55 protein-coding genes, 1 pseudogene and 1 riboswitch (2 of these 57 cut by a window edge) are annotated in these 57,671 nt (G+C 51.7%); of the genes and pseudogenes, 53 read left to right on the forward strand and 3 right to left on the reverse strand.

Features of this window, described 5'->3' with window-relative positions:
- On the reverse strand, positions 1–752 hold the 5' portion of the coding sequence (locus ACTQZS_RS06635) for a ribonuclease H-like domain-containing protein (protein WP_441475123.1). Its footprint begins 481 nt before the window's first position; the window shows 752 of its 1,233 coding nt (coding positions 1–752); the start codon lies at positions 750–752; its stop codon lies beyond the left edge, outside the window.
- A 224-nt stretch (positions 753–976) separates the two neighbouring features.
- Between ACTQZS_RS06635 and ruvA the strand changes: the two genes are divergently transcribed.
- The 47 genes and pseudogenes from ruvA to ACTQZS_RS06870 all read left to right on the forward strand — a co-directional run bounded on the left by ruvA (position 977) and on the right by ACTQZS_RS06870 (position 47,028).
- Positions 977–1,600, forward strand: coding sequence for a Holliday junction branch migration protein RuvA (gene ruvA / locus ACTQZS_RS06640; RefSeq protein WP_441475124.1), 624 nt, complete (start codon positions 977–979; stop codon positions 1,598–1,600).
- A 187-nt stretch (positions 1,601–1,787) separates the two neighbouring features.
- Positions 1,788–2,789, forward strand: a complete 1,002-nt coding sequence (gene ruvB / locus ACTQZS_RS06645) for a Holliday junction branch migration DNA helicase RuvB (protein WP_441100369.1) — start codon at positions 1,788–1,790, stop codon at positions 2,787–2,789.
- A 248-nt stretch (positions 2,790–3,037) separates the two neighbouring features.
- Positions 3,038–3,409 carry a cell division protein ZapA gene (locus ACTQZS_RS06650; protein ID WP_441475125.1) on the forward strand — a complete coding sequence of 124 codons (372 nt, stop codon included), beginning with the start codon at positions 3,038–3,040 and terminating at the stop codon, positions 3,407–3,409.
- Between the two features lie 7 nt (positions 3,410–3,416).
- The gene (locus tag ACTQZS_RS06655) at positions 3,417–5,777 is read left to right on the forward strand and encodes a peptidase U32 family protein (protein WP_441475126.1); all 2,361 of its coding nucleotides are present in this window, start codon (positions 3,417–3,419) and stop codon (positions 5,775–5,777) included.
- Positions 5,778–5,829: 52 nt separating this feature from the next.
- Positions 5,830–7,383 (forward strand): FtsW/RodA/SpoVE family cell cycle protein, encoded by a 1,554-nt coding sequence (locus tag ACTQZS_RS06660; RefSeq protein ID WP_441475127.1) that lies wholly within the window; start codon positions 5,830–5,832, stop codon positions 7,381–7,383.
- 58 nt (positions 7,384–7,441) lie between these two features.
- Positions 7,442–8,779, forward strand: coding sequence for a peptidoglycan D,D-transpeptidase FtsI family protein (locus ACTQZS_RS06665; protein ID WP_441475189.1), 1,338 nt, complete (start codon positions 7,442–7,444; stop codon positions 8,777–8,779).
- A gap of 111 nt (positions 8,780–8,890) precedes the next feature.
- The gene (locus ACTQZS_RS06670) at positions 8,891–9,337 is read left to right on the forward strand and encodes an NUDIX hydrolase (RefSeq protein ID WP_441475128.1); all 447 of its coding nucleotides are present in this window, start codon (positions 8,891–8,893) and stop codon (positions 9,335–9,337) included.
- Complete coding sequence (locus tag ACTQZS_RS06675; RefSeq protein ID WP_441475129.1) at positions 9,319–9,684, forward strand: hypothetical protein; 366 nt, start codon at positions 9,319–9,321, stop codon at positions 9,682–9,684. The genes ACTQZS_RS06670 and ACTQZS_RS06675 overlap by 19 nt, the downstream gene beginning before the upstream one ends.
- 123 nt (positions 9,685–9,807) lie before the next feature.
- The gene (locus ACTQZS_RS06680; protein ID WP_441475130.1) at positions 9,808–10,872 is read left to right on the forward strand and encodes a DUF2953 domain-containing protein; all 1,065 of its coding nucleotides are present in this window, start codon (positions 9,808–9,810) and stop codon (positions 10,870–10,872) included.
- 259 nt (positions 10,873–11,131) lie between these two features.
- Positions 11,132–11,524: a GerW family sporulation protein gene (locus ACTQZS_RS06685; protein WP_441100362.1), complete on the forward strand. Its 393-nt coding sequence runs from the start codon at positions 11,132–11,134 to the stop codon at positions 11,522–11,524.
- Between the two features lie 223 nt (positions 11,525–11,747).
- Positions 11,748–11,933 carry a 50S ribosomal protein L28 gene (rpmB, locus tag ACTQZS_RS06690; protein ID WP_441100361.1) on the forward strand — a complete coding sequence of 62 codons (186 nt, stop codon included), beginning with the start codon at positions 11,748–11,750 and terminating at the stop codon, positions 11,931–11,933.
- A 368-nt stretch (positions 11,934–12,301) separates the two neighbouring features.
- Positions 12,302–12,658 (forward strand): Asp23/Gls24 family envelope stress response protein, encoded by a 357-nt coding sequence (locus ACTQZS_RS06695; RefSeq protein ID WP_441475131.1) that lies wholly within the window; start codon positions 12,302–12,304, stop codon positions 12,656–12,658.
- A gap of 20 nt (positions 12,659–12,678) precedes the next feature.
- Entirely contained in the window at positions 12,679–14,352 is a 1,674-nt protein-coding gene (locus ACTQZS_RS06700; protein ID WP_441475132.1) for a DAK2 domain-containing protein, read from the forward strand.
- Between the two features lie 316 nt (positions 14,353–14,668).
- Positions 14,669–16,747: an ATP-dependent DNA helicase RecG gene (gene recG, locus ACTQZS_RS06705; RefSeq protein ID WP_441475133.1), complete on the forward strand. Its 2,079-nt coding sequence runs from the start codon at positions 14,669–14,671 to the stop codon at positions 16,745–16,747.
- Between the two features lie 428 nt (positions 16,748–17,175).
- A complete protein-coding gene (locus ACTQZS_RS06710) occupies positions 17,176–17,868 on the forward strand; it encodes a DUF6465 family protein (RefSeq protein WP_441475134.1) in 693 nt (230 codons plus the stop codon).
- Between the two features lie 260 nt (positions 17,869–18,128).
- Positions 18,129–18,539, forward strand: a complete 411-nt coding sequence (locus ACTQZS_RS06715) for a methylglyoxal synthase (RefSeq protein WP_441100347.1) — start codon at positions 18,129–18,131, stop codon at positions 18,537–18,539.
- Complete coding sequence (rsmD, locus tag ACTQZS_RS06720; RefSeq protein ID WP_441475135.1) at positions 18,536–19,099, forward strand: 16S rRNA (guanine(966)-N(2))-methyltransferase RsmD; 564 nt, start codon at positions 18,536–18,538, stop codon at positions 19,097–19,099. The genes ACTQZS_RS06715 and rsmD overlap by 4 nt, the downstream gene beginning before the upstream one ends.
- 3 nt (positions 19,100–19,102) lie before the next feature.
- On the forward strand, positions 19,103–19,606 hold the full coding sequence (coaD, locus tag ACTQZS_RS06725) for a pantetheine-phosphate adenylyltransferase (protein WP_441100343.1): 504 nt from the start codon (positions 19,103–19,105) through the stop codon (positions 19,604–19,606).
- Positions 19,607–19,751: 145 nt separating this feature from the next.
- Positions 19,752–20,417 (forward strand): ATPase, encoded by a 666-nt coding sequence (locus ACTQZS_RS06730; RefSeq protein ID WP_441100342.1) that lies wholly within the window; start codon positions 19,752–19,754, stop codon positions 20,415–20,417.
- A gap of 70 nt (positions 20,418–20,487) precedes the next feature.
- Positions 20,488–21,321 (forward strand): GTP pyrophosphokinase, encoded by an 834-nt coding sequence (locus ACTQZS_RS06735; protein ID WP_441475136.1) that lies wholly within the window; start codon positions 20,488–20,490, stop codon positions 21,319–21,321.
- Positions 21,322–21,335: 14 nt separating this feature from the next.
- Positions 21,336–21,908 carry a hypothetical protein gene (locus ACTQZS_RS06740; protein WP_441475137.1) on the forward strand — a complete coding sequence of 191 codons (573 nt, stop codon included), beginning with the start codon at positions 21,336–21,338 and terminating at the stop codon, positions 21,906–21,908.
- Positions 21,909–22,009: 101 nt separating this feature from the next.
- A complete protein-coding gene (locus ACTQZS_RS06745; RefSeq protein ID WP_441475138.1) occupies positions 22,010–23,152 on the forward strand; it encodes an RluA family pseudouridine synthase in 1,143 nt (380 codons plus the stop codon).
- A 31-nt stretch (positions 23,153–23,183) separates the two neighbouring features.
- The gene (gene lepB / locus ACTQZS_RS06750; RefSeq protein ID WP_441475139.1) at positions 23,184–23,936 is read left to right on the forward strand and encodes a signal peptidase I; all 753 of its coding nucleotides are present in this window, start codon (positions 23,184–23,186) and stop codon (positions 23,934–23,936) included.
- 12 nt (positions 23,937–23,948) lie between these two features.
- Entirely contained in the window at positions 23,949–24,518 is a 570-nt protein-coding gene (locus ACTQZS_RS06755) for a Holliday junction resolvase RecU (RefSeq protein WP_441475140.1), read from the forward strand.
- A gap of 182 nt (positions 24,519–24,700) precedes the next feature.
- Positions 24,701–25,969, forward strand: coding sequence for an ATP phosphoribosyltransferase regulatory subunit (hisZ, locus tag ACTQZS_RS06760; protein WP_441475141.1), 1,269 nt, complete (start codon positions 24,701–24,703; stop codon positions 25,967–25,969).
- Complete coding sequence (gene hisG / locus ACTQZS_RS06765) at positions 25,966–26,616, forward strand: ATP phosphoribosyltransferase (protein WP_441475142.1); 651 nt, start codon at positions 25,966–25,968, stop codon at positions 26,614–26,616. The genes hisZ and hisG overlap by 4 nt, the downstream gene beginning before the upstream one ends.
- Positions 26,617–26,779: 163 nt before the next feature.
- Positions 26,780–28,081 carry a histidinol dehydrogenase gene (hisD, locus tag ACTQZS_RS06770; protein ID WP_441475143.1) on the forward strand — a complete coding sequence of 434 codons (1,302 nt, stop codon included), beginning with the start codon at positions 26,780–26,782 and terminating at the stop codon, positions 28,079–28,081.
- A 3-nt stretch (positions 28,082–28,084) separates the two neighbouring features.
- The gene (hisB, locus tag ACTQZS_RS06775) at positions 28,085–28,672 is read left to right on the forward strand and encodes an imidazoleglycerol-phosphate dehydratase HisB (protein WP_441475144.1); all 588 of its coding nucleotides are present in this window, start codon (positions 28,085–28,087) and stop codon (positions 28,670–28,672) included.
- Positions 28,673–28,950: 278 nt separating this feature from the next.
- Positions 28,951–29,295 (forward strand): annotated as a pseudogene (gene hisI, locus ACTQZS_RS06780) (phosphoribosyl-AMP cyclohydrolase); the annotation flags it as partial.
- A gap of 157 nt (positions 29,296–29,452) precedes the next feature.
- Positions 29,453–29,571: riboswitch (cobalamin riboswitch) on the forward strand.
- A 110-nt stretch (positions 29,572–29,681) separates the two neighbouring features.
- Complete coding sequence (cobI, locus tag ACTQZS_RS06785) at positions 29,682–30,365, forward strand: precorrin-2 C(20)-methyltransferase (protein WP_441100330.1); 684 nt, start codon at positions 29,682–29,684, stop codon at positions 30,363–30,365.
- Complete coding sequence (locus ACTQZS_RS06790) at positions 30,362–31,636, forward strand: hypothetical protein (RefSeq protein ID WP_441475145.1); 1,275 nt, start codon at positions 30,362–30,364, stop codon at positions 31,634–31,636. Before cobI ends, ACTQZS_RS06790 begins: the two co-directional genes overlap by 4 nt.
- A 173-nt stretch (positions 31,637–31,809) precedes the next feature.
- Positions 31,810–32,655, forward strand: coding sequence for an ABC transporter ATP-binding protein (locus ACTQZS_RS06795; RefSeq protein ID WP_441475146.1), 846 nt, complete (start codon positions 31,810–31,812; stop codon positions 32,653–32,655).
- 81 nt (positions 32,656–32,736) lie between these two features.
- Entirely contained in the window at positions 32,737–33,468 is a 732-nt protein-coding gene (locus ACTQZS_RS06800) for an ABC transporter permease (RefSeq protein ID WP_441100327.1), read from the forward strand.
- Positions 33,469–33,494: 26 nt separating this feature from the next.
- Positions 33,495–34,325 (forward strand): sirohydrochlorin cobaltochelatase, encoded by an 831-nt coding sequence (locus ACTQZS_RS06805; RefSeq protein WP_441475147.1) that lies wholly within the window; start codon positions 33,495–33,497, stop codon positions 34,323–34,325.
- 12 nt (positions 34,326–34,337) lie between these two features.
- Entirely contained in the window at positions 34,338–35,585 is a 1,248-nt protein-coding gene (gene hemA / locus ACTQZS_RS06810; protein WP_441475148.1) for a glutamyl-tRNA reductase, read from the forward strand.
- Positions 35,582–36,094, forward strand: a complete 513-nt coding sequence (locus tag ACTQZS_RS06815; RefSeq protein WP_441475149.1) for a precorrin-2 dehydrogenase/sirohydrochlorin ferrochelatase family protein — start codon at positions 35,582–35,584, stop codon at positions 36,092–36,094. The genes hemA and ACTQZS_RS06815 overlap by 4 nt, the downstream gene beginning before the upstream one ends.
- A gap of 153 nt (positions 36,095–36,247) precedes the next feature.
- Entirely contained in the window at positions 36,248–37,234 is a 987-nt protein-coding gene (hemC, locus tag ACTQZS_RS06820) for a hydroxymethylbilane synthase (protein ID WP_441475150.1), read from the forward strand.
- A 105-nt stretch (positions 37,235–37,339) separates the two neighbouring features.
- Positions 37,340–38,851 (forward strand): uroporphyrinogen-III C-methyltransferase, encoded by a 1,512-nt coding sequence (cobA, locus tag ACTQZS_RS06825; protein WP_441475151.1) that lies wholly within the window; start codon positions 37,340–37,342, stop codon positions 38,849–38,851.
- Between the two features lie 234 nt (positions 38,852–39,085).
- Positions 39,086–40,069: a porphobilinogen synthase gene (gene hemB / locus ACTQZS_RS06830; protein ID WP_441475152.1), complete on the forward strand. Its 984-nt coding sequence runs from the start codon at positions 39,086–39,088 to the stop codon at positions 40,067–40,069.
- Between the two features lie 81 nt (positions 40,070–40,150).
- Positions 40,151–41,470, forward strand: a complete 1,320-nt coding sequence (gene hemL / locus ACTQZS_RS06835) for a glutamate-1-semialdehyde 2,1-aminomutase (protein ID WP_441475153.1) — start codon at positions 40,151–40,153, stop codon at positions 41,468–41,470.
- 246 nt (positions 41,471–41,716) lie between these two features.
- The gene (rnhA, locus tag ACTQZS_RS06840; RefSeq protein ID WP_441475154.1) at positions 41,717–42,193 is read left to right on the forward strand and encodes a ribonuclease HI; all 477 of its coding nucleotides are present in this window, start codon (positions 41,717–41,719) and stop codon (positions 42,191–42,193) included.
- A gap of 346 nt (positions 42,194–42,539) precedes the next feature.
- Entirely contained in the window at positions 42,540–43,766 is a 1,227-nt protein-coding gene (locus ACTQZS_RS06845; RefSeq protein ID WP_441475155.1) for an O-acetylhomoserine aminocarboxypropyltransferase/cysteine synthase family protein, read from the forward strand.
- Positions 43,767–43,866: 100 nt separating this feature from the next.
- A complete protein-coding gene (gene thiS / locus ACTQZS_RS06850) occupies positions 43,867–44,076 on the forward strand; it encodes a sulfur carrier protein ThiS (protein WP_441475156.1) in 210 nt (69 codons plus the stop codon).
- Between the two features lie 18 nt (positions 44,077–44,094).
- On the forward strand, positions 44,095–44,913 hold the full coding sequence (gene thiF, locus ACTQZS_RS06855) for a thiazole biosynthesis adenylyltransferase ThiF (RefSeq protein WP_441100316.1): 819 nt from the start codon (positions 44,095–44,097) through the stop codon (positions 44,911–44,913).
- A 252-nt stretch (positions 44,914–45,165) separates the two neighbouring features.
- A complete protein-coding gene (locus ACTQZS_RS06860; protein ID WP_441475190.1) occupies positions 45,166–45,579 on the forward strand; it encodes a M67 family metallopeptidase in 414 nt (137 codons plus the stop codon).
- A 192-nt stretch (positions 45,580–45,771) separates the two neighbouring features.
- Complete coding sequence (locus ACTQZS_RS06865) at positions 45,772–46,710, forward strand: 4Fe-4S binding protein (RefSeq protein ID WP_441475157.1); 939 nt, start codon at positions 45,772–45,774, stop codon at positions 46,708–46,710.
- A 60-nt stretch (positions 46,711–46,770) separates the two neighbouring features.
- Positions 46,771–47,028 carry a sulfurtransferase TusA family protein gene (locus ACTQZS_RS06870; RefSeq protein WP_441100314.1) on the forward strand — a complete coding sequence of 86 codons (258 nt, stop codon included), beginning with the start codon at positions 46,771–46,773 and terminating at the stop codon, positions 47,026–47,028.
- 148 nt (positions 47,029–47,176) lie between these two features.
- On the opposite strand, the gene ACTQZS_RS06875 is transcribed toward ACTQZS_RS06870, so the two are convergent.
- Both ACTQZS_RS06875 and ACTQZS_RS06880 read right to left on the reverse strand, forming a co-directional pair.
- Positions 47,177–47,386, reverse strand: coding sequence for a helix-turn-helix transcriptional regulator (locus ACTQZS_RS06875; protein WP_274939910.1), 210 nt, complete (start codon positions 47,384–47,386; stop codon positions 47,177–47,179).
- Between the two features lies 1 nt (position 47,387).
- Complete coding sequence (locus ACTQZS_RS06880; protein WP_441475158.1) at positions 47,388–47,801, reverse strand: hypothetical protein; 414 nt, start codon at positions 47,799–47,801, stop codon at positions 47,388–47,390.
- Positions 47,802–48,138: 337 nt separating this feature from the next.
- Between ACTQZS_RS06880 and ACTQZS_RS06885 the strand changes: the two genes are divergently transcribed.
- From ACTQZS_RS06885 to alaS, 6 genes are all read left to right on the forward strand, one after another.
- Entirely contained in the window at positions 48,139–49,464 is a 1,326-nt protein-coding gene (locus tag ACTQZS_RS06885; protein ID WP_441475159.1) for an MATE family efflux transporter, read from the forward strand.
- 12 nt (positions 49,465–49,476) lie between these two features.
- On the forward strand, positions 49,477–50,487 hold the full coding sequence (locus tag ACTQZS_RS06890) for a LacI family DNA-binding transcriptional regulator (RefSeq protein WP_441475160.1): 1,011 nt from the start codon (positions 49,477–49,479) through the stop codon (positions 50,485–50,487).
- Positions 50,468–50,866 carry a winged helix-turn-helix domain-containing protein gene (locus ACTQZS_RS06895; protein WP_441475161.1) on the forward strand — a complete coding sequence of 133 codons (399 nt, stop codon included), beginning with the start codon at positions 50,468–50,470 and terminating at the stop codon, positions 50,864–50,866. Before ACTQZS_RS06890 ends, ACTQZS_RS06895 begins: the two co-directional genes overlap by 20 nt.
- Positions 50,867–51,142: 276 nt before the next feature.
- Positions 51,143–53,650 carry an excinuclease ABC subunit UvrA gene (locus tag ACTQZS_RS06900; RefSeq protein ID WP_441475162.1) on the forward strand — a complete coding sequence of 836 codons (2,508 nt, stop codon included), beginning with the start codon at positions 51,143–51,145 and terminating at the stop codon, positions 53,648–53,650.
- Positions 53,651–54,280: 630 nt separating this feature from the next.
- A complete protein-coding gene (tyrS, locus tag ACTQZS_RS06905) occupies positions 54,281–55,513 on the forward strand; it encodes a tyrosine--tRNA ligase (protein ID WP_441475163.1) in 1,233 nt (410 codons plus the stop codon).
- A gap of 248 nt (positions 55,514–55,761) precedes the next feature.
- Positions 55,762–57,671: the 5' portion of an alanine--tRNA ligase gene (gene alaS, locus ACTQZS_RS06910; RefSeq protein WP_441475164.1), read on the forward strand. Its footprint extends 817 nt past the window's final position; only the first 1,910 of its 2,727 coding nucleotides appear in the window; it begins with the start codon at positions 55,762–55,764; its stop codon lies off the right edge, out of view.

Here is a 57,671-nt window from a genome sequence, read left to right on the forward strand (position 1 = left end):
TCAGGTGAACTCGCCCCATTTTCTTGAAAGCAAAAGTCTTCTCCGCAAGGCATCGCTTCTCCAGATTCTCCAACCATTGCTTCTCCGGACAGTCGGAAGCCTCCGCTGAAAAACAGAGGATAGGAGAGTACCGGCAGAATATCAGCCATGCCCGCGACATCGTCATGATTGTGAAGGAAGAGAAGATGCAGCAGCTCCTCATCCCGGCTCTCCAGATAACGCCGGTATACCGGTATCAGATCGCCGCCACTTGAGCGATCCTCTCTTTCGACCCCGAGAAATTTCTCCACATCCTTCTGCTTCAGAGAGGGCAGGCCCAGAAACTTCTGAAGCGGACGCACCTCCCGGTAGATATCAACGCTCTCCATCCTCTCAAACGGGTCTGTCAGACCGTAAAACTCACATTTATGCCGGATATACGGAAGATCAAACAAATTGCCATTATAATGCAGAAGCCGCACACTGCCTCCGCCTTCTTCGGAATCCCCGTTTTTTTCTTTCCCCTTCAGATCGTGCAGAAAATCCCCGAACATCTGCAGAAGGTTTTTCTCCTCTGAAGGCCTGTCCAGAAACCACTGAACCAGAATCCACTCGCCGCAGCAGCAGTACAGGACGCCGATCAGATATACATGAGAGGTTTTCCAGGAAAGCCCCGTCGTTTCTATATCAAACAAAACCACATCCTCATCCGGAAAGTATTCCCTGATCTTTTCCGTCAGATGCCGCTCAGCAGTTTCCTGTCTTTTCCGCATTATTTTCTCCTTTCTGCACAGTTTTTCTCAAGTCAAAGCGTCTGTATCATGCAGTCATATTCCTACATTATAGCTTTCCCGCTATCCTCCCGCAAGCGAAGCACGGAGCATTGCACAGCTTATACCGTCTGTGGCACGGTTTACAAAATCCTCCGTTTCGTGGTAATATGATTGAAATATGGGGTACTCTGTACCGGGGATAAATTTCTGAAAGGCATGCGCACATGATAGGATTTCTGAAAGGCACAATTGAAGAAACAGGTCCGGATTACGTTGTCATTGACAATCACGGGATCGGCTGGATCGTTTATGTACCAACAGCTCTCCTTGACCGGGAGCTCCGCGCAGGAGATGACGTGAAGCTGTACACCCATATGGCCGTTCGTGAGGATGCGGTGACACTCTACGGTTTTTTCACAAGAGATGATCTCGAGGTCTTCCGGCTCCTGTTAAATGTCAGCGGGATTGGCCCCAGGGGAGCTCTCGGCGTTCTCTCCTCCATGACAGCAGATGATCTGCGTTTCGCGGTGCTCGCCGACGATGCTGCCGCGATTGCGAAGGCGCCGGGCATCGGAAAAAAGACCGCCCAGAAACTCATACTGGAACTGAAGGACAAGTTCCGTCTCGACGAAGCCTTTGAGAAAAAGCTTGCACATGGAGCGGAAGCGGACAGTGCCGCTGAGCCCGGTGCCGGAGGACAGTCCGCCGCTGCGGATGATGCCGTGCAGGCACTTGTCGCTCTCGGCTACTCGGGAGCCGAGGCCCTGCAGGCTGTTCGAAAGGCAGCCACCGATGAAAGCATGGACTCTGAAGCTATCCTGAAGGCAGCCCTGAAATTTTTATTCTGACCTGCATTCTGTCCGCTCTCTCAACGACGCATATCTGCCGCAGAGACAGCTGCTGAATCTTTTACCTGCATTCTGTCCGCTCCGCGGCCGGCCGCAGAGCCGTTTCTCTCCAGGATTGAGGGGCACAGCGGCACGGAACGTTCCGTAACTGATATTATTTGTGATGTAATACATCATTCAGGTATTTATGGAAAAACGAATCATACAAACTGAGGCACGGCAGGAAGATGAACCGGTAGAAAAAAGTCTCCGGCCGCAGAGCCTCGACGAATATATCGGCCAGGAAAAGGCCAAAAACAATCTTCGAATTTATATACAGGCAGCCCGGCAGAGAGGCGATGTTCTGGACCACGTCCTGTTCTATGGACCGCCCGGCCTCGGAAAAACCACCCTTGCGGGTATTATTGCCAATGAAATGGGCACGCATATGAAGGTGACGTCCGGACCGGCAATTGAAAAGCCGGGAGAGATGGCCGCGATTCTGAACAATCTTCAGGAGGGTGACATCCTGTTTGTCGACGAGATTCACCGTCTGAACCGGCAGGTGGAGGAAGTACTCTATCCGGCGATGGAGGATTACGCCATCGATATTATGATCGGCAAAGGATCCTCCGCCCGGTCCATAAGGCTCGATCTCCCGAAATTCACCCTGGTGGGTGCCACGACAAGAGCGGGCCTCCTGACCGCGCCCCTTAGAGACCGTTTCGGTGTGATCCAGCACATGGAATTCTATACCGTTGATGAGCTCAGCGAAATCATCCTTCACTCCTCACGAATTCTGGACGTTGAAATTGACGATGAAGGAGCACACGAGCTTGCCAGACGGTCACGCGGAACCCCGCGGATTGCCAACCGTCTTCTGAAACGTGTCCGGGATTTCGCAATGGTTCAGTATGACGGAAGGATCACCGCGGATGTCGCGAATATGGCACTGAATCTGCTGGAGGTGGACCGATACGGGCTGGACCGCACCGACCGCAAGCTGCTGACCACAATCATCGATAAGTTCAAGGGCGGACCGGTAGGCCTGGATACGCTTGCGGCTGCCATAGGCGAAGATTCCGGCACCATCGAGGATGTCTACGAACCGTATCTGATCAAGAACGGTTTTCTGAACCGGACGCACAGCGGAAGAGTGGCGACCGAGCTCGCCTACCACCATCTCGGGATAGATATCCCCGAGAACTAAGGCACAGCACAGATTCAGCCGAGAAGAAGCGCAGACATACCTGGTGAGGAAGCTGCACCGCGGATGGGACAGAAGAGGGATCTGCACCGCAGATACAACGAAAGAAAACTCTGCACCGCAGATATAGCAGATATATCGAAAAAACAATCTGCAGCACAGATATACCGGAAGCGGAAACCGGATCGCTAGCATCCGGCAGAATCCGTATTTATAACATATAGACAATACAGATACAGAGGGATAAACGTATGGCGGAAAAACATTCAGTAAAGGTTCTGATTGACGGAAAAGCAATTACTCTTTCCGGTTATGAGAGTGAGGAATACCTGCAGAGAGTCGCATTCTACCTCAACAACAAGATCGCCGAGCTCAGCTCCATCAGCGGCTACGGCCGTCTGACGCAGGATACGAAATCCATGCTTCTCGAGTTCAATATTGCAGACGACTACTTCAAGGCAAAATCCCAGGTGGATTCTATGGAGCAGGATCTCGAGAATAAGGATCAGAGCACCTACGATATCAAGCATGACCTCGTGGCGGCGCAGATGGAGATTGAAAGGCTCAAGAAGGAAAATGCAAGACTTCGTGAAAGCAGAAGCAATGGCAGTACCCGTAAATAAGCGAGAGATGACTGAAAGGATTTCCGGCGGAAGAACGGCAGGCATCCCCGCTTTTCAGACAGAGCTTCTGGCCCCTGCCGGTTCTGTCGAAGCTCTGAAGGCCGCCTACATCGCCGGAGCCGACGCCGTATACATCGGAGGCAGCCGGTTCGGAGCCAGAGCGTATGCCGACAATCCCGGTGAAACCGAACTCTGTGAAGCCATCGACCTTGCACACAGGCTCGGAAAAAAGCTCTACATGACCGTTAACACTCTGGTCAAGGATTCCGAGATTGAAAAAGACCTCGAAGACTTCATGAAACCATATGTGGAGGAGGGGCTTGACGGGGTCATTGTACAGGATTTCGGCGTCATCGATCTTTTTCAGCATGTATTTCCGGATCTTCCCCTCCATGCCAGCACGCAGATGACGGTGACCGGTGTTCACGGCGCTGCCTTCCTGAAGGAGATCGGCATGTCCAGAATCGTCCCCGCAAGGGAACTCTCTCTGGAAGAGATCCGTCTCATTCATGACAAGACCGGTATGGAAATCGAAAGCTTCATCCACGGAGCGATGTGTTACAGCTATTCCGGCCAGTGCCTGATGAGCAGCCTTATCGGAGGCCGCAGCGGAAACCGGGGCAGATGTGCCGGTGTCTGCCGCCTTCCTTTCGAAGTCTATGAAGACGGAAAGCTCCTCACCGGGAAAAACACCAGATATCCGCTGAACATGAAGGATATGAACACAGTTGAGATTCTTCCGGATCTCATCCGCGCGGGTATTTCTTCCTTTAAAATAGAAGGCCGCATGAAAAAACCGGAGTACACCGCCGGCGTCGTGCAGGTCTACCGCAAATACATCGACCGCTTTCTCTCGGACCCGGACCATTACCGCGTAGATGATGAAGACCTGGAATTCCTCTGGAATCTCTTCAACCGTGACGGCTTTCACCCGGGCTGTTACCTGCAGCGAAACGGCAGGGATATGATTGCTCTCAGGAATGAAAAGCTGAGCGATATCCGTCAGAAAGCGGCACAGGAGCTGACCGGACGAATACGCGCCGATCTCAGCACCCGCGAGGCCGCCCACAGGCTGCAGACTCCTGTCGCCGCAAGGCTCAGACTCACTGTAGACGAAGGCGCCGTTCTTGATCTGTCATGGTCAGCGAACCAGACGCCCCGTCTCCCGGAAGGTCCGGATTTTCCCGGAGAAACCGTCTCCTGCGAAACAGGATCTGTACATGTACGGATTCAAAAAGACGGAGTACAGATCGCAGAAAACCGTCCGGTCACCGAAGAGCGAATTCTCGCGCAAATGAACAAAACCGGTAACAGCCCTTTCTATTTTCAGGATCTGCGTCTGGAAGCGGAGAAGAATCTCTTCGTTCCGATGCAGCTGTTAAACGAGCTTCGGAGAGAGGGTTTTTCTGCGCTTTCCGAAAAAATCCGCGAGACATACCGCCGCAGCGCCCCGGCTGTTTCAAATACATCAAGGGATTTCTTCCGTACAGATACAGATGCTGCGGAGCCAGGGCGGACCTGCTGTACTGCATCCGTCAGCTCTGTTGAACAGCTCCGTGCTCTTCTGGACGTAAAGGGTCTCTCCGCACTCTGGCTCGACGCCGAGATGTTCCTTGGAGACAACGCACACTCCGGATTTCTGTCAGAGGCAGTACGGAGGACACAGGAATCCGGAAAGTCCGCTTTTCTGATGCTCCCCTATGTGATGCGAAAAGACAGCGAAGCGTCGCTGACCTCCCTTGTCCGTGCATATATGTCCTTGTTCCCGGAATCCACGGCTGCGTCTTCCTGTGCCATTCTGGTGCGAAACCTCGAGGAGCTCGGCCTGCTCCGCTTCCTTGGTCTTACCGGATATACAGTGGCAGACGCCGGAATCTACACGATGAATACGCGGGCAGAAGATTTCCTGGCCCGCTGGGGATATTCCCGCAACACGGCCTCCCTCGAACTCAATTACCGGGAACTTCAAAAAAGAGATAACCGCACGAGCGAAATCATTGTATACGGCCGCGCTCCGATGATGCTGTCAGCTCACTGCCTGAAGAAGACAATGGACCGCTGCACCCATTCCGATGCGCGTCTTGTTCTGAAGGACAGAAAGGGAGCCAGGTTTCCCGCGGAATGTCACTGCGTTTCCTGCTACAATATCATCTACAACAGCCTGCCTTCCTCACTGTTAAAAGAGCATCTGAGCGACGGCAGGGATTCCTCATCCCCGTTGGACAGGCTGCATTTTCGATCCTTCCGTCTGCAGTTTACCGACGAGAGCGGTCCGCTCGCCTCGAGGATCGTGACTGCCTTCCTTGAGCGGCGTGATCTTCCGGAGATGGAAACCACCCGCGGACATTTCCGCCGCGGCGTAGAATAGGTGCAGAGTGACAGAAGACAGAAAGATCCCCACAACATGAGGTGTCCGTTTCATGGTAAAAATATTAGTACAGGTATCGAAATACGTTCTTCTTCTGATCATGATTTTTTTCACGGTGGAAACCTTCATGGTCCTCAAGAGGAAATCAGATGAGGCACGGCGCCGGATCATGCGAAACCAGATCTGGCTCATGGTCCTTTTCAACACCGTCAGCTATGTCATCATGTACCTCCAGTCCGAGGAGCCATATATGATCCTCATGCTGATCTGTGTGATCGGATATATCCTGGTGGTGCAGATTTTGTACCGGATTATATACCGGAAAGCCTCTCTCATTCTGCTGAATACAATGTGCATGATCCTGTCCGTCGGACTGGTCATGCAGTCCAGGCTTGGAATCGATAATGCCAGAAAGCAGTTCATCATCGCCGCGCTTGCCACGATGGTCTGCTTCATCATCCCCGTTTTTGTCCGGAGAGTCCGCTGGGTTTCAAAGCTCACATGGCTCTACGGTATTGTGGGCATCCTGCTGCTCGGAGCGGTTCTGGCACTCGGCCGGGTTACCGGCGGTGCCAACCTCAACCTGAACATCGGAGGCATTTCCTTCCAGTTTTCCGAATTTGTCAAGATCAGTGTCGTTCTGTTCATGGCTGGCATGCTTCAGAAGCGCACCGACTTTAAGCAGGTTGTCATCACCACGATCGTGGTCGCGATCCATGTCGGGATTCTGGCGCTGTCCGCCGATCTTGGCGCTGCGCTTGTATATTTTGTCGCGTATATCGTCATGGTTTACGTCGCCACCAGGAATCCCGGCTACATAGCTCTCGGTCTGGGAGGCATGGCAGGCGCATGTGTCGTTGCCTACCGCCGTTTTGAGCATGTACGCGTCCGGGTACAGGTCTGGAAGGATCCGTTCTCCGACTATGAAGGCACCGGATATCAGATCATCCAGGCACTCTTCGGTGTCTGCGCGGGCGGATGGTTCGGCACCGGCCTGTTCAACGGTCATCCGGAGATGATTCCTCTTGCGTATGAGGATTTCACCTTTGCAGCTATCTGTGAGGAATTCGGGATCATTTTTTCCATCTGCCTGATCCTCCTCTGCATGGGAATGTATCTGCTGATCGTAAACATCGCTCTCCGCCTTGACCGGCCCTTCTATAAGCTGGTCGCGATCGGATTTGGTACGGAATATGCCTTTCAGGTATTCCTGACGATCGGCGGCACGACAAAATTCATCCCGATGACAGGCATCACGCTTCCGCTGGTCAGCTACGGAGGAAGTTCACTGATGTGCACAATTGCCATGATATCCATCATCCAGGGACTGTACATCATGAGAAAGGACGAGGACGAAGAACTTGAGGAAGAAAGACGAGAGAGGATACGGAGAAACAGAGAGCTCCAGAGGCAGCCGCAGAACCGGGATCAGGGATTCCGGCCGCAGCAGTACCGGCCGGAGCAGCCGTTCCGACCGGAACAGCAGTATGAACAGCAGCCGTACAGACCGCAGGGACAATCCGGACAGGTACGGCAGGACACCGGAGACCTCGAACGAAAGATCGAAGAACAGACAAAAGAAGATCTCGCGCTCCGCAATCATTAGGCCCTACCGGATTGTGTCTTTCGTCTCCCTTGCGCTTTTTGCGTCTCTGATCGTCTACATGGTATACTTTCAGATCAACGACAGTGATGCCCTGCTGAACAGCCCGTACAATAAACGGCAGGAGGAAGCGGCACAGGAGATCATCCGCGGATCCATTCTGGCGGATGATGGCACAACCGCCCTGGCAAGAACTGACACGGCAGACGACGGTACAGAAACCAGGGTTTATCCCTATGGCTCACTGTTTGCCCAGTCGGTCGGTTACTCTGTCTACGGCGGAAGCGGACTGGAATCGACCCACAACAACGATCTGATCCAGTCCCACTCCGGCATCGTCACTCAGATGGAAAACGATCTGAACGAACAGAAGAAGGCCGGCGACAACATCGTGACAACCTTCAGTGTGCCCCTTCAGCAGGCAGCAGCCGCTGCGATGGGCGACAATTCAGGGGCTGTAATCGCCATGGATGTCGATACCGGAAGCGTCCTCGTGGATTACAGCAGCCCGACCTATGATCCGAACACTGTCGAAGAGAACTGGGATACCCTGACGAATTCCGACAACGGCATCTTCCTGAATCGCGCAACCCAGGGGCTTTATCCTCCGGGCTCCACCTTCAAGATCGTCACCGCGCTCGCGTATCTGCGGCAGAATGGCAGTTTCGATAATTTTTCCTACAATTGCACCGGAACATATGAAAACGCAGGCTTCACGATTCATTGCTACAACTATGAGGCACATGGGCAGGAGACCTTTGCCAGCGCGTTCGCAAATTCGTGTAACTGTGCCTTCGCCTACATGAGCCAGAACAATATCGACAAATCCACATTCCGGCAGGCAGCCGAAGATTTCGGTCTGAATCAGGCGGTCGATACGGATCTCGATGTCACGACAAGTACCTTCACGCTCGATTCCGACACGCCGGACCAGCTGACCATGCAGACCGCGATCGGGCAGGGCGACACCAGAGTTACGCCGCTTCAGATGTGCATGATCGGGCAGGCTGTTGCCAATAAAGGCGTGATGCTGAAGCCTTATTTTATAAAAAGTGTTGTTACCGCTGAGGGGAAGACTGTAAAAAGCACACAGACCACCGCCTTGAAGCAGGTTATGGACGCGGGACAGGCGGCAAACCTGACGGAAGCGATGAGAGGCGTTGTGCAGGGCGGAACCGGAACTGCCATCGCTGACCTTCCCTATGACATTGTCGGAAAGACCGGAACCGCCGAATACGACAGTGCGGGTGACTCACACTCCTGGTTTGTTGGTTTCTCCAACACCGGGAATAATGATATCGTGGTCTGCGCCATTGTGGAAAACGGAGGAGACGGCACAGCCCCTGCAATCAATGTCGTCCGCCAGGTATTCGCCACATATTTCGGAAGCGAAAGCTGAACGGGATCTGTCGGAATCAGACGGAATCCGGCACTCCCGCATCTTATATCCTTCCTTGCGAACGGCGCACAACTGTCGTATACTAATCATAATTATGGGAGGATAAAACACATGATAAATGCGGTCAGCTGCGGAGGAATCGTCATCTTCCGGGGAAAAATCCTCGTCCTGTATAAAAATTTCAAAGGTCGCTATGAAGGCTGGGTTCTCCCAAAGGGTACTGTCGAACAGGGAGAAGCGTTCACAGATACGGCTCTTCGGGAAGTTCGTGAAGAATCCGGGGCAAGGGCTACAATCATGAAATATATCGGAACGAGCCACTATACATTTGAAGTTCCGGAGGGCGAGGTGGACAAACAGGTCCACTGGTATCTGATGATGGGAAGCAGTTATTACAGCAAGCCGCAGTGGGAGGAATATTTCATAGATTCCGGATATTACAAATACCACGAGGCCTATCATCTGCTGAAATTCACGAATGAGCGCCAGATCCTCGAAAAAGGATACAGCACTTACATGGAGATGAAAAAATCAGGATTATGGGTACCCCAAAAGTAAAATTTTCAGGCAAACTGTATCTCGGCACACGAGCGGAGGAGCAGGAAGCGGAAATCCGCCGCGCGCTCCGAAAGGGTGCATGGTTTCCCGGATTGTTTCTGATCACCTACCCTCTGAACGAGGCGGAGCAGCTGGATATCATTGAAGCAAAATATCTTAGAAATGATATCATTCTTCGTACGCTCCCGCCGGTTGTCGGTCTGGCAGTCGGAAAACGTGAAGCGTACGAGGTTCTGACGCAGATCGCCGGGGAAACATTCCAGGCGACCGGATCATGTGATATGAAAACCTATCTGAGGCAGACGGATGCTCCCGGAATGTGCACCCGGAGCAGAAACATATCCTGAATCTCCGGACCAGGACACAGTTGCCGCGCACTGAGACGCAGCTGCCGCAGACTGACGCACAGATGTCGCTCACTGCGACACAGTTGTCGCAGCTGACATGGACAGAAAGATAGAGGAGGAAGGATGCTGTCAGTATTTCTTCACATTCTGTCAACGATTGGTATCATTCTGCTGTGGATAATCGGGATTATTCTCATACTCATCCTTCTCCTGCTTTTTACACCATTTTTATACCGGGTGAAACTGAAGAAGCACGGAGACGAAATCCGCGCAGACGCAAAGGTCTGGTGGCTGTTTCACTTCTTCCATGCTGACTTTCATTTCAGACAAAGCGGCGGAAACAGCACGCACAGCGGAGAGATACGAATTCTCGGGGTTCCGCTCCTGAAGCTGATCAACAGAAGAAAAGAGAAAAGGAATCACCAATCAACAGAAACAAAAGAAGCCACCGGGGCCGGTGCGAAAACATTCCGCAGTGCCTCTGAGGCCAGGGGAGAGACCTGGTCCGCGGCAAAGAAACGGCCGACGGTAAGTCCCGGTCAATGGAAATACATGCCCGACAGGAGCACCGAAGAAAACGCTGCGGCACTCGATATAGAGGTGGCTGCAAGTGAAACGCCCGGTCCGGTCGCCCGGTTCGGAGCGCGGATCAGCAGTCTGTTCTGCCGGATTCGAAGGGCCTTCCGCCGGTTTTTCACCTCTGCAGGGGAAGCTCTCCGGAAAATCCGTCATTTTCTGAACATCGCGGCGGACTGGATCGACTACCTGGAATCGGAATCCTTCTACTGCTTCAAGGAAATGGCACTGAAGCAGCTCGGAGCTCTGCTTCATCATATTCTTCCTCGGAAAATTGACGGGTACGCCGAATTTGGCACGGACGATCCTGCACTGACCGGACAGCTTCTTGGCATCTTCGCGATTTTTTATCCGAAGATACCGGGCAGCCTGCAGATTCGGCCGGATTTTCAACAGAAAATCCTTGAGGCAGATATGGATCTTCGAGGTCATATCATTCTGATCGTACCACTCGTGCGAATTCTCAGAATCGTCACCGCCAGAGAATTCCGGATCCTCATGCGGCGGATCCGCCGCAAGGGGTCCTCTCAAGCGGATACAAGCGAGGAAAAACCGGATACTGGTCACAAAAAGAGAAAAGGCATCATCCCTCGCAGAAAGAGGGCTGCCTGATTGCGATTCAACTGCTGCACCAACAGACAGGAGGACAGCCTGCAGAGTCTTCAAATGTTTTTGCATAACACCCGGCCATACAGTCTCCACGCTGTCATGCCCAACCAGGCCGCAGTAGTTTTAAACCAGGCAGTAGTTTTCAAAAAAAACATCCGGCCGTACAGGGCCGTCATAACGGGAATTCCGAAACAAATCGGACAGGCAGCCCGCCGCCGGCAGGGATCTGAAATAACAACGGACTACAGGAGGAATACGGATTATGTCAGACAAGAAGAACAGCTTCGAAAATAATGTTGACTCGCTTTTCAAGGGATTGAATAACTTCCTTACCACGAAGGCAGTTGTCGGCCAGCCCGTTCCGGTCGGCGACAGCATCATGATTCCCCTCTCAGAGGTTTCCTTCGGTATGGGTGCCGGCGCTTTCAGCAACAATTCCAAAGATAACGGCGGCGGCGCGGCAGGCGCCAAGATGGTCCCGGCCGCTGTACTGATGGTAGCGAAGGACGGCACCACAAAGCTGATCAGCATGAAAAGTCAGGATGCGGTTTCCAAGATCATTGACATGGCTCCGGACATCGTGACCAAGATCAAGGAAGCTGTCGGTAAGGATGGCAGCGGATCCTCCGCCGGAGAATCGGACGCGGAAGAATAAGCCTGAAATATCCCGGAAGGATTAACTTCTATCCCGATGCAGACGGGATGAAACTTTGAACTTCAGTTCACGTTCAAAAAGGTTGGTTCAAAAAAGTTCCTGCGAAATCCTGCGAAATCTTTAAAAAGTTCTTGCAAAGAGCGGATCGTTCTGATACAATAGCTGAGTGTTGTAAGCCGTTGTATCAGATTCGGCTTTAGTTTGCGGTTAAGGAGGTGTGATCATGGCAAAATGTGCTATTTGCGATAAGGCTGTTTACTTTGGCAATAATGTAAGCCATTCTCATAGAAGATCTAATCATATGTGGAAAGCTAACGTTAAGGCTGTACGTGTAAAGACACCACAGGGTACAAAGAAGATGTACGTTTGTACCAGCTGCCTGAGAAGCGGTGCTGTAGAGCGTGCCTGAAGTCACGGCTCCATAAAAGGAAACATCCTGGAGATCTCATCCGTCATCTGATGAGGTCTCTTTTTTTTACGCGAACAGTGAGCCGCAGCCGAATGCGAAGTATTCGTGTGCGGCGAGCGTCGCGATAGCGAGATAAAACTCGCGCAGCGTGTTTTATCTCGTTGCTTTCCTCCCAGGCCGGATAGATCCGGCAGGTGTCAGAGTGAGGATACCGCCGCACATTTTCCCTTCACAATCCCACCTGTTTACGCTATACTAAAGATTGTGTAATTGGGCTTACCAGTCCTCCGGATGTCATCCGGACTTATACGGAGCCCTGAATCCGATTACAGTATTGTCAGTATTGTATATATAGAAAGGAGCAGGAGATGAAAGGACGCGTTAATTCGGAATTCGGCGAAGTAGTCATTAATCCCGATGTCATCGCAACCTATGCCGGCAGCGTTGCCGTAGAATGCTTCGGGATTGTCGGAATGGCTGCCGTCAACATGAAGGACGGCCTCGTCCGTCTGCTGAAAAAAGACAGCCTGAAGCACGGCATTCACGTGATGATCAGCGATAACAAAATCTCCCTGGAGTTCCACGTAATTATCGCCTATGGTGTGAGTATCTCCACGGTAGCACAAAATCTGATCGACAGCGTGAAATATCAGCTCGAGGAATTTACCGGAATGAAGGTTGAGCATGTACGCATCATCGTTGAGGGCGTACGGGTAATAGACTGATATCTGAGGAGGATATAGTTTTGGCTGAAAATACAATTGATGCCAGTCTTCTGGCGCATATGTTTTTAACCGGCGCCCAGAATCTGGATGCCAAAAAGGATTGGATCAATGAATTAAACGTGTTCCCGGTACCGGACGGTGATACCGGAACGAACATGACCATGACCATCATGTCCGCGGTTCATATGGTACAGGATATCGACAGCATGAACATGAAGGATCTGGCAAAAGCGATTTCTTCCGGATCTCTGCGCGGGGCACGCGGAAATTCCGGCGTCATCCTTTCACAGCTTTTCCGGGGGTTCACCAAGGTTGTTAAAGGCTCTGACGAAATTGATATTCCCATGATCGCCGACGCCTGTGAAAAGGCAGTAGAAACCGCCTATAAGGCTGTAATCAAACCTAAGGAGGGCACCATTCTCACCGTCGCGAAGGGAATGGCCGAGATCGCCCGCAAACTTGTGGACGCGCAAATGACACTCGACGTCTACATCAAGAATATCATTGATTATGGCAACGAGGTTCTCGCAAAGACTCCTGACATGCTTCCGGTTCTCAAGGAGGCCGGCGTCGTCGATTCCGGCGGACAGGGTCTTATCACCATCCTCGAGGGCGCGTATGACGGCCTGATGGGAAAGGAAGTAGATCCCGACCTCGGTAAGGCAAAGGATGAGAATGCAGACAGAAAAGAGGCTCCGGAGGAAAAAGAGCCTGAAAAGCCCCGATTTATCTACAGTGCGGAATTTATCATCAACAGCGAGAAATCGCTTCCGCAGGCACAGATCGATGAACTCCGCACCTTCCTCGTCACAAACGGTGAACAGGTGGTGATTATTCCGGACGCCAGAGAGCTGAAGGTACATGTGCATACAAACGAACCCGGTCAAATACTTTCCAAGGCGCTGACGCTCGGCAGGCTGACCTGCATCAGCATCGACAACCTCCTCGTGGAGCACCATGAAAAGCTGATCAAGAACCCATCCAAGGCAGCCAGAGATCAGGCAGATGAGCTTCTTCGGAGAACCACTCCCGCAAAACCGGTCGGCTTCATCGAGGTTTGTGCCGGCGACGGCTTTGAAGAAATCTTCCGGGGCCTTGGCGCCGATTACATCATCAAGGGCGGACAGACCATGAATCCGAGCACTGAGGACGTGCTGGACGCGATTGATCAAGTCAATGCGGAAAACATTTTCCTGTTCCCGAACAACAAGAACATTATCATGGCAGCCCGTCAGGCGCAGGATCTGGTGCGCGAGAAGAATATCATCGTGATCCCGTCAAAGACGATCCCGCAGGGAATCACCGCACTGCTCGGATATGATCCCGCACAGAATGTTGAATCAAATCAAACGGCAATGATGGACGCCATCGCAAATGTCCGCACCGCAGAGGTAACTTACGCAATCCGCGACACCACGATCGATAACGTTGAAATTCATCAGGGAGACATCATGGCAGTCGGTGACGACGGAATTCTCTCCGTAGGCAAGGATATCGAGGATACCTCCCTCGCATCCGTGGAGAAGATGATGTCCGACGACGCTGAGCTTATCAGCATATATTTTGGTAAGGAATTCTCAGAAGAGAACGCAAACCGCCTCGCTCAGAAGATCACCGAAAAGTTCCCGGATGTAGACGTCGAAGTGAACAACGGCGGACAGCCGGTCTATTACTGTATCCTGTCCGTTGAGTAAAGCTGCACACGTTCGCAGGAAATTTCACAAACTCACGCAGAATCTTTAACGCGCCTGCAAACGAGATAAAACGCGCTTCGCTGCTTTTATCCCGCTATCGTGACGCTCGTCTCTTCCGAAAGCTCCGTGTTCGGATGAGGCTCACTGTTCGCGTAACGAGATAAAACACGCTGCGCGAGTTTTATCTCGCTATCGCGACGCTCGCCGCACACGAATACTTCGCATTCGGCTGCGGCTCACTGTTCGCGTAAATCTATGAAGCTGCCCGTCCGGTCAGAAGACCGGTGAGGCAGCTTCCTTTGCAGAGGAAAAACATATGCCATCCAGAAAGATACCTCCCCATTCCATCCGGAATCTGAAAGGAATCGGGGAAAAATCCGAGATTCTGTTCAACCGGGCAGGAATTTTCACCACAGATGATCTGATCCGGTATTATCCAAGAGAATATGACTCATACGAGGAACCCGTTTCCGTCGGAGCGGCCGTCCCCGGTCAGAAAAACGCCGTCTTCGGACGGATCACCCGAAAGCCCTCGGTCCGGACATTTGGAGGAAATTCCATTACCATGGCTGTCCTCAAGGACGAGACCGGTTCTCTGCAGGTGAACTGGTTTCACATGCCGTTCCTCGCCTCCACCCTGAAGCCCGGCATGGTCTATATTTTCCGGGGACCCGTCATAGAGAAAAGCGGCAGACGGATCATGGAGCATCCCGAGCTTTTCACACCGGCCGCCTACGATAATCTGCGGGGGCAGTTACTCCCGATCTATGCACTGACGAAGGGGCTCACAAATCAGGCCATTCGAAAAGCCATGGCACAGCTTATACAGACCCGGGACCGCATCCCCGAAATCCTTCCGGAAGAAATCCGTGAACCTCTTGGTCTTGCGGAGATAAATTTTGCGCTCGATCAGATTCATTTCCCGGATTCCCGTGACAGCCTCCTCTCTGCCCGAAACCGTCTCTGCTTCGATGAGTTCTTTTTCTTCCTTCTGGGAATCGCCCGTATGAAGGACCGGAATCGCGACAGAGTCAACCATTTTCCGATGAAGACCGTGTGGAAGACAGAGGAAGTCATCGACGCCCTTCCATACCGTCTAACCCGCGCACAGCAGCGGGTGTGGAACGAACTGGAGAAGGATCTTGCCTCGAACCGGCTGATGGAACGGCTGATTCAGGGTGATGTCGGAAGCGGAAAGACTATTCTCGCTTTTCTGGCCATGATCATGGCATTTGAAAACGGCTGGCAGAGCGCAATCATGGTCCCGACAGAGGTTCTCGCCGAGCAGCATTTCGCATCCCTCACGGCACTTCTTGAAAGCAGCGGCATTGAGGGCGCATGCCCCGTTCTTTTGCGAGGCAGCTGTACGCCAAAGGAAAAAAGAGAAATCTATGAGAAAATCGCCTCAGGAGAGGCAATGATGATCGTCGGCACGCACGCGCTCATCCAGGAGGCCGTGACATATCCAAATCTCGGTCTCGTCATTACGGACGAACAGCACCGCTTCGGTGTCCGACAGCGCATGACGCTTGCCGGAAAGGGCTATCCTCCGAATGTGCTTGTCATGAGTGCCACGCCGATTCCCCGCACACTGGCGATGATCCTCTACGGGGATCTGGACATTTCCGTACTCGACGATATGCCCCGGAACCGGCTTCCCATCCGGAACTGTGTCGTCGGGACCTCCTACCGGGAGACCGCCTACCGCTTCATGGAAAAGCAGATTGCGGACGGACATCAGGTCTATATCATATGCCCCATGGTCGAACCCAATGAGGAAATCCCCTGCGAGAATGTTACGGAATACTGCCAGAAGATCCGGGAGCGTTTTGACGCCGCCATCCGGGTCGAAGCCCTCCACGGCCAGATGAAGCCGCAGCAGAAGCAGGAGATCATGAACGCCTTCGCCGCTGGTGAAATCCAGATTCTCGTCTCCACGACGGTCGTAGAGGTCGGCGTCAATGTGCCGAATGCCACCGTGATGATGATCGAAAATGCGGAGCGTTTCGGCCTCGCCCAGCTTCACCAGCTCCGCGGCAGGGTCGGCCGGGGAAGCGCCCAGTCCTACTGCATCTTCATGCAGGGCGATGGAAAAAAAGAGACCTCAAAGAGGCTGGAAATTCTCAACGAATCCAACGACGGGTTCTATATTGCAGAACAGGATCTGAAGCTGCGGGGACCCGGAGATCTCTTCGGCGTGAGGCAGAGCGGCATAGCGGTTTTCCAGATTGCGGACATCTACCGGGATTCCGCTATCCTGAAGGCAGCATCCCGGGCAGTAAACGACCTGCTTTCCATGGACCCGGAACTTGCACTGCCGCAGAACCGTGAGCTGAAAAAGGCCCTGGATCAGTATATCAATCGTTCAGGAATTGCTTCCGGATTTCCCGACTGAAACATATTCGTATCCGGGTTCTCTCGCGCGTCATTCTACGTTAACGGCCACAACACCTACCCGCGAATGGTCGGGGTTCTCTCGCGCGTCGCGCGCGTCGTTCCGGGATGTTCCTTTTGTGCGAACGATCTCTGCACAAGATTCTCTCACGCGTCGTTACCGGACCCGATTTCGAAGAGCTCTCTTTTTTCATGTATAAGCGGCGCATTGCTTCGTCCTTCGCACACCTGAAATCCTTCAGGTGTGCGCAAATACGTTGTACGAAATGCCGACCGAAGCGCTTCATTCTATCATGGTTATATCCGAATCGCTGATTTTTTTCCGGTATTCTTGAAAAAATAAAGAAAAAAGAATAATATAGATAAGAATCATATTTGACCATCAAATTTTTAAACAATTATCAGTTGAGTCATTATGGAGGAGAGAAAATGGCAGAGGCTAAGAAGACAGCTGCTGTAGCTAAGACCGAAATGAAAAAGACACCGGAAGCAGCGAAAACGAACGTAGTTGAAAAAGTAGCGGCAAAGGTTGAGAAGAAAGCCGAGAAGGTGGAACATAAGGTCGAACAGGCGGCAGCAGAGGTCAGAAAGACAGCCGCTGACATCAAGACTGCAGAGAAGAAGGCAGCCGACGAGATCAAAACCGCTGAGAAGAAGGCGGCATCTGATATAAAGACTGCTGGCGCAAAGACCGCAGCTGACATCAAAACTGCAGGTGCAAAGACCGCAGCTGATATTAAAGCCGCAGAGAAGAAGACTGCCGTTGCGGCAAAAACTGCTGCAAAGAAGCCTTCAAAGGCATCCAGACCGGCAGTTCACAAAGCGGCGAAATCCGCAAAGGCTGCTGTGACAAAAGCTGCTGCCACGGTGAAGAAAGAAGCCGAAAAGGCAGTTGCCGCAAAGCAGGCACACGCTGCCGAGGCAAAGCAGACCGTTGTTCTCCAGTACCTCGGGAAGGAGATTCCTTACAGCGAGCTTGTTGACCGCGCAGTCGATGCCTGGAAGGCAGCCGGCAAAGACGAAGCCGCTCTGAAGGAAGTCAAGGTATATGTAAAACCGGAAGAGAACAAGGCATACTACGTACTTAATGACGGCGAAGAGATCGGCAGTTTCGACATCTGAGTTTATCACCAATTCAAGCGAGACCTCTAAGGGGCTTCCGCAGCGGACATCTGCTCGGCGGCCTCTTTTTGTAGTAAAAACCCATAATCAAACCGTTTGCGGTTGCGAAATGTTTGTGCATTTGTTATAATGTGATCAGAAAACACTCGTGCTATATCGGCACAACAATTTGTATACGTCCCTGCGGCACTTCGCTGCTTCACAGCTTCCGTGCCGCTGACAGATATTCAGGCAGTGCAGGAAAGGGAGCATCACAACGCATGAACATTGGAATAATCGCACATAACAGCAAGAAGAGTCTGATCGAAGATTTCTGCATCGCATATAAGGGGATTCTTGCAAAGCACGAAATTTATGCGACCGGTACAACCGGAAGAAGAATCGAAGAGGTAACAAACCTTCACATCCATAAGTTTCTGGCGGGAAGCCTCGGCGGTGACAAGCAGTTTACGGAAATGATCGAGAGAAATGACATGGATATGGTTATTTTCTTTTATAACCCGGCAATCATTGATCCGAGAGAACCGGATGTTGTCAAGATCATGAAGTGCTGTGACCAGTATACCATCCCGATCGCAACAAATATCGCCACGGCAGAAATGCTGATCCTCGGTCTGGACCGCGGCGATCTTGACTGGAGAATTCAATATAAAGAGGCAAAGGAAGAATGAGAGTAATCGCCGGAAAATGCAGAAGTCTTCCGCTGAAGACACTTCCCGGTAAGGATACCCGCCCGACAACTGACAGGATCAAGGAAACGCTTTTCAATATACTCCAGAATGATATTCCGGGGTGCCGTTTCCTTGATCTTTTTTCAGGAAGCGGAGCAATCGGTATCGAGGCGCTGAGCCGGGGTGCAGAAAGCTGCTGTTTTGTAGACAAAAGCCGCCAGGCAGTAAGTATCATAAACGACAACCTTCGTTTTACAAAGCTGGAAAATCAGGCAACGGTGCTTCAGATGGATGTCATGTCAGCAGTCCGGTACCTTTCCGGACACGCGCCCTTCGACGTCGTCTTTCTGGACCCGCCGTATCTTCATGATCTGGAAAAGGAGGCACTCGAGGCGCTCCGCGCTGCTCCCTGTGTGACCGGGGATACCCTTTTTGTCGTCGAGGCTTCCATCAAAAACGATTTTTCCTGGCTTGACAATTCAGGCTATACATGTATTAAATGGAAGACATACAAAACTAACGAGCACCTTTTCCTGAGGCTCGATTCAGCAGGAGAATAACAGATGGTTATCGCCGTTTATCCGGGTACCTTTGATCCTGTGACCTATGGTCACCTCGATATCATTACCCGCGCATCAAAATTATACGACAAGCTCATCATCGGGGTTTTGCACAATTCTGCAAAAACTCCGTTGTTTTCATCAAAGGAACGTGTTAATATACTTAAGAAAGCCACGAGTGGGATCCCGAACGTCGAGGTACAGGCATTCGAAGGTCTGTCCGTCGATTTCGCGAAGACCTGTCACGCAAGTGTGATTGTGCGAGGGCTGCGCCTCATCACTGATTTTGAATATGAACTTCAGATGGCACAGACAAACCGCAAGCTTGCCCCCGATGTTGATACCACTTTTCTCTATACGGCACTTCAGTACTCGTATCTGAGCTCTACAACCGTGAAGGAGGTTGCTGCGTTCGGAGGCGATATCAGCGAATTTGTGCCTCCTTTTGTGGCGGGTGAAATACACCGCAAGCTTGGTGACATCCGACGCATTCACAGCGAAGACTGAAATATCCGCTGAATATTTTTTTCCGGACAACGCCGCGTGCGGATTCGGATCGGCACAGCTGAGGGGCAGTTGCCGGTCATAATCGGACGGATTATTCTTCCGGAATTCAGATGATACAGGTAAATTAAGGTAAGGAGTATAAATAATGAGCAGCAGCAGAATTGAACAGATCATTGAGGAGATAGAAGAATATGTGGAGAACTGCCGGTATCAGCCGTTATCCACTACCAAGATCATTGTAAATAAAGAAGAGCTGGAAGAACTTCTCCGCGAGCTTCGTCTGAAGACACCGGATGAGATCAAGCGCTATCAGAAGATCATCGGCAACAAGGATGCGATTCTTGCGGACGCGCAGTCAAAGGCGGACAATATTATCGCAGAGGCAGAGAAGAAGGCCCAGGAGCTGACTTCAGAGACCGAGGTCATGCAGGCAGCCTATGCGCAGGCAAATGATACCGTCAATCAGGCGAATCAGCAGGCGCAGGATATTCTGGATTCCGCCCAGAATGACGCGAACAACATCCGCTCGAGCGCGATCACTTATACTGATCAGCTTCTCGGGAATATTTCCTCGATCCTCAGCAATGCTATGGCCGAGGTCGGAGAGAAGTACAACGATTTCTCCGGTTCCCTGCAGAGCTACTATGATCTTGTAAATCAGAACAGAAGTCAGCTTGCTCCGATGGAGGACAACAGTTCCACATCCGGCAATCCGGCGGACACTGCTCAGGAGACCGGCGGACAGACAGCATATGACGATTCCGACGACGTGGATGAGGATGATGACGCCGATTACGAGGATGAAGAGTAAATTTTGAACTTATCGCAGCTCATTCCGGAAAGGGATGGGCTGTTTTTTGTTATGAAGCAAGGTGCAGAATATGGATATCATCATGTGGCATAAGGTCCTCAGCCCCTATGTAATGGCTGTGGATGAACTGATTCTGAAATTTGATTCCCTGCGGAGAGAATTTCAGGAGCAGGGGCAGTACTGCCCGATCGAGCATGTGACCGGACGCGTCAAAAGCATTTCCAGCATACTCGACAAAATGGCAAAGAAAAATATCCCGCCGGAAAAAATGGAAGAGCAGGTAGAAGACATTGCGGGCATACGCATCATCTGTCAGTTTACCGAGGATATCAGCAGAGTTGCCAGTCTCATCACCAGCCGGACCGATATCGAGCTGGTCGAAATCAAGGACTATATCCGCAACCAGAAGCAGAGCGGTTACCGCAGCTATCACATGGTTGTGCATTATGAAGTGAACACCATCAACGGGCCGAAGAAAATTCTGGTCGAGATCCAGATCCGGACCATGGCGATGGACTTCTGGGCTACGACGGAGCACTCTCTCCAGTACAAGTACAAAGGACAGATCCCCGAGCGGGTCGGCAGCCGTCTGTCCAATGCCGCGGACGCCATCATTTCTCTGGACAGCGAGATGTCTTCCGTCCGCGATGAGATCATGGACGCCCAGCTTTCCTCCAAGCTCCGCTACAATCTCGTGGAAGATATCGTAAATACCATCGAGAGTCTCTACCGGATGACCTCGAAGCGCGAGGTGGAAAAAATTCAGGAAGAATTCTATCGGATCTATCAGTCCGGTGACGTGGAAGAGCTGGTCCGCTACCATCATCAGCTGGATCTTATCGCTCAGGCTTATCACGCCCAGAAAAACCGCGTCGATGAAGGCATAAAAATCAGTGAAGAATAAAAGGAGACAGAGGTTTGAAAATCGAAAAGGGTCAGTACGGCTACATCCGACACGAAAAGTTTAAGAGAGTTCTGAGAACCGTTATCGCGTTTGCGATTGATTTCGCCATCTTTGCTTTTGGCCTGATCATGAACAACGGCAGCCGCCGCAACATCTATTCGATTATCGCAGCGGTCGGCTGCGTTCCCGCGGCAATGTCAATGGTTGGAATGATCATGATGCTGATGAGAAAGCCGATGGATCAGGAACTCCATACGGATATCGAGACCCACGCCGGCTCTCTCCCCATGCTGTACGAACTGTACCTGACCACTCGCGACCAGAATCTCTTTATTGACGCGGTGGCCGTGTGCGGAGAGTATATCACCGCATATACCCATGAGAATGCTGCGCCCGGTGTTCTTCAGTTTATGGAAGGCCACATCCGGAAATCGGTTCTGCAGAGCGGATATAAGGTCACCGTCAAAATCTTTTCTAATCGAAAGAATTTCCTGGAGCGCATCGACCAGATGCGGGAAAAGCAGGCGGAGTACCGCATGGACCGCGATGACGAGGTCGCGGCAATCCTCCGGCAGCTTGCCCTCTAATTGTTTTATTGCACTTAATTGTTTTTATTGTTTTGCATTGCTTTAATTTTTATTCGCTTTTTATGGCTTTCAGCCGCTTTCAATAATATGTAGGAAGAAGAATGATTCAAATCACCATTGACACCGAAACTGCTTCCCAGCGTCTGGATAAATTTCTCAGAAGATATCTTCCGGAGGCGGGAAGCGGTTTTCTGTATAAACAGCTGCGCAAAAAAAATATTACACTTAACGGAACGAAAGCTACCGGAAAGGAACTTCTGCAGGAGGGAGACGAAATTCGAATCTTCTTTTCCGATGAAACGCTGCGTAAATTTTCCGCAAAAGAGTCTCTCCCGCAGAAGAACAAATCTGGAAAAACCGGGCCTTCTCTTGCCGCATCGGACATCCTCTTTGAGGACTCTCACGTGCTGATTCTGAACAAAAAGGCCGGGATTCTCTCGCAGAAGGCAGCCCCGGAGGACATCTCCCTGGTGGAAATGATCCAGTCATACCTGACCGAAAAAGGCGAGCTCACAGAGGAAAGTCTCCGCATCTTCCGTCCCTCTGTGGTCAACCGGATCGACCGCAATACAAGCGGAATTGTGCTTGCCGCAAAGACGCTCGCCGCCGCACGGGAGCTTTCCGAATGCCTGAGAGACCGGACCGTACACAAATACTATTATGCCCTGACAGAGGGCGAAATCCTGGAGCCCGCCCGCATCAGTGCATATCTCACGAAGGATCCCCGGACCAACCGGGTGACCGTTCATGACAGAGCATCCGTCCGAACATCTGTCGCAGGCGCAGTGCCTTCCCGAACATCTGCAGCATCCATACCGGACAACGTTCAGATCCTTGATGCGAAGCTGACATTCGCCGCGGAAGGTGTGCAGAATCCCGGCGAATACATCGAGACGGAATACACCCCTGCAGAGCATTTCCGGATCACGGACCCGCACGGACAGCCCGCTTCCTTTACCTTGCTGAAGGTTAAACTGATCACCGGAAAGACCCACCAGATCCGAAGCCATCTTTCTTTTATTGGACATCCCATCATCGGTGATGTAAAATATGGTCTCAGAAACCGGAACGAGGATTTTCGCAAGAGCTTTGGCCTTCGAAGGCAGTTTCTCCACGCGTCGGAGCTTGTTTTTCCCCCGATGAACGGCGTACTTTCTGATCTCTCGGGAAGAACTTTTCAGGCCCCCCTGCCTGATGACCTCAGAACCACGCTGAAAAAGCTTGAAGCAGCCAACCGGCTGTAACATCAGTATACCTTTCAGGAAAGAAGAACACATGAGTAAAAAAACCGATACCAATTCCACTGACACCCGTCCGGAAGAGACGGACGAGAAAACACCGGTAACCACACCGGACGACCGGAAGGAGAGTATCCGTAAGGATGTTTTCGACTACGTGAAAATCATTGCGATCGTTCTGATCGTTATGTTTGTCCTTCAGAAATTCATCATTGTCAATGCACGGATTCCATCCGCATCCATGGAACCGACGATCATGACCAACGACCAGATCTTTGGAAACCGCCTGGCCTACCTGAACAGCGATCCGAAGAGATATGACATCGTCATTTTCCGCTATCCTGATGACGAATCGCGTCTGTTCATCAAACGGGTCATCGGTCTTCCGGGCGAGACCGTCGACATCCGGAACGGTGACGTCTATATCAACGGAAGCAAGACTCCTCTGGATGACAGCTTCTGCGCAGCGCCGGACTCCACCGACACCGGAAATCTGACGTTCCCGCTCACCGTTCCGGCAGACAGCTACTTCATGCTGGGCGACAACCGCGTTTATTCCAAGGATTCCCGATACTGGGAAAATCCCTTTGTCAAAAAGGAAAAAATCCTTGGAAAGGCCTTCTTCCGCTACTGGCCGCTGAACAAGATCTCGGTGATCAACAGCAAAGAGGCGGACTATTATGATCCGACAGCAGATACTGCCAGTGCCGCGGTCTCTGGATTTTCCGGGGCAGCAACGACATCTGCGGGATTCCCGGCGCTGAATCCTGCTTCTGTATTCGGATTCTGAGGCGGTCTCACGATGGCAACCTGGAATTCAAGAGGGCTTCGCGGTTCCACCCTCGAGGACATGATTAACCGGACAAATGACCAGTACCGGGAACAGGGACTTGCGCTGATTCAGAAAATCCCGACCCCGATCACTCCGGTCAGAATGGACAAGGAGACCCGACGCATCACTCTGGCATATTTCGATCAGAAAAGCACCATTGATTACATCGGAGCAGTGCAGGGCATTCCCGTCTGCTTCGATGCCAAGGAATGCAAGACCGATACCTTTCCTCTGGCAAATATTCATCCGCATCAGATCCGTTTTATGTCTGATTTCGAGAAGCAGCAGGGGATATCCTTTCTCCTCATTTTCTATTCCTCACGGGATGAATATTATTATCTTCGCTACGAAGAACTGCTCCGGTTCTGGAATCGTATGGAAGCAGGCGGGCTGAAGCGTTTTCATTTTGATGAGCTTACGCCCGCTTTTTTTCTCCGGAAGAGAGCCGGTATTCTGGTGCCTTACCTGGATGGAATCTCGAGAGATCTCGCCCTGCGGGACGCGGATGCAGCAGGGGGCGCCGATTTCGATGCTGAATAAGCCCTCTGCCTGTCTTTCTCCGTCGTGCGCAGAAGGCAGGAGAGTGCCCGCAAAAGCGACGCACATGAACTCCCTCACAATTATTCCTTGTATTTAGCGTAGTAGTATGGTAGCATACTAAAGTGACGAATAAAAAACATCTGAAGAACAATCTTAACCGTTCAGACAAACAGGAGAACGCCATGAAAAAATTAATCCACACCCCCGAGGGTGTCCGTGACATATTCGGCCGTGAATGCGACCGGAAGAGATATCTGGAGAGACAGATCGAGAAGCTCTATCATTCCTACGGATATCAGTCGATCGAGACCCCGGGGTTTGAATTCTTCGACGTCTTTGCAAAGGAAGTCGGTACGACTCCCTCCCGCGATCTCTATAAATTCTTCGACCGCGACGGCAACACTCTGGTGCTGCGCTCGGATTTCACGCCTTCCGTTGCCCGCGCCGTTGCCATGTATTTCGGCGAAGAGGAGATGCCGCTCCGGCTGTGCTATCACGGAAGTATCTACCGCAACAATCATTCCTACCACGGAAGCCTGAATGAGAGCACGCAGATGGGCGTGGAATTTATGAACGATGACAGCGCCGAAGCCGACGCGGAGATCATTGCCCTTGTGGTATCCACCATGCGCAGGGCGGGACTGGAGAATTTTCAGGTCAGCATGGGCCACGTGGATTATTTCAATGCCCTGGCGGAGGAAGCCGGCATGAGCGAGGATTCTCTGCAGGAGCTCAGAAACCTCCTTGCCGCGCAGAACCGCTTCGGCGCGGAGGAACTGATCGATCACCTGAACATCCGGCCGGATCTGAAAAAAGCTCTGGTTGAGATGCCCGGTCTCTTCGGCAGCGAGGAAGTCCTGGAACAGGCGAGAACACTGACCGGAAACCGAAGCTGCCGTGCCGCGGTCGACCGGCTGGAACGGATCTATCATTTCCTGAAGATGTACGGCTGTGAAAATTACGTTACCTTTGACTTCGGTCTGGTAACCGAATACCGGTATTACACAGGGATCATCTTCCAGGCCTATACGTATGGCTCAGGTGACGCACTGATCAAGGGAGGCCGGTACAACCGCCTCATTGAGCACTTCGGAAAGAAATGCGCTGCCGTCGGTTTTGCCACGGAGATTGACTCCCTTCTGAACGCCATAGAGCGGCAGAAGATCTCCCTTCCCGTAGAAGATATCAAGACAATGATTCTTTACCCGGCGGAGCTGGAGGAGATGGCCATTCATTATGCAGGTTCCCGGAGAGCAAATGGCCTCGATGTCGCCTGTGTAAGGTTTGAATACGGAAAGGTCCTGGACGATTACCGCAGATACGGCATGCGCAATCAGTTCGGCGGCATTATCTATTTCCGCTCGATGGATGAGGTCTACGCGATCAACCTTTCGAACGGCAGTACCGAAAGAATCTATCCCTTTGGCGGAAACGGAGGACAGGCACAATGAGATATCTTACCTTTGCGCTCACAAAAGGCCGTCTGGCGGAACAGACCATGGCCACGCTTGAAAAGCTCGGCATCAGCTGCGATGAGATGAAGGACAAGAGCACCCGCAAGCTGATCTTCACCAACGAACAGTACGGTCTGCGTTTCTTCCTGGCAAAAGGCCCGGACGTTCCCACCTATGTCGAGTACGGCGCAGCCGATATCGGCATCGTCGGCAAGGACACCATAATGGAAGAGAACCGGAAGATCTATGAAGTTCTCGATCTTGGCTACGGGAAATGCAGAATGTGTGTCTGCGGCCCGGCATCCGCAAGAGAATACCTCGACCACAACCAGCTGATCCGCGTGGCAACGAAGTATCCGAACATCGCCAAGGACTATTTTTACAATAAAAAGAATCAGAACATGGAAATCATCAAGCTGAACGGATCCATCGAGCTGGCGCCCATCGTAGGGCTGTCTGAGGTGATCGTTGATATCGTTGAGACCGGAACCACTCTGAGAGAAAATGGTCTTCAGGTTCTCGAAGAGGTATGCCCGCTCTCCGCGAGAATGGTCGTGAACCCGGTCAGCATGAAAATGGACAACATGCGAATCACAGACCTGATCCGCCGGATCAAGGCGGTTCGCGCGCAGGAACAGGCATAGTACACCGAATCAACACAGCCCGCGCGCAGGAACAGGCATGGTTCGCCCGATCAGCATGGTCCCCCTCAGGAGCACGCGTGAGCCGGACTGCTGAAATCATCTGACAATGCAAATGAAATACAAGGCTGCGGCAGGCAGCATGAACACTGCAGGAGATAAGAAAATGAAAATCGTTGAACTCAGTGAAGAAAACAAAAAGGAAGTACAGAAAAACATCCTCCAGAGAAGTCCTTCCACCTTTGGAGCACAGGAAGCCACCGTCCGCTCCATCATCGAGGACATCAAGGCGCGCGGCGACGAGGCGGTTTTTGAATACACAAAAAAATTCGACCGCGCAGAGATCACCACGGACAATTTCCAGGTAACAGAGGAAGAAATCCGGGCCGCATACAAGGAAGTGCCCCCGGAACTCCTCGATGTTGTCCGCAAGGCACTCGTAAATATCCGTGCCTTCCATGAGAAGCAGAAGCAGAACAGCTGGATCACGACCACGGAAAAAGGAACCATTCTCGGGCAGAAAATCACGCCCATGCAGAGAGTCGGAGTCTATGTACCCGGCGGAAAAGCAGCATATCCTTCATCCGTACTGATGAACATCGTCCCCGCCAAGGTTGCGGGTGTCGAAGAGGTCATCATGACAACCCCCTGCAATGCCCAGGGAAAGGTGAATCCTGTCGTTCTTGTTGCCGCCAATGAGGCAGGAGCTGACAGGATCTTCAAGGTGGGCGGAGCACAGGCGATTGCCGCGCTTGCCTTCGGCACGGAGAGCATCCCGAAAGTAGATAAAATCGTCGGTCCAGGCAATATTTTTGTCGCACTTGCAAAGAAAGCAGTATACGGCAATGTAAGCATCGATTCTGTCGCCGGCCCCTCCGAAATCCTGGTTCTCGCAGATGAGACCGCCAATCCGAGATACGTCGCCGCAGACCTTCTGTCCCAGGCGGAACACGATGAGATGGCCTCCGCCGTTCTCGTCACCACAAGTGAAGATCTCGCCCGGAAGGTCAGCGCTGAAGTTGACGGATTTCTCAAGATCCTGTCCAGACGTGAGATTATTCAGAAATCCTTGGACAATTTCGGACGGATTCTTGTGGCGCGAAGCAGACAGGAGGCAATCGATGCCGCAAATGAATTTGCTCCGGAACATCTGGAAATCGTCATGAAAGACACCTTCGAGGTTATGACAAAGATCCGCAACGCCGGCGCCATCTTTATTGGTGAATACAGCAGCGAACCGCTCGGCGACTATTTTGCCGGACCGAACCACATTCTTCCGACGAGCGGAACCGCCAGATTTTTCTCGCCTCTGAGTGTAGATGATTTTGTCAAGAAATCCAGCATCATCCATTATTCCAGAGAGGCCCTCAAGGAGATTCACAAGGATATTGAACAGTTTGCAAAATGTGAGCAGCTCACCGCACATGCAAATTCCATTGCGGTCCGCTTTGAAAATGACGAGGACTGAACCATGAGCAGAACAGCTACCGTAAAGCGCAATACAAAGGAGACGCAGATCACCGTCACCATCAACCTGGACGGCACCGGAAAAACAGACCTGGATACCGGCGTAGGTTTTTTCAACCATATGCTGGACGGCTTTGCCCGTCACGGTCTCTTCGACCTGACCATCCACGTAAAGGGCGATCTGAATGTTGACGATCATCACACAATCGAGGATACCGGCATCGTACTCGGCACTGCCATTCGGCAGGCTTGCGGAGACAAGAAGGGCATCCGCCGTTTCGGAAGCTGTATCCTTCCGATGGATGAAACCCTGGTGCTCACTGCCATCGATCTTTCCGGCCGTCCCTATTTCGTATATGACGCAGACTTCACCACGGACAGAATGGGAGACATGAGCACACAGATGGTCCGGGAATTCTTTTACGCGATTTCCTACTCTGCGGAAATGAATCTTCACATGAAGGTCATGTACGGCGAAAACGATCATCACAAGGCAGAGGCACTGTTCAAGTCCTTCGCAAAATCTCTCGATCAGGCCACCTCTCCGGATTCAAGAATCACAGACGTCCTGTCCACGAAGGGAAGCCTCTGATCCACCGTCCGCAAACCGGAAGATCGAATATCCGGCCCGATTTTATAATAAACCTCATACGATAAGTCGTGCCACATACTGTATAAGCTACGGATTGCTCCGTGCTTCGCACTCCTGCAATCCTACAGGTGACCGACTTCGTCGGTCTGTCGCGGCGTTCGCCCCACCGCTTCACACTTTGTGTGAGCGGATGTGGCTCACTGCCCGCGCATATCATGAATCCGCAAAATTTGGAAAGGACGCAGCTGATGATACAAAATCAGGAAGAAAAAGCAAAGACCAATACACAGAAGTGCAGCCTTGCCTGGAGGGACTTCAAACTCAATGAGAGCGGCCTTGTCCCCTGCATCGTGCAGGACTGCCGCACCGGAGAAGTTCTCATGCTCGCCTATATGAACGAGGTGTCCTTCCAGAAGACGCTGGAGAGCGGACGTATGACATACTGGAGCCGGAGCAGGCAGGAGCTGTGGATCAAAGGACTGACATCCGGACATTTCCAGTATGTTCAGTCCCTTACCCTGGACTGTGACAACGACACCCTTCTGGCAAAGGTAGAGCAGATAGGAGCTGCCTGCCACACCGGAAGCTATTCCTGCTTCTTCAAGGAGCTTTACCGTCGCGAGGAGGCATAGTACTGTTTTCACCGCAGCGTGAAGTCATGAAATGTGAACAGTTCTCGTTTATGACGATTTCAAAATCTTTACCTCTTGCGATTTCATAATCTTTACCTTGCATATACTACTCCGTTAAACTATAATAGTGGATACACACGGAAGATTTTGAAACACAAATTCTGACTGTATGTGAAGGGGGAAGCAGGTGCGAATCCTGCGCTGTCCCGCAACTGTGAGTATCATTCTGATACAAGCCAGAGCACCCGCATACGGCACTGCAAATGACACGACGGATGGATGATTGCAGAACATAGCGATTGACTGTGCTTGTGTCCCACGCAGGTCGTTTCCCCTACCGGAAACGGCTTTTATTTTTGTCTAAGGAGAAATTTATAATGTCAGGAATATTATTTGGAATTGGAGTCGGACCCGGAGATCCGGAATTAATGACGCTGAAGGCTTGTCGTATCCTCCGCGAAAACGAGGTCATCGCTGCTCCCGGTGAATCTGTGAAGGATACTGTCGCGTATAAAATCGCGGTGCAGGCGGTCCCGGAAATCGCGGACAAAACGCTGATGCCGATCTTCATGCCGATGGTCATGAACAAGGCCGAACAAATTGAGAATCACAAAAAGGGTGCCCGTCAGATCGAAAAGGTTCTCGACGAGGGAAAAAATGTCGTCTTTATCACTCTCGGGGATCCCACGATTTACTCTACTTTCTCTTATGTACAGGAAATCGTAGAGGCGGACGGATATGAGACCGCCCTCGTCAGCGGGATCACCTCGTTCTGCGCCGCTGCCGCCACCCTGAACATACCGCTCACGGAGTGGACGGAGCAGCTTCATATCATTCCCGCGGTACATAAGTTGGATGTTCCCCTCGACCAGCCCGGCACCTACGTGCTGATGAAATCTGGCAGCCATATGGACGCTGTCAAGGAAAATCTCCGTGCCTCGGGCAAAAAGGTTGAGATGGTCGAGAACTGCGGCATGCCGGGACAGAAGATCTACCGTTCTCTGGATGAGATTCCCGATGACGCGGGATATTTTTCACTGATCGTCGCAAAGGAAAAATGAAGAAGCTTCCATTAAAAAACAACCTGCGAAGGGTACTTCCCGTCCTCTTTCTGGCTCTGATGACCGCAGCCGCATCGTTCGGCCCCATATCTGTTTCCGCTGATCAGGAACACAGCGACGTGGCGGGAAGCGGAGAGACCGTTTCCACCAGGCCTGTCGGCCGATACGGAATGACACCGATCAGAGGAAGCGATGTCAATGATGGCACCTACGATATCGACGTCGATGTCAGCTCACAGTTTTTCCGGATTGACTCCTGCAAACTGACAGTCAATGACGGCAAAATGACCGCAGCCATCCAGCTTGATACCTTTTCCTACTCGCTGATCTATAACGGAACCGGGAAAGAAGCCGCCAAGGCCGATGCTTCTGATTATATTGAAATCACTGAGGATAAAGAAGGCTATGCCTCCTTCACGATTCCGGTGGACGCGCTGGATAAGCAGATTTCCATTGCGTCCTTCAGCACACGGAAGAACAAATGGTACGACCGGACAATTCTGTTTGACGCGACCTCTCTTCCCGCATCGAGCCTTCACGTAACTTTGCCGGACTTCGATGCCATCGAGGACGGGCTGAAGGCAATCGGCTACGACACGGATAAGCTTGACGCGGCCAGCGATCTCGCTAAAGCCAAACGAGACACTTCTGAGACCGCCGGCTCCTCTTCAGGAGACGTTTCCGGGACTGCCGGTTCTTCTTCAGAGAGCACTTCCACAGACAAAAAGCCTTCCGCAGATGTCCCCGCAGACACAGGCGAAAGCCTGTCCTCAGTCTCGGCTTCTTCTGCCGCATCCCAGTTGGACGCTCCCGCCGAAAGCGGGAATGCCGTATCGGTTGACCGGAAAGACGGCGAGTATTCCATCGAGGTCAATATGACCGGCGGAAGCGGAAGAGCAAGCGTCACCTCGCCCACCCTTCTGATCATACGGAACGGAAAGGCATACGCTAAGCTTTACTGGAGCAGCACCTACTACGACTACATGATTGTTGACGGCGTCAAATACCAGAACAACACCAGAGACGGCGGAACCTCGACCTTTATCATTCCGATCACCTCCATGGACGCGCCCGTACCGGTGATTGCCGACACAACCGCCATGGGGGATCCTGTGGAAATCAGCTATCAGCTCACCTTCTATGCGGACACGATCGGAAGCAGGAATCTCGTTCCACAAATTGCGACGAGGCGGGTACTCATTGTCGCCCTGTTTATCATCCTGGCCGGCGCTGTCCTCAGCTTTCTCACCCGGAAGACAAGGTATCGCTGAGCCGTGCGAACGGGACGGAACCGTCGCTCTCAGCACCTAAAACAGTGTGATGCGACGCTCTCCGAGCCAAAGAGCAGTACAAAGCGACATTCTCCGCACCAATAGCAATGTGAAACGGTACTCTCCGGACGATTTTTCAGCAGCCGGATAATCAGAAATATCGGATATACGAAATGATCGAATTACAAAATCTCACAAAAAAATTTGATGACTTCACTGCCGTGGACCATCTCAATCTGACGATCAATACCGGAGAATTTTTCGGACTTCTCGGCTCAAACGGTGCCGGAAAGACAACGACCATCAGCATGATCTCGACGGTCCTTCTTCCTACGGAGGGAGCGGTCCTGATTGACGGCGAAAAGGTCACCCGCAAATCCTCGGCGCAGAAACGAAAGCTTTCCATCGTCACCCAGGAATACTCCATGCGCCAGGACATGACCATGGATGAGGTAATGGAATATCAGGGCAGACTCTACTATATGCCCCGCAAGGTCATTCGCCGGAAAACCGATGAGCTGCTCGAATTTGCCGGTCTCATCGACTACCGCAGGCGCATTGTCCGGCATCTGTCCGGCGGCATGAAACGCAAGCTGATGATCTGCCGGGCGCTGATGACAGATCCCGGGATCATCCTTCTAGATGAGCCCACTGCAGGCATGGACGCCTTTGCGAGGCGGCAGATGTGGGAACTTCTGAGGAAGCTGCAGCGCCAGAACATCACAATTATCCTGACCACGCATTATATCGAGGAAGCAGAGGCGCTCTGCGACCGGGTTGCCTTTCTTCACAAAGGCAAACTGGACGTTGTTGACACTCCCTCAAATCTCATCCTTTCCCTTGGAAAATACGCTGTCGATGAAGCCACCGATGAGGGACAGAAGAGCCATTTCTTCTCCGACCGAAGGTCAGCAATTGATTATCTGGATGGACTCGACCCTGACGCTACGGCGTCTCTTCGCAGGACCACCCTTGAGGATGCGTTTGTGGAACGCATCGGGAACCGCATTCGCAGATGATGGCAGCAGTGAACCAATGGATTTCCTTACAGTACCGACAACGATAGCAAAGCGGGCATACGAACAGACAGGAAAGAACGAATGGGAATAATTACCGTATTATGGGAAAAATGGGCGGAGTTCAAGCGGGATTTTTTCAAGATCACACTGGCATCCATGATCTCGCCCCTGATGTATCTGATTATTTTCGGCCTCGGCATACAGGCAACCTCGCACGGAGAGCCGTACCTCAACTACCTGATTCCCGGCATCGTAGCCATGTCCACCATGACCGGAAGCTTCAGCGCGGTGGCTCAGAACATGAGCGTTCAGCGGCTATATGAGAAAGCACTCGATCAGGTAATGATTTCGCCGACGCCCCTGTGGCAGTTCATCGCGGGACAGATTATCGGCGGCGCGCTCCGCGGGATGTACGCATCCTGCATCATCCTGCTTCTCACAATGTCGATCCGGACGGGACTCATCTTCAACTGGAAATCCTTCCTGATCATGTTCCTGAACGGCATGGTATTTTCCACGATGGCACTGGTTCTGTCCTTTCTGGCCAAAAGCTACTCGGACGCGCCGAGATACAACGCCTACATCATCGTTCCCATGTCGTTTCTGTGCAATACCTTCTTCTCGACGGATCAGATGCCTGCCGCTTTCCGGTATTTTGTGGGATTTCTCCCGCTGTCCCAGGCGAGCAACATGATCCGGAGTATTTCAGCCGGAATCGATCCGGGCTGGGGCGGGGTTGTCATTCTGCTGATCTATCAGGCAGCCTTCACCCTGCTCTCCGTCCTGTTTATTTACAAAAAGAAAAACCTGTAAGGCATCTTCGCCGGAAAGGAAATACAATGTCTGATAAAGCGATCCTTGTTGCAAGCTTCGGCACTCTCCAGGAAGACAGTCAGAAAAGATCGATCGGCGCTCTCGAGACAGAGGCCGCATCTTTTTTCTCTGACAGAACTCTTTACCGCGCCTGGACAAGTGCCTTTATCCGGAAACGTCTGTTATCCTCCGGCCGCACGCCGGCAGCCAGCACAGAAGAGGCCATTGCACGGATGCTTCGCGATGGAATCCGGGATGTGCTCGTACTCCCCGCATTCGTATTCGAGGGAAAGGAGTATAGAGATCTCTGCGCCCGGTTCGCGGATATTCAGAAAGGGGAAAAAACGAAAGCTGGGAATTCCTCTGCGTCCGCTAAGTTTGAAAAAGTCCGCATCGCCAGGCCGCTTCTCAGCTCCGGTGCGGATCTGGACGACATCATCCGCTTTCTGACGGACAGCTTTCCCGGCCGCGAAGACGACGAAACCGTCATCCTCATGGGGCACGGAACCACCTACGGACTCGGCGGAATCTATTCCACGCTTGATCGGGAACTTGAGAAGCGGGGGCTTCAAAACATCATGCTTGGTACCATCGATTCCCCGGAAATCGGATTTGATCATGTTCTCTCTGAACTGCAGACAGCTGCCAAGAACGGACGCCACATCCATCATCTCATCCTGATGCCCTTTCTGATGACTGCGGGAAATCATGTGATCGTCGACATGGCCGGAAACCAGCCGGATTCCTGGAAGTCCCGGCTTGAAAGCGCCGGGTATGAGGTCACCTGCGTCCTGCAGGGTCTCGGCGAATCAGAAGCGATTCGCCGTCTGCTGATCCGGCATGCCCTTAGTAAGTAAGTGAGGTAAGTTATGATTCAGATGGTCGGAACGGACCATACACTGGCACCCGTCAATGTCAGGTCCTTTTTCTCCTTTACAAAAGAGGAGAGTATACAATTCATGACACAGATCCAGATAGATCTGAAAGCAGACGGCGTACTGCTTTTGTCCACATGCAACCGGATGGAACTGTGGGTCAGCACGGACCGAGAAGAGCCGGACAACCTTCTCCATGAGATCTGCCTGTTCAAGGATGTGAACGAGGAGAGATACCGCGGCTATTTTCAGGGACGCACCGATGAGGAAGCTGTGGAGCATCTCTTTGCTCTCACCTGCGGATTAAAATCCGCTATCCTCGCGGAGGACCAGATTCTCACTCAGGTCAAATCCTCCCTCGCCTTTGCCCGGGAGAACTATTTTACCGACAGCGTCATCGAAGTTCTGTTCCGGATGGCCGTCACTGCCGCGAAGAAAGTCAAGACAAGCGTGACCTTCACCCATGCCGATTCCACTGCCATCGAGCAGGCCGTATCCATGCTGAAGGAACAGCGATTCAACTTCAAAGGCGCGAACTGCATGGTCATCGGAAATGGCGAATACGGCAAAATCGCCGCCAATACTCTTGTCAAAAACGGAGCCAATGTCACGGTAACGGTCCGCCAGTATCACCGCGGCCATGTGGAAATCCCTGCAGGATGCAGCCGCATCAATTACGGCGACCGCATGCAGTATCTTCCGGAGTGCGACCTCGTAGTCAGCGCCACAACCAGTCCCCACCTCACCATTGAATATGATGATCTTCTGGGCATGCATCCGGACCACCCGATCATTCTGATTGATTTCGCGATCCCTCAGGACATTGATCCCCGCATTTCTCATCTGAAGAGCTTCACGCTCTACAATATTGATGACTTTCATTCGGATGCGGACCCCGAAAATGAAGCCAACCGGGCTGCCTATCGGCAGACGCGGGAAATCCTCGCCGAAGAAGAAAGCGAGTTCTGGTTCTGGATGAATGACCGCGATCTCGTGCCGAGGATTCATCGGATCAAGGATCAGGCGGTGGAGGACTACAACCTCCGGATGCGAAAGATCATCCGAAAGCTCCCCCTCACCGGAGAAGAGCAGATGGTGCTTAACGGAGACATGGATCGTGCCGTCGGAAAAGTAATTGCCAAGCTGATCTTTGACCTTCAGGACCATCTGCCCGACCATGAATTCCGGGAATGTGTCGCAGGGATGGAGAAGGTTTTTGAAAAGGAGGATGATAACTCATGAGCACCCCTCAGGGAAAACCGTTTTTTCCGGTATTTCTTGATTTATCCGAAAAAAAAGTTGTCGTCGTCGGCGGTGGATCCATTGCGGAGCGCCGGATTCTTACCCTGTCCCGCTTTGTTGGCAGCATCACCGTGATAGCGCCGGAAGTCACCGATGCCATCAGCCGGATCACTTCCGATACGCAGCAGGCACCGGTCACCTGGATTGCGAAATCCTATGAACGCACCGATATCATGGATGCGGACCTTGTACTTGCCTGCACCGATGACCCTGATCTGAACAACGACATCTATGTCGCCTGCAAGTGTCTCGGAATCATGGTCAATGACTGCAGCGATAAGAACAAATGCGATTTTTACTTTCCAAGCGTTGTACAGAAGGACGGCATCGTCGTCGGCATCAACGCAGGAGGCACGGACCATCACCGTGTCAAAGCTGTCCGTCAGCGGGTAGAAGAGGCCCTGGAATGTAAGACCTCCCTCTATTCCGATGGCACGATGAACCGGTAAGTCCGTTCTTCCGTTCTTCCGCCACCGGGACGAGAACCGGTAAGTTCGTTATCTGCCAGCGGTACGAGGGCGGCGAGCCGGCGCATACAAACCCGGCCATGTATATCCATCATATTCAAACATCTGATATATGTCATGAAAGAGCATCCAATTATGAAGAAACGAAAATTAATAATAGGAAGCCGTGAGAGTACTCTCGCGGTGGTACAGAGCAATCTCGTTATTCAATATCTGAACAAGGCTCATCCGGAGCTGGATACCGAACTTCTGACCATGAAGACGACCGGAGATAAAATCCTCGACCGCCGGCTCGACCAGATCGGCGGAAAAGGGCTCTTCGTCAAGGAGCTCGACAAGGCTCTCCTGGAACATCGGAGCGACTACTCGGTTCACAGCCTCAAGGATCTTCCCATGGAAGTACCGGATGAACTTCCGGTCGTCGCTTATTCAAGGCGGGAAGACCCCAGGGATGTGCTCGTCCTTCCGAAAGGTCAGACAGAGCCGGATCTCACAAAACCGATCGGGACCTCCTCGCTCCGAAGAATTCTGCAGCTGAAAAAGCTGTTCCCGGGTGCCGTCTTCCAGAGCGTGCGCGGCAATCTTCAGACCCGCCTCCGAAAGCTCGATGAGGGACAGTACGGCGCCATCGTACTCGCCGCCGCAGGCATGAAACGTCTCGGTATGCAGGACCGGATCAGCCGTTATTTTTCGGTCGATGAGGTGATTCCCTCTGCCGGCCAGGCCATACTGGCTGTACAGGGCAGAAGAGGAGAGGACTCCTCTGTATTTGACGATTTTGCGGACGAGGATTCCTTCTATGCCGCAACCTGCGAGCGGGCGTTCGTCCGTTATTTGAACGGAGGCTGTTCCTCGCCCATCGCTGCTCACGCCACTGTCTACGCGAACGAAGACGCTTTTCGGAAAGCCCTCGGGGACAAGGCGCCGGAGCTTTTTCACGCCCCTGAAGCAGGCATGGATCCCGAAAAAGCCGCATGCGGAAGTCAGAAACTGATCTACCTCCGCGGATTGTACTACAGCGAAGAGACCGGAGGGTATTCCACCGGTGCCGCTGCCGCACGCGCCGGCGATTCAGCCGCTCTTGGCATCGCTCTCGCTCAGAAATTACAGGCAGAGATCTGAAAATATAACACCACGGACTTCAGGCGCAGATCCGCGAACATCACAGATCCAGGAAAATCGCAGATATGGAAAGACACAATCGCAAGAAAGGTACGGAATTAAGGAATGAAGAAAGGTAAAGTATGGCTCGTAGGAGCCGGTCCCGGAGATCAGGGCCTGTTCACAATCAAGGGAAAAGAAGTCCTGCAGAATGCAGATGTGGTGCTGTACGACAGCCTCGTGGGTCCCGGCGTGCTTGCCATGATTCCCGACACCGCGCGCACCATCAATGTCGGAAAAAGGTCCAGCCACCACACCATGCCTCAGTGGAAGATGAATGAGCTGATTCTGGAAGAAGCGCAGAAGGGAAACCGGGTGGTCCGCCTGAAGGGGGGAGATCCCTTCCTTTTCGGAAGAGGCGGAGAGGAACTGGAGCTCCTGGCCGAGAACGGCATCCCCTTTGAGGTCGTCCCCGGCATCACCTCGCCGATCGCGGTTCCCTCGTACAATGGCATTCCGGTCACACACAGAGATTTCACCTCGTCCCTTCATATCATCACCGGACACAAAAAAGCCGGCGATGTCTATGACATCGATTTCCACGCCCTCGTACAGACAAAGGGAACCCTCGTTTTTCTCATGGGAATCGCCTCCCTCAAAGATATCTGCAAGGGACTTCTGGATGCCGGAATGGAACCGGACATGCCGGCAGCTGTTCTCCAGAAAGGTACCACGGCACGCCAGAAGAGAATCATCGCCACTGTCTCCACACTCCCGGATGAAGTAAAAAAGCAGGGTGTGGAGACACCGGCCATCATTGTGGTCGGCAGGGTCTGCACGCTGGCGGATACCTTCGAATGGTACGAGAAGCTTCCGCTCTCCGGCTTCCGGGTTCTTGTGACTCGTCCAAGAGGTCTCTCCTCCGAGATGGCCGCAAAGCTCAGAGCGCAGGGCGCTGACGTCCTTGAGGTTCCGTCCATCGCGACCGTTCCGATTGAAAACAATCTGAAGCTGATCCACGCCATCCAGAACCTTCGGGACTATCAATGGATCGCCTTTACCAGTCCCAGCGGCGTTAAAATCTTCTTCGATCAGATGCGCACCTCAGAAGTAGACATCCGGAATCTCGCCGGTTTAAAAATCGCCTCCATCGGAAAGGGCACGGCTAATGAGCTCGGAAAATACGGACTGATCCCCGACCTGATACCTCCGCGCTATGACGGGGAAGCTCTCGGAGAATGGATCGCCCGCAAGGCAGATCCGGACGACCGGATTCTGCTGCCGAGGGCGGAAATCGGCAGCAAGGCAATCCTTGAAAAACTGAAGGACTTTGCTGTCGACGACATTCCCACCTATCACACCGTACCCCTTAAGTCCGAAGCCGTGAACGAAACAGAGCTCTTCGAACATGGTGAGATCGACTGTGCCGCTTTCACCAGCTCCTCCGGCGTCAAGGCGTTCCTGGCCGCGAATCCCGACCTCGACATGAGCCTTGTAAAAGCCGCCTGCATCGGAAGGCAGACACAGGCTGCCGCTGACGCCGCCGGGATGGAGACCTTCTGCGCTGATAAAGCGACCATTGACAGCCTTCTGGAACTGATCATTCAGATACACGATCACTACAGACAGAACGACTGACACTCCGGCAAAGGACAGCTTCTGGATATCCATAGTGAAAGCCGCACTCACCTGCAGGCACAACAACTAACGAACAAATTCGGCTATCCGCAGTGAGAGATGTTCACACCTGCAGGCACAACGGCTGACACTCCGGCATAAGGGCCCATGTCCACAGAATTCTCTGACACACTGGCAACCGCTTCAGAAGCGTGCTATGATACGATTGAATAAACAAGAAAAGAGGCAATTGCAATGGAAATGATAAAGAGACCGCGCCGTCTGCGCGAAAATGCGGTCATCCGCAAAATGGTGCGTGAAACCAGACTTGACAAGTCCTCTCTGGTATATCCGATTTTTGTCATGGAAGGAGAGGGTATCACAGAAGAAATTCCTTCCATGCCCGGCCAGTACCGCTACAGCATCGACACCTTTATTGTAAAGCTGAAAGAGCTCCTCGCTCATGGTGTCTCCTCCGTCATGATCTTCGGCATTCCCGATCAGAAGGACGAAATTGGCTCCGGAGCCTATGACAGCAACGGAATTGTCCAGAGAGCCCTCCGAGCAGCGAAGAAGGCTGTACCGGATATGTATTATATCACGGACGTCTGCATGTGTGAGTACACCTCGCACGGCCACTGCGGCGTCCTGAACGGAAACGACGTGGACAATGATCCGACGCTTGAACTTCTCGCAAAAACCGCTCTTTCTCACGCGGAAGCAGGTGCGGACATGGTCGCACCATCTGACATGATGGATGGACGGGTACTGGCTATCCGCAGAAAGCTGGATGAAAACGGCTATTCCAGAGTACCGATCATGTCCTATGCGGTAAAATACGCTTCCGCCTTCTACGGTCCCTTCCGTGACGCCGCGGATTCCGCGCCGAAATTCGGAGACCGCAAGACCTATCAGATGGACTTCCACAACGTACGCGAGGGCATCAAGGAGGCTCTCACCGATGTGGAAGAGGGTGCGGACATCGTCATGGTGAAACCGGCTATGTCGTTCCACGATGTCCTGACGAAAGTACACGACGTCGTAAATGTTCCGGTTGCCTGTTACAGTGTCAGCGGCGAGTATGCCATGGTCAAGGCAGCCGCACAGAACGGATGGATCGATGAAGACCGCATCGTCGGCGAAATGGCTGTATCCGCCTTCCGCGCCGGCGCACAGATCTACATCACCTATTATGCGGAACGGATCGCCCGTCTCATCGACGAAGGCGTCATCGGCTGATCCGCTGAATTATCGATAACCTTCTGCATGGCACCGAAAGAAGGCGCCCGCAGATTTATCAACAAGAAAGGATGAATCATCATGGCAGAACAAAAGAAGAACCGCTCCGAAGTTCTGATGGAACGGGCACAGAAAGTGATTCCCGGAGGCGTAAACTCTCCGGTACGCTCCTGGCAGAATGTCGGGATGACCCCCAGATTTATCCAGGGTTCCACCGGCCCGTATATTTTTGATGTGGATGGCAGAAAATATATCGACTACATCTGCTCCTGGGGTCCGATGATCCTCGGGCACAACAACAGCGAAGTCCTTGATGCGGTCGTCCGCACCGCGGAGAACGGCCTCAGTTTTGGCACCCCGACGGAGCTTGAGGTGGAAATCGCGGAATATATCTGTGAGCGGATTCCTCACGTTGACATGATCCGCATGGTGAACTCCGGCACAGAGGCTGTCATGAGTGCCATCCGCCTTGCCAGAGGGTACACCGGCAAAAACAAGATCATCAAATTCGCCGGCAACTACCACGGTCACAGTGACTGCCTTCTCGTGGACGCCGGTTCCGGACTGATGACACAGGGTATCCCCGGCAGCGCCGGTGTTCCGGAAGGATGCACGCAGGACACCCTCAGTGCGGTCTACAATGATATTGCGAGTGTTGAAGAGCTTTTCAAGGCAAACAAGGATGAGATCGCCTGTGTCATCGTCGAGCCTGTCGCCGCAAATATGGGCGTGGTTCCGCCGCAGCCGGGCTTTCTGCAGGGGCTCCGCGAGCTCTGCACCAAATACCATGCACTCCTGATCTTCGATGAGGTAATCACCGGATTCCGACTCGCGTTCGGCGGAGCAGCAGAAGTGTTTGGAATCACCCCCGACCTCGTGACCTACGGCAAAATCATCGGAGGCGGTATGCCGGTAGGTGCATACGGCGGCAGAAGAGACATCATGGAAATGGTAGCCCCGCTCGGTCCGGTATACCAGGCAGGCACCCTTTCAGGCAACCCGGTAGCAATGGCGGCGGGACTTGCCCAGCTGAAGATTCTCTACGAAAACCGTGGGGATTATGCCGTTCTCTCCGCCAACGCAGACAAACTGTATGAAGGAATGAAGGAAATCATCCGCCGCTATGAGCTTCCGGCGACCGTAAACCATATCGGCTCACTGGGTTCTGTCTTCTTCACCGATGCGGAGGTTACCAATTATTCCATCGCCAAAACAGCAGATACCGGGGAATTCGCCCGTTACTTCCGCTTCATGCTGGAGCATGACATCAACGTGGCTCCATCTCAGTTCGAAGCTATGTTCCTCTCCCTGGCTCATACCGATGATATCATCCAGTACACACTGGACACCTTCGAGGCCTACGCGAAAACACGCCGGGACGAGATCGAAAGCGATCTGTAAAACCCGGCAGCTGCATCAAAAAGAAATGCTCGCGCATCCGGCTGCGCAGATCATATATGATCTGCGGTTTTTTCGCATACCGCATACGCGCAGCCGCTGCCCCGCCGCAACGCGGATTCACTACTACAACGATCAGAAAATAAACAAACCAATTATATTACAAGATGGTGTCCCGTAAATTCCAACTTGAAACATCAATTGGTCCTGGCTGACAAAGAGCCCTCTGTCACAATTCTGGAGGAAGATATGCACGTGGAAATATACACTGACGGTGCCGCTCGCGGAAATCCTGATGGTCCTGGCGGATACGGATGCGTTCTGCAGTACGTCGACAGTCAGGGACAGCTTCACGAGAGGGAGCTCTCCCGCGGCTACAGAAAAACAACCAATAACCGGATGGAGCTGATGGCAGCAATCGCAGGACTTGAGGCCCTCACGCGTCCCTGCGACGTAACCCTTCATTCCGATTCCCAGTATCTTGTCAATGCCTTCAATCAGCACTGGATCGACTCCTGGATCCGGAAGGGATGGAAGAGAGGGAAGAACGAACCGGTCAAGAACATCGATCTCTGGAAGCGGCTGCTCGAAGCCAAAAAGCCGCACAATGTAACCTTCGTCTGGGTCAGAGGCCATGACGGCAACGAACTGAACGAGCGCTGTGACAGACTGGCAACAGGAGCGGCAGACGGCGATGATCTCTCCGTCGATCCCGGAACGAGATAAAACACGCTGCGCGAGTTTTATCTCGTTATCGCGACGCTCGCCGCACACGAATACTTCGCATTCGGCTGCGGCTCACTGTTCGCGTAAATCAGTTAACCCGGTCCGACCGTCCCGCGGATCGGGTACCCTCTCCTCTCGAAAAACCCCACTGCACGTCTTACAATCTTATTTTTTCCCTTTCTTCATAATCCCCCGAAAATCCTGACGAAAAATGCCAATCAACGGCTCATCAGCGGAAAATGCCAATCAGCCGTTGACATTATTCCGGAACAAGTGTAGAATTTACTCAACATATTTCATACTATATAAATAGGAATTGTAGTATAATAAAAGGTGAGGATCAATAATGGAATTTAACACCAGGCTTCTTCATGGAAAAGCTGTCCGCAAGTATCCTGACAGCGCAATCCTTCCTCCGATCTCTCAGGTAACCGCTTTCCGATTCGACACAGCAGAAGAGCAGGCAAAGGTATTTCAGCACAAAGCCGCCGGTTTTGCATACAGCAGAGTAGGCAATCCGACAGTTGCTGCCTTTGAGCAGAGAATCAATGAGCTCGAGGGTGGCAATGCATGCATTGCCTGCTCATCCGGCATGTCCGCGATTACCCTTGCTCTGCTGAATATGCTCTGCGCGGGAGATGAGATTATCGCGGGAAGCGGCCTTTACGGAGGCTCCATCGACCTCTTTGAGGACCTTACAAAGTTCGGGATCACCACACATTTTGTCAATCACGTCACCCCGGAAGAAATCGAACCGCTGATCAACAGTCACACAAGGCTGATCTACAGTGAGGTGATCGGGAACCCGGGACTTCGGGTGCTTGATATCCGGAAGGTTGCTGATTTTGCGCATGCACACGGAATCCCCCTGATGACGGATTCGACGACTGCGACTCCCTACCTGGTGAATCCGATCTCTCTTGGAGCAGACATCGTGGTTCACTCATCCTCCAAATACATCAACGGATACGGGAATGCCATCAGCGGTGTCATCATAGATTCCGCAAAATTCAAATGGGATTTCGACCGTTTCCGGGCACTTGACGGCTACCGGAAATTTGGAAATCTGGCATATACTATCCGCCTGCGCACAGATATCTGGGAAAATATGGGAAGCTGCCTGTCTCCGGCGAATGCCTTTTTGAACATCGCCGGACTCGAGACTCTGGGGCTGCGTATGGAGAGAATCTGCAGCAACGCCAGCAGGCTGGCGGAAGCCCTGAACGGCATCGATGGAATCAAGGTCAACTATCCGCTGCTTGAGAGCAGCCCTGACAGAGACCTTTGCCGCACACAGCTCAAGGGCTTCGGCGGCGGCATTCTCACCTTCCGGACAGGAAGCAGAGAACGGGCTTTCCGAATTCTCAACAGCCTGAAATACGCGGTGATCGCCAGTAATATCGGAGATATCCGCACACTGGCCATCCATCCCGATTCCACGCTCTACATCAGAAGTACAAAAGAGCAGAAGGAATCCGCCGGAGTCTTCGAAGACACCATTCGCGTCAGTGTGGGAATCGAGAACATTGACGACCTGATCGACGATTTCACCGAAGCGATCCGCAATTCCTGATGTCCGACACATCCTGAAGTACACGAGGGAGTCAAAGTTTATACAAAGTATTTACACTATCAAATAGCACAAAAATAAAGAGGATAAGGAGTACAGAAAAATGAAAATCACAGTATCCGGAGAAACCAAGGAAGTAAAAGACGGCATTACCATCTCAGAACTGATCAGCCAGGAGAACGTGGAGACGCCGGAATACGTAAGTGTCTCCGTAAACGAAGAGTTTGCCCAGAAATCAGACTTCGACACCACACACCTGAAGGAGGGCGATGTCGTTGAATTCCTCTATTTCATGGGCGGCGGATGCATGTAAGACAGGAGGATAAGGAAAATGCCATTCACAAATGAGCAGCTGGAGCGTTATTCCAGACATATTATCTTAAAAGAAATCGGTGTAAAGGGCCAGAAAAAGCTTCTGAACGGAAGCGTTCTGATCATCGGTGCAGGCGGACTCGGAGCACCGGCAGCCATGTATCTCGCTGCTGCCGGTGTCGGAAAAATCGGCATCGCCGACGCCGATAATGTTGATCTCTCCAACCTTCAGAGACAGGTCATTCATACCACAAATGACATCGGAAAGCCGAAGGTGGAATCCGCAAAGGAAACCATGAACGCGATCAACCCGGACGTCGAGGTTCAGACCTACCATGACTTCATCACCAGCAAAAACATCATGGACATCATCCGCGACTACGATTTTGTCATCGACGGAACCGACAATTTTCCCGCAAAATTCCTGATCAACGATGCCTGCGTCATGGCGGATAAGCCTTTTTCTCACGCGGGAATCATCCGCTTCAAGGGGCAGCTCATGACAGTCGTTCCTCACCAGGGCCCCTGCTACCGCTGTGTATTTAAGGAGATGCCTCCGAAGGACGCCGTTCCGACCTGCAAACAGGCCGGAGTCATCGGTGCCATGGGTGGAATCATAGGTTCCCTGCAGGCACTCGAAGCAGTAAAATATATCACAGGTGTCGGAGACCTGCTGGTCGGCAGACTTCTGACCTTTGACGGTCTGAAGGGCGAATTCCACACAATCAAGCTCCCGCCCCGCGGAGATGGATGCGCGGTATGCTCCGACCACCCGACCATCACAAAGCTCATCGATTACGAGCAGGCACAGTGCGAGTGGAAACCGGGACAGAACTGACCGCCGCGCGGAATATCTGAGTTTTCTGGTAAATATCCGGCACGGATAATCCTATCCCTGGAAATACCCTGACACAAAAGATCAGATCACAAGATATTAACTCAGACACAGATTTCCGGTTCATCAGAGATTTGCCCAGACACAGATTTCCGATTCATCAGGCATTTACTCTGGCAGAGCTTGTCGATATGGCTTGACATGCAGGAGGTTTGCAGTTTGAAGGTTACAATCAGAAAAAGCGATTACGAGAAGATGCTTTCCCACGCGCGCTCCGTATGGCCTGAAGAGGCCTGCGGACTCATTGCCGGGATTGATCATATCGATGACATCGACCCCGACGCAAAGGTTGAGATTCGCGAGATCCGCAAGGTATACCTTCTGGAAAACCAGGATCACACAAATGTTCATTTTTCTCTGGACCCGGGAGAACATCTGAAGGCAGTCGTCGATATGCGGAAGCATCACCTGAAGCCACTCGGCAACTGGCACTCCCACCCGGAAACACCGTCCCGCTCATCGGCCGAGGATATCCGTCTGGCATCCTTCGACCATACCGCAAGCTACCTGATCCTGTCACTGATGGACAAGGAACATCCGGTGCTGCACAGCTTTCATGTGGAAAATGGCGTATCCACTCCAGAGGCTCTCGAAATCATTCCCGGCTAATTGCCGGGTCTCACCCCGTGGGCGGAAAACGGGCATTTACTGCCTGCGCGCAAGATAACGATTTCCGGATGATTACCGGAAAAACAGGAAACCCGCGGCCGCATATTTTATTTCACATGCGTCAGGCGGTCACCGTTCGTGTAAATAACAGCTTCCGGCACTCCGGAAGATACGAGGAGGTACAAGTCAAATATGGCTACAGATTACGCAACATTAAAAAAAGGCGGATGGATGAGGCAGAAACAGAAAAACTATTTTGCCCTCCGTATTCACGTGACCGGCGGACATCTGACAGATGAACAGATGGCAGGCGTTTCACTCGTCGCAAAAAAATACGGCCACGGATACGTCCATCTCACAGCCCGTCAGTCACTGGAAATCCCGTGGATGAAGCTCGAGGATATTGAGGCGATCAAGGCGGAGCTCGCAAAATACGGCGTACAGCCGTCTGTCTGCGGTCCGCGTGTACGCACCACCACTGCATGCCAGGGCAGCGCAACCTGTCCCTCTGCATGCATAGATACCTACGCCCTGGCCCAGGAAATCGATGAGAGATATTTTGCGAAGGAGCTTCCGGGAAAATTCAAGTTCGGTGTGACCGGATGTCAGAATAACTGCCTGAAAACAGAAGAAAATGATATCGGCATCAAGGGAGCCGAGCGCGTCGAGTGGATCGAGGATAACTGCATCGCCTGCGGCGTATGCGTCAAGGCCTGCCGCGAAAACGCGATTACACTTGCCGACGGTAAAATCACCATCGACCGTGACAAATGCACAAACTGTGGAAGATGCGCGAAGGCATGCCCTGCAGACGCCTATGAAGAACATCCCGGATATATCATGTCCTTCGGCGGTATGTTCGGCAACCATTTTCACAAGGGAAGACAGCTTGTACCCTTCTTTGAGAGCCACGACAAACTGATCCAGATCTGCGATACCGTCATCCGCTTCTTCCACGATAACGCACAGCCGGGAGACCGTCTTCAGTTTGCTGTCGACAGATACGGTCAGGACAGATTCGACGAGCTGATCCGGGAAACCTTCGCCAAGAGCGAAGAATCCGCAAAAAAAGAAGCATCCGAGCCTCTTGAGCTCTCCGACTGGAAGCTCAGAACCGATCTTCAGAAATAATTCCGGACAATCCGAAACAGATACACAGGATCCATATTTTATCCGCAGGAGGAAAGACAAATGGCAAAGGAAATCGACGGAATTCAGGTTGACGAAACTGTAGACATCACGGATGTAGTCTGCCCGGTTACTTTTGTAAAGGCAAAGGTTGCCCTCGAGGAGCTTGACGACGGTCAGGTTCTCTCTGTTCATATGAATGACGGAGAGCCGGTGCAGAACGTGCCGAGAAGCATTAAAGAAGAAGGCCACAAGATTCTGAAGCTCATCGATAACGAAGACGGAACCTACGATCTCCTCGTCCGCAAGGTTGAAGACTAACAGCTCATCATTGAGCTGGAATAAATATTGAAAGTCCGGAACCCGGAATAAACTGGGTTTTCGGACTTTTTCTATGTCTCGTGAGTACATTTTTCAAAAAAAGATTCGGCGTTTACCGACCACCCTTTTTGCCTGAAAACGGAACCACCTATTTACCTCCGTCTGTGAAGGTGAATAATTCCTCGACAGTAACGTCAAATACTCTTGCAATATCCATTGCCAGCTTTAATGAGGGATTATATTTACCGTTTTCCAGATGAACAATTGTCTCCCTCCGGGCACCAACTTTCTCCGCGAGATCCGCCTGCGTTAATCCTGCTTTTTCACGGAATTCTTTTATTTTTGTAACAAGTGCCACCTCATACTCCCTTCTGATCCATTACCTTGAAAATGATAATTCGCAGTATGGAAATGATGATCAGCGAAATCATAATAACCCAGCCCATGAAAGATGCAGTATTAGCTACATGCCCCAATGTGCCGCCAATAAATGCAGTCAAAGCCATTGCTGCTGCAAATATTTTCAGACAGATGGAGTCACATCTTTTTAAATTTGCTCTTGCAAGCTCATCGATGGGTTCTTTGTGAAATTTCCGGACTCTGTATGATATCAGGAAAATAATACATATGATCCCTCCTGCGACAGCATTTTGAATATACGTGTAGGATTCTTTCCAATCCGTTCTTACCCAGCACCAATAGTAGAATGTCAAACCAATGGTAAGAACTGCAGTTTCTGCCATTAATTCTGTAATACTGACTTTTTTATTCATAATGCCTCCTGTGTGATATATTTGTCACTTGTGTTATAAATATATCACATCAAAATTACTTGTCAACAATAAATGTGATAAATAATTCACTTTGCATATTCAGATATACAGTTTCCAGACCGCGATTGACAGCTATGAGGGCTTGATGAGTGTGTCTGATTCTGAAAGAATTGTTTAATTGTTAAGAAGTGAGGCCTTAAACCGTTACAAGGATTACAGGAAGTTGCAAATTATAAGAGCGCAAAAAGACATTATTATATGCGGGTTACGCGATTAACCTATTGTGGAATGAGCTTTTTTTAAATACTATGGAACAAAAGCGTAAAGGAGAAACCCCATGTCAGATAAAAGATTTTTACAAGATGTGCTGCGCATCTCCATACCGGTGGCATTACAATCCATGCTGCAGTCTTCCTTTTCCATGGTCGATCAGATCATGGTCGGTCAGCTTGGAGATAAAAGTGTTGCTGCGGTTGAAATTGCCGGAAAGCCCAGTTTTATTTATGCGTTTGTCATTGGAGCAATCAGTACGATCACAGGAATCATGATCTCGCAGTACATTGGCAACCACAACAGAAAAGCAGAGGAAAAGAGCATCTGTATCAATTTTCTGGTGATGATATTAACCGGGCTTACCTTTCTATCTGTTTTCAGCCTTTTCCAGAATCCGTTCGTGGGAATGTTTACGGAAGAAGAGCAGGTAATCGCAGAGGGCAGCACATATCTCGGGATTATCTCATGGACATTCATTCCGCTGGGGATCTGTAACATTCTGGGGACGGCGCTGCGATGCCGGGACAAATCAACCTGGCCACTTTATATCGGCATTTTTTCTGCTTTGCTCAATACAGTTTTAAACTACTGCTTTATATTTGGAAATTTTGGCGCGCCGCGTCTTGGAATAGCAGGTGCCGCATATGCGAGTGTCATATCCCAGGCAGCAGGAGCACTGATTTCCATCCTGTGTTTTTGCAGATTATATGGGCGGATTCGTATTTCGTTAAGCCTTGGAAAGGCAGGATATTCGCAGTACTTTCTGATGCTTCTGCCGATTGTTTTGAATGAGTTTTTCTGGTCCGTGGGACAAAGCGTATACACATATGTTTATGGGCATATGGGGACTAATGAACTGGCAGGAATGTCGTTGACGGGCGCTGTTCAAGGCCTGACCATGGGAGCATTAAGTGGCCTGTCTCAGGCAGCAGGGATTCTGATCGGCAAAAGGCTGGGCAGCAGGGAATATGATGCTGCTTATGAGGATTCCAAAAAGCTATGCGGTCTTGGAGTGGCCGGATCACTGGTCTTCACGCTGTTATTGATTTTGATCAGAAATCCGTATGTTCAACTGTTCAACGTATCAGGAGATGTTCGCGGAATTGGCGCAGATATTATGGCAGCATTTGCGATCCTGATGCCTGTGAAGGTACAGAATATGATACTGGGAGGCGGAATCATCCGAAGCGGCGGAAAAACAAAGTACGTCATGATGATTGACATGATGGGAACCTGGCTGATCGGCGTACCTCTGGCGCTGCTTACAGGATTGTATATTAAGATTCCGGTTATCTGGGTCTACTTTATTTTATCGCAGGAAGAACTGGTCCGTCTGATCGTATCTGTTATTATGTTCAGAAGCAGAAAATGGATGCATACACTACAATAATCGGAGATGAATATGTGGGATGAAAAGAAGATCCGGATTATTGATATTGCAGATGAATTAGGCGTCAGTACAGCGACGGTTTCCAATGTTATCCACGGCAAAACAAAAAAGATATCCGACGCAACGGTCAGACGTGTGCAGGAAAAACTCGTTGAAAGAGGATATATTCCGAATATGGCCGCGACGCTCCTTTCGCAGAACAATTCGAGAATTGTCGGAGTGGTCGTAAACAATCATCCGAAATATGAAGGACATGTTCTGGAAGACCCGTTCGTCAGCGGCGCAGTCAATGCGTTATCCGATGCGCTGGAAAGCCATGGATATTTTTTGATGCTGAAGAAGACAAACGACATCATGGATATTGTCCCCTTCGCATCGATGTGGAATATGGATGGGATGGTAATCATGGGTTTCTGCGAAGATGAGTATCAGAAACTTCGTGACCGCATCAGGATACCGTTTGTTGTATATGACGGCTTCTTTCAGAATGACAGAAACATCTGCAATCTGATGCTGGATGATTATGACGGAGGAAGGCAGGTCGGCGCGTTCTTCAGGGAAAACGGCAGAGAGAAGATATTATTTATCGCGGATAACCGGCTGAAACCGGATTTTGACAGATATGAGGGTCTTTGCTCCGGTTATGGAAGAACAGTTGATTTTCTGGAAGTGCCTATGAGTAAAAAAGAAAGACAGGCACATTATCGGGATATCTTACCGGTATTTCAGGATTATGATTCGGTATTTGCTGCATCGGATTATTATGCGGTTGAAATTATGTACTTTCTGATTCACGCGGGGATACGCGTCCCGGAAGATATCTGGGTTGTGGGATTTGACGACATGGAGTTATGTAGAAATGTCATGCCGCAGTTATCATCCGTCCGGCAGGATGTGTTTTTGCGCGCGGGAAAAGCAGTGGAGTATCTGGATCGGATGAAAACAGACAGAAGTTATTCTGTAACGGACAAAATTCCGGTACATTTCGTTCCGCGGATGAGCTGTGGAAGAAGATCATATTGAAAGGAATAAAGTCGGCTGCAAAGTGGAATATCGTGGGGACGATGATGGATTTACGGTAAGATTCCACCGTCGCTGCGGAGAAGGCTGGGGGACAGGCTTGAGTGCCAATGTCATTCACGGTGGCACTTACGATGGCACTCACGATGAAGAAAAAATAAGAGAATCCTATGAATCTGGCATTCTCTCAATGGTGAAGTCAAATAACAGAATTACCCGGAAAGAAATGGCGGAAAAGTTATCCATCAGTCTCCGTTCTCTTCGAAGGATAATTAACAAAATGGATGAATTACATTACGTTGGAAGCGGAAATCACGGACATTGGGAGATCAGTTTAGCAATTGAATCAGACAGTGCTTTTTTGTACTCTTTTTCCCGTTAAGGAAAGGCCAAAATCTCTGACATTGCCACCGGCTTTCGAGATGGTATCACAAAAGATACCATGTTAGAAAAATCTGCTTACTTGATATAAAATTGAAATACAGTATGATAATGGATACAAAGAGCAACACAACTATCAGGAACGAGATAAAACACGCTGCGCGAGTTTTATCTCGCTATCGCGACGCTCGCCGCACACGAATACTTCGCATTCGGCTGCGGCTCACTGTTCGCGTAAATAAAAATAGGGGACCAGAAAGGCAAAGGGGTCATTGTTATGTCCAGTGAAATCAAACAGAGGAAGATGCTGCCAAAGTACATCGAAATACGCGGCGCCAAGGTTCATAACCTCAAGAATATCAATGTAGATGTCCCGCTTAATGAGATCGTGGCGATTGCGGGGGTCTCCGGATCGGGAAAATCCTCGCTTGCGCTTGGCGCGCTGTATGCGGAGGGATCCCGCAGATATTTGGAATCTCTCTCTACCTATACGCGCCGGAGGATGACGCAGGCGGAACGGGCGGATGTGGATGATGTCCGCTACGTGCCGGCGGCGCTTGCACTGCGCCAGCGGCCCGGAGTTCCCGGTATCCGCAGTACATTCGGAACACTTTCGGAGCTGCTCAATAGTCTGCGGCTTATGTTTTCGCGGCTTGCGAGCCACCGCTGTCCAAACGGACATTACTGTCCGCCGTCTCTTTCCGTTGCGGCCATGCAGGAAATCACCTGCCCGGTCTGCGGCGCGAAATTCTACGGTCCCGGAGCAGAAGAGCTTGCCTTCAACAGCACCGGCGCCTGCAAGACCTGCGGCGGAACAGGAGTCGTCCAGACGGTGAATGAGGCAGCCCTGGTGCCGGATGATTCCAAGACCATTGACGAAGGTGCCGTCGTTGTATGGGGAACGCTCATGTGGTCCCTGATGAAGGATATCGTGCGCACGATGGGCGTCCGGACAGATATTCCGTTCCGCGATCTGACACCGGAGGAGAAGGAGATTGTCTATCACGGCGAGCTGAAAAAGCACCACATCCACTACATCAATCCGAACACGCTTGAACCGGCGGATATGGATTTTAATTATTACAGTGCGGTCAATTCCGTGAAGAATTCCCTTGCCAAGGTCAAGGACGAGAAGGGAATGAAGCGGCTCGAAAAATATCTGGAAGAGGATGTCTGCCCGGATTGCCGCGGAACCAGACTTTCAGAAGCCGCCCGCGCGCCCAGGCTTCGAGGAATAGGGCTGGATGAAGCCACAGCCATGACGCTCTCGGAACTAATTCCCTGGGTGAAGGGCGTTCCGGCTTCTTTGCCGGAAGAGATGCGTCCCATGGCAGAAAATATCTGTGAATCCTTCCTGGACGTCTCAAAGCGGCTGATGGATCTGGGGCTTAGCTATCTTTCTCTTGACAGAGCGGCATCGACGCTTTCCACCGGTGAAAGACAGCGCGTGCAGCTCGCAAGGGCAGTCCGCAACCGTACAACAGGGGTGCTCTATGTTCTCGATGAGCCGTCAATCGGATTGCATCCATATAATCTCAAGGGTCTTACCGGCGTAATGGACGATTTGCGCTCGGACGGGAATTCGGTTGTCCTTGTCGATCATGACACACAGGTTCTAAAACACGCTGACTGGATGATTGAGATGGGCAGAGGAGCCGGCGCGGACGGAGGAACGGTTATTGCAGAGGGGAGCATCGAGGATGTCTCGAAAAATCCGGAATCCGTTATCGGGCCGTACCTCTCCGATCAATATGAAGCAAGAATCCGCCCGGTTACAAAGCCGGCCGCCATGTTTGAGAAAGGCATCATTCATCTGGAAACAGAGATGATTCACACCGTACATCCACTGGATGTGCGGATCCCGATGGGACGGCTCACCGTGGTGACGGGTGTCTCCGGGTCCGGAAAGACGACCATGGTGCTCGAAAGCCTGATTCCGGCACTCAGGGCAAAGATCAGCGGGCAGAAGCTGCCGGCACATGTGAAAAACATCGAAGCGGAAGGCATCACACAGGTCAAGCTGATCGACGCGACGCCGATCGGCATCAATGTGCGCTCGACCGTGGCGACGTACGCGAATGTCCATGATGGGCTCCGAAAAGTTTACGCGAAAACAAAAGACGCAAAGGAACGCTCCTTTAAGGCGGGAGACTTTTCTTATAACACGGGAAAGCTCCGCTGTCCGACCTGTGACGGAACGGGGGAAATCTCTCTGGACGTCCAGTTCCTGCCCGACGTGAAGATTCCCTGCCCGGACTGCCGGGGCTCCCGGTACAGCAGAGATGCTTTTGATATCCGCAGAAAAGCAAAGGACGGAAACGAATACAGTCTGCCCGAACTCATGAATATGAGCGTGGATCAGGTGCTTCACGCCCTCGGCGGGCTTAAACTCCTGCAGCAGCGCCTGCAGGTACTGCACGACTTAGGGCTCGGCTATCTGACCCTCGGAGAGGAAACACCGGGACTTTCCGGCGGCGAAGCGCAGCGTTTAAAGCTGGCCAGCGAGATGGGAAAGGGCCAGAGCGACTCTGTGTTTGTTTTTGATGAACCGACAATCGGCCTGCATCCGAAGGATGTGAGGACACTGCTGCATGTTTTTCAGACTTTGATCGACCATGGAGCAACGGTCATTGTCATAGAGCATGACCTTGATGTCATTAAGAATGCCGATTACATCATCGACATGGGACCCGGCGGCGGAAAGGAAGGCGGCAGGATCGTTGCCTTCGGGACACCGGATGAAATCAAACAGACAGGTGAAAGCATTACCGGGCAGTATATATAACCCTCAATTGCAAAATTGCAAAATTAAATTCCCCCCAGATGGCATTTAGTTTTGCAATTGAGAAAGAAGCACCGCCGAATAACCAAATGGCTTGACTTTGTCCCGCGAACTCTATATACTCCAAAGCATGATCAATTTCATAACAACAGGCAATGACGGGAAGAAGTAGGAAAGAACAGAAGCCTTCAGAGAGCTGCCGGCAGGTGAGAGGCGCAGGAAGAGTTTTTTCACGAATACATCCCCGAGCTCTGCACCGAAACATTTACAGTAGGCTGCAGCGTAGTGGCGCACGTTATAAACGCCGGAGTATTTGCTGTTCATGTCCATGCATTCCATGTTCAGCTGTTTCATCTCATGATAACGGCGCACAGATACTCCAGGAGGCGGATATCGTGAGATACCCGTAAAATTAGGTGGTACCACGGAAGAATTTTAAGCTTTCGTCCTGAATGAATTACGGTTCGGGACGGGAGTTTTTTTATGCATTATATAGACCCGAAAGCCACATCAAGGTGAAAAGCTCTGTCCGTACCGGAGAACCGGACACATCGCGCACATTCGCTGTGCACTTCATTTCCCAACGGAAGGACCAGCCAGCGGAATCAAACAGAAAAGGAGAATAGCAAAACAATGACACTTTACGAAGAACTTCAGGCGCGCGGACTGCTCGCGCAGCTCACAGACGAAAAGGAAATCGCCGATCTCATCAATCAGGGAAAAGCCACCTTTTATATCGGCTTTGATCCGACCGCTGATTCCCTGCATGTCGGCCATTTCATGGCCCTGCTGCTGATGAAGAGACTTCAGGCGGCGGGTAACAAGCCGATCGCCCTTGTCGGCGGAGGCACTGCGATGATCGGCGACCCCTCCGGCCGCACCGACATGCGGAAGATGATGACCGTTGATATGATTGATCACAACGTAGAATGCTTCAAGAAGCAGATGTCCCGCTTCATCGAATTTGGCGAAGGAAAGGCACAGATCGTCAACAATGCGGACTGGCTCCGTGATCTGAACTTCCTGGATTTCATGCGTGACATCGGATCTCAGTTCAATGTAAACGAAATGCTCCGCGCGCGCTGCTATGTCAACCGCATGCAGACCGGACTTTCCTTCCTTGAATTTTCCTATATGTTGATGCAGAGCTACGACTTCTACAGACTGTACCAGGATTACGGCTGCCAGATGCAGTTCGGCGGCGACGATCAGTGGTCCAACATGCTCGGCGGCATCAACCTCATCCGCAAGAAGCTGAACAAGGACGCCTATGCCATGACCATTTCTCTGCTTCTGAAGCATGACGGAACAAAGATGGGCAAGACCGCGGGCGGCGCTGTATGGCTCGATCCGGACAAATACAAGCCTTATGATTTCTACCAGTACTGGAGAAATGTTGACGACTCTGACGTACTGAAATTTCTCCGCATGATGACCTTCCTTCCGCTGGAACAGATCGATGAGATGGATAAATGGGAAGGCAGCAAGCTGAACGAGGCAAAATCAATCCTGGCATATGAGCTTACCTCTCTGGTACACGGAGAGGACGAGGCGAAAAAAGCGCAGGCAGGAGCCGAAGCGGTCTTCAAGGGTGCCGGAAGTCTCGACACCGTTCCCTCCGTTGTCCTCACTCAGGATGACTTTAACGAAAACGATGCCATTGATATCATCAGTCTCCTCGTAAAAACCGAACAGTGCGGTTCCCGCTCCGACGCGCGCCGCGCCATCACCAAAGATCACAGCATTACCGTCGGCGAGAGCAAGATCGATGACTTCAAATACGAAGTGAAGAAGACGGATATCCCCACAGAAGGTCTCCTGATCAAGAAGGGCAAGAAGAATATCAAGAAAGTAGTTGTCGAATAAACGACAATGCGGGAATCACTTCCAGGCTCTTTCGCGTGCGGCGTGACATGCCTGTCTGCGTTTTCGAAGAGTCCACACTTTCCCTTTTGGCCCCGCACTTCTTGTGCAGAAGCTTGGGATTGCGATGAAGTTCATATAGTGGTAAGATTAATTCCGTACGTGCTGCCGACGGGCAGTTTCGTACGGATTTTTCACAATAAACAGTTCGTGGACAACTGCAGAGTTCACGAAAGCAGGAGGAAGCAGTTATGGCACCAAAGAAAAAATACGGAGTCAACGAACTCCGTGAGATGTTCCTTTCATTTTTTGAATCAAAGGGCTGTCTGAGGCTGAACAGTTTTTCACTCGTTCCGCACAATGACAATTCCCTTCTGATCATCAACTCTGGCATGGCTCCGATGAAGCCCTGGTTCACCGGGCAGGAGATTCCGCCGAGAAGAAGAGTTACCACCTGTCAGAAATGCATTCGTACCGGTGATCTGGAAAACGTCGGAAAAACCGCCCGTCACGGCACGTACTTCGAGATGCTTGGAAACTTTTCCTTCGGAGACTACTTCAAGAAAGAGGCGATTCCGTGGGCGTGGGAATTCCTGACCGAGGTTGTCGGTCTCGACGCGGACAGACTGTATCCCTCCGTATATGAAAAAGACGATGAGTCCTACAATATCTGGCTCAATGACATGCACATCCCTGCAGAGCGCATCTACAAATTCGGCAAGGAGGATAACTTCTGGGAGCACGGCTCCGGCCCCTGCGGTCCCTGTACAGAGATTTACTATGACAGAGGTCCCGAATTCGGAAACGGACCGGAGGATGTCATGGGCGGAGAGGGCGACCGCTTCATGGAAGTATGGAACGTCGTTTTCTCCCAGTTCAACAACGACGGACACGGCAATTACACCGACCTCGTACAGAAGAACATCGATACCGGAATGGGACTTGAGCGTCTCGCCGTTGCCGTTCAGGGCGTCGGCTCCCTGTTCGATGTCGATACTGTAAAATCACTTCGTGACCTCGTATGCACTCTTGCGGGAGGCATCGCCTACGAGCAGCCCGACACCCACGATACCGACGTATCCGTCCGAATCTGCACCGACCACGCAAGAGCCATGACCTTCATGATCTCCGATGGCATCATGCCGTCCAACAACGGCCGCGGATATGTTCTGCGCCGAATCATCCGCCGCGCGGTCCGTCACGGAAGAAAGCTCGGCATCAAGGGTTCCTTCCTGACAAAACTCGCCGAGAATGTAATCGAGGGCTCGAAGGACGGCTATCCGGAGCTGGAGGAAAAGAGAGATTTCATCCTGAACGTCATCCAGGCAGAAGAGGACAAATTCGAGAAAACCTATGAGCAGGGCATGGACATCCTTCAGAGCATGGAGGATGAACTGGAGGCAGCCGGCAGAAAAGAGCTCTCCGGTGAGAATGCCTTCAAGCTTTACGATACCTACGGATTCCCCATTGATAATACAAAGGAAATTCTGGAAGAAAAGGGCTATACCGTTGATGAAGCGGGCTTCAACGCCGCAATGAAAAAGCAGAAGGAAACCGCGCGCGAGGACCGCAAGAAATCCGGAAAATCCTCGACCTACATGGGCGCAGCGGCGACCATCTATGAGGAAATGGATCCAGCCATCAACTCCGAGTTTATCGGCTATGACAAAACACAGGCAGACAGCCGGATCGTAGCAATGGCAGCCTTCGCAGGCGAGGAAGAGGACAGTGACTCCGTCGTGGAAGCCCTCGCGGACGGACAGTCCGGCGCCATTATCACCGCTGAAACACCGTTCTACGGAACGATGGGCGGACAGGTCGGCGACATTGGAACCATCGTTCTCGGCAGCGACGACAATGAGGCTGCCGCGCTCGGAAAGGGAGCTGCCGTATTTCAGGTAACCGCGACCGAACACGTAGCCGGCAATAAGATTGCCCACATCGGCAAGGTCGTAAAGGGCATGTTCAAGCTGGGCGACACAGTCACACTGAAGGTCGATGAGAAAGAACGCATGGCGACCTGCCGCAACCACAGCGCGACACACCTTCTCCAGAAGGCGCTCCGTGAAGTGCTCGGCACCCATGTAGAGCAGGCCGGCTCCTACCAGGACGCAGACCGCACCAGATTCGATTTCAGCCATTTCCAGGCAATGACCCCGGA

It is taken from the genome of Bilifractor sp. LCP19S3_H10, assembly GCF_052119185.1.
In the GTDB taxonomy this organism is placed as follows: domain Bacteria; phylum Bacillota; class Clostridia; order Lachnospirales; family Lachnospiraceae; genus Bilifractor.

Coding starts and splice junctions, on each gene's coding strand:
- ACTQZS_RS06730 (WP_441100342.1), top strand. CDS start 19,752: ATGAGCAGCAGCAGAATTGAACAGATCATTGAGGAGATAGAAGAATAT.
- thiF (WP_441100316.1), top strand. CDS start 44,095: ATGCCATTCACAAATGAGCAGCTGGAGCGTTATTCCAGACATATTATC.
- ACTQZS_RS06845 (WP_441475155.1), top strand. CDS start 42,540: ATGGAATTTAACACCAGGCTTCTTCATGGAAAAGCTGTCCGCAAGTAT.
- ACTQZS_RS06685 (WP_441100362.1), top strand. CDS start 11,132: ATGTCAGACAAGAAGAACAGCTTCGAAAATAATGTTGACTCGCTTTTC.
- ACTQZS_RS06890 (WP_441475160.1), top strand. CDS start 49,477: ATGTGGGATGAAAAGAAGATCCGGATTATTGATATTGCAGATGAATTA.
- ACTQZS_RS06870 (WP_441100314.1), top strand. CDS start 46,771: ATGGCAAAGGAAATCGACGGAATTCAGGTTGACGAAACTGTAGACATC.
- rsmD (WP_441475135.1), top strand. CDS start 18,536: ATGAGAGTAATCGCCGGAAAATGCAGAAGTCTTCCGCTGAAGACACTT.
- ACTQZS_RS06675 (WP_441475129.1), top strand. CDS start 9,319: ATGGGTACCCCAAAAGTAAAATTTTCAGGCAAACTGTATCTCGGCACA.
- hemB (WP_441475152.1), top strand. CDS start 39,086: ATGGAAATGATAAAGAGACCGCGCCGTCTGCGCGAAAATGCGGTCATC.
- ACTQZS_RS06860 (WP_441475190.1), top strand. CDS start 45,166: ATGCTTTCCCACGCGCGCTCCGTATGGCCTGAAGAGGCCTGCGGACTC.
- hemC (WP_441475150.1), top strand. CDS start 36,248: ATGAAGAAACGAAAATTAATAATAGGAAGCCGTGAGAGTACTCTCGCG.
- hemL (WP_441475153.1), top strand. CDS start 40,151: ATGGCAGAACAAAAGAAGAACCGCTCCGAAGTTCTGATGGAACGGGCA.
- tyrS (WP_441475163.1), top strand. CDS start 54,281: ATGACACTTTACGAAGAACTTCAGGCGCGCGGACTGCTCGCGCAGCTC.
- ACTQZS_RS06865 (WP_441475157.1), top strand. CDS start 45,772: ATGGCTACAGATTACGCAACATTAAAAAAAGGCGGATGGATGAGGCAG.
- coaD (WP_441100343.1), top strand. CDS start 19,103: ATGGTTATCGCCGTTTATCCGGGTACCTTTGATCCTGTGACCTATGGT.
- ACTQZS_RS06755 (WP_441475140.1), top strand. CDS start 23,949: ATGGCAACCTGGAATTCAAGAGGGCTTCGCGGTTCCACCCTCGAGGAC.
- rnhA (WP_441475154.1), top strand. CDS start 41,717: ATGCACGTGGAAATATACACTGACGGTGCCGCTCGCGGAAATCCTGAT.
- ruvB (WP_441100369.1), top strand. CDS start 1,788: ATGGAAAAACGAATCATACAAACTGAGGCACGGCAGGAAGATGAACCG.
- ACTQZS_RS06745 (WP_441475138.1), top strand. CDS start 22,010: ATGATTCAAATCACCATTGACACCGAAACTGCTTCCCAGCGTCTGGAT.
- ACTQZS_RS06670 (WP_441475128.1), top strand. CDS start 8,891: ATGATAAATGCGGTCAGCTGCGGAGGAATCGTCATCTTCCGGGGAAAA.
- thiS (WP_441475156.1), top strand. CDS start 43,867: ATGAAAATCACAGTATCCGGAGAAACCAAGGAAGTAAAAGACGGCATT.
- ACTQZS_RS06885 (WP_441475159.1), top strand. CDS start 48,139: ATGTCAGATAAAAGATTTTTACAAGATGTGCTGCGCATCTCCATACCG.
- hisD (WP_441475143.1), top strand. CDS start 26,780: ATGAAAATCGTTGAACTCAGTGAAGAAAACAAAAAGGAAGTACAGAAA.
- hisB (WP_441475144.1), top strand. CDS start 28,085: ATGAGCAGAACAGCTACCGTAAAGCGCAATACAAAGGAGACGCAGATC.
- hisZ (WP_441475141.1), top strand. CDS start 24,701: ATGAAAAAATTAATCCACACCCCCGAGGGTGTCCGTGACATATTCGGC.
- rpmB (WP_441100361.1), top strand. CDS start 11,748: ATGGCAAAATGTGCTATTTGCGATAAGGCTGTTTACTTTGGCAATAAT.
- cobI (WP_441100330.1), top strand. CDS start 29,682: ATGTCAGGAATATTATTTGGAATTGGAGTCGGACCCGGAGATCCGGAA.
- recG (WP_441475133.1), top strand. CDS start 14,669: ATGCCATCCAGAAAGATACCTCCCCATTCCATCCGGAATCTGAAAGGA.
- ACTQZS_RS06790 (WP_441475145.1), top strand. CDS start 30,362: ATGAAGAAGCTTCCATTAAAAAACAACCTGCGAAGGGTACTTCCCGTC.
- ACTQZS_RS06735 (WP_441475136.1), top strand. CDS start 20,488: ATGGATATCATCATGTGGCATAAGGTCCTCAGCCCCTATGTAATGGCT.
- hemA (WP_441475148.1), top strand. CDS start 34,338: ATGATTCAGATGGTCGGAACGGACCATACACTGGCACCCGTCAATGTC.
- cobA (WP_441475151.1), top strand. CDS start 37,340: ATGAAGAAAGGTAAAGTATGGCTCGTAGGAGCCGGTCCCGGAGATCAG.
- ACTQZS_RS06655 (WP_441475126.1), top strand. CDS start 3,417: ATGACTGAAAGGATTTCCGGCGGAAGAACGGCAGGCATCCCCGCTTTT.
- ACTQZS_RS06795 (WP_441475146.1), top strand. CDS start 31,810: ATGATCGAATTACAAAATCTCACAAAAAAATTTGATGACTTCACTGCC.
- ruvA (WP_441475124.1), top strand. CDS start 977: ATGATAGGATTTCTGAAAGGCACAATTGAAGAAACAGGTCCGGATTAC.
- ACTQZS_RS06660 (WP_441475127.1), top strand. CDS start 5,830: ATGGTAAAAATATTAGTACAGGTATCGAAATACGTTCTTCTTCTGATC.
- ACTQZS_RS06815 (WP_441475149.1), top strand. CDS start 35,582: ATGAGCACCCCTCAGGGAAAACCGTTTTTTCCGGTATTTCTTGATTTA.
- hisG (WP_441475142.1), top strand. CDS start 25,966: ATGAGATATCTTACCTTTGCGCTCACAAAAGGCCGTCTGGCGGAACAG.
- ACTQZS_RS06800 (WP_441100327.1), top strand. CDS start 32,737: ATGGGAATAATTACCGTATTATGGGAAAAATGGGCGGAGTTCAAGCGG.
- ACTQZS_RS06715 (WP_441100347.1), top strand. CDS start 18,129: ATGAACATTGGAATAATCGCACATAACAGCAAGAAGAGTCTGATCGAA.
- ACTQZS_RS06680 (WP_441475130.1), top strand. CDS start 9,808: ATGCTGTCAGTATTTCTTCACATTCTGTCAACGATTGGTATCATTCTG.
- lepB (WP_441475139.1), top strand. CDS start 23,184: ATGAGTAAAAAAACCGATACCAATTCCACTGACACCCGTCCGGAAGAG.
- ACTQZS_RS06650 (WP_441475125.1), top strand. CDS start 3,038: ATGGCGGAAAAACATTCAGTAAAGGTTCTGATTGACGGAAAAGCAATT.
- ACTQZS_RS06880 (WP_441475158.1), bottom strand. CDS start 47,801: ATGAATAAAAAAGTCAGTATTACAGAATTAATGGCAGAAACTGCAGTT.
- ACTQZS_RS06695 (WP_441475131.1), top strand. CDS start 12,302: ATGAAAGGACGCGTTAATTCGGAATTCGGCGAAGTAGTCATTAATCCC.
- ACTQZS_RS06665 (WP_441475189.1), top strand. CDS start 7,442: ATGGTATACTTTCAGATCAACGACAGTGATGCCCTGCTGAACAGCCCG.
- ACTQZS_RS06805 (WP_441475147.1), top strand. CDS start 33,495: ATGTCTGATAAAGCGATCCTTGTTGCAAGCTTCGGCACTCTCCAGGAA.
- ACTQZS_RS06710 (WP_441475134.1), top strand. CDS start 17,176: ATGGCAGAGGCTAAGAAGACAGCTGCTGTAGCTAAGACCGAAATGAAA.
- ACTQZS_RS06900 (WP_441475162.1), top strand. CDS start 51,143: ATGTCCAGTGAAATCAAACAGAGGAAGATGCTGCCAAAGTACATCGAA.